Source organism: Butyribacter sp., from assembly GCF_056818865.1.
On the sequence record NZ_DBLYGC010000005.1, the window covers coordinates 57,672 to 115,342 of the forward strand.

Consider the following 57,671-nt stretch of genomic DNA (forward strand, 5'->3'; position numbering starts at 1 on the left):
GGGAAGTGACAAAAATGTACCATCAGGAATATCAAACAAGATAGGTATAAAGCAGGAAGTGTTAGATGAAGAAGAAGCATATGAGGTTCTTTATCAGGAAGCAAAAAAATCAAATTATAAACTTAGCTCAGATGAAAAGAAAAAAGTTGAAGAGTATGTTACACAGGCAGGAAAAGGTTTAACATGGATGCAGAAACTTCGTCTCAGCATGTCTAAGAAAAATCTTACAAAGAGATTTGAAAAGACAGTTCTTGCTGATAGATTTAAATCTGACAAGCAGAATGAATTAAATAAAGAAGTTGACAAAGATTCAGTTATTAAAAAGGTTTCTAAGAAAGATTACCGTGAGTATGATATTCAGTATTATGCTGTACCGCTCTCAAAGACAGACAGCAAAGGAAATACTAAAAAGGTTTCAGCTGCTAAGAAGAAATCATATGAAACTGAAATTAAAAATCTTGCAAAGAAAGCAGCATCAGCAAAAGATTTCACAAAGCTTATCGGAAGCAAGGACAAGACAGATATTACTTATAACAAAGCAGAATTTACTGAGAAAGATGGATGGTCATATCTTTCAGCAGCCAATTTAAAGAAAGTTAAGGCTATGAAGAACGGCACAATTTCACAGGTATTTCTTGATGAAGAAGCAGGATACTATGTATTTGTGAAGATGATTGATAACAACTCAACAGCAAGTTATCAGAAAGCATGTGATTCGGCAGTTACATCTGCACAGACAGAGAAATATGATAAATGGTATGAAGAGCTTAAAGGAACATACAAAATAAATGTTAATGCAAGTGTTTGGAATGATGTCACAATAGGAACAATGACAACAGAAATAGTAACAGCAGATGATTTACAGAAGATGAGCAAAAAGTCTTCTTCATCAAAGAAGTCATCATCAAGTAAATCTTCATCATCTTCTTCTGAAAAGTCATCGTCATCAAGTGAGTCATCATCAAGCAGCAGCTCAAGTAGTTCAAGCAACTCATCAAAATAACAGCAGGAACAGGAAGAAAAAGGAAATGGAGGCACCGCAATGGGAAGTGTAAGAAGGATTTATGTTGAAAAGAAACAGCCATATGCAGTACATGCAAAAGAACTCAAAGAAGAAGTAAAGCGCTATCTTGGTATAAAGAGTATTACAAATGTCAGAGTGCTTATTCGTTATGATGTTGAAAATCTTAGTGAAGCAACTTACAAACAGGCTCTTGGAACAGTATTTTCAGAACCGCCTGTTGACAACTGCTATGAAAATGAATTTGAAAAAGCTGACGGAAGTTTTGTTTTTTCGGTTGAGTATCTTCCGGGACAGTTTGATCAGAGAGCAGATTCGGCAGAGCAGTGTGTTAAACTTTTAAATGAAAAGGAAAATCCGGTTATACGTTCTGCGACAACGTATATTTTTGAAGGAGAGATTGCCAAACAGGACGAGGATAGGATTAAGGAATACTGTATTAACCCTGTAGATTCAAGAGAAGCTTTGGAAAATATTCCTGATACACTTGTACAGGAATTTGATGAGCCGGCAGATGTTGCTGTATTTGATGGCTTTAGAGATATGTCAGAAGATGAACTGAAAAAATTATATGAGTCTCTTAATCTTGCGATGACATTTAAGGATTTTCTTCATATTCAGAATTATTTTAAGAGCGAAGAAAACAGAGATCCTTCTGTGACAGAAATCCGTGTACTTGATACATATTGGTCTGACCATTGCCGCCATACGACATTCCAGACAGAGCTTAAAAATGTCAAATTTGAGGACGGATATTATAATGCACCTATTGAGGCATCATATGAAATGTATGAAGATGCGAGAAAGGAACTTTTTAAGGACAGACCTGACAAATATGTCTCACTCATGGATATTGCACTTATGGGTATGCGTAAACTTAAAGCTGACGGAAAACTTGATGATATGGAAGAGTCAGATGAGATTAATGCATGTTCAATAGTAGTTCCTGTTGAGATTGACGGAAAGACAGAAGAATGGCTTATATTCTTTAAGAATGAAACACATAATCATCCTACAGAGATTGAGCCTTTTGGTGGCGCAGCGACATGTCTTGGCGGTGCTATCCGAGATCCACTTTCAGGTCGTGGTTATGTATATCAGGCAATGCGTGTAACAGGTGCTGCTGACCCTACAGTATCGATGAAAGATACACTTTCAGGAAAACTTCCGCAGCGTAAGATTGTAACAGGTGCCGCAAAGGGATACAGTTCATACGGAAACCAGATAGGACTTGCTACAGGTCTTGTAAATGAGATATATCATCCGAATTATGTTGCAAAGAGAATGGAGATAGGTGCTGTTATGGGTGCTGCTCCAAGACGCAACGTAATCCGTGAAAATTCCGATCCGGGAGATATTATTATTCTTCTCGGAGGCCGTACAGGACGTGACGGTATCGGTGGTGCGACAGGTTCATCAAAAGCTCATACTACAAAATCAATCGATGTATGCGGCGCTGAGGTTCAGAAAGGTAATGCACCTACAGAGAGAAAAATACAGCGTCTTTTCAGAAGAGAAGAAGTTAGTTCAATCATAAAGAAATGTAACGATTTTGGTGCAGGTGGAGTTTCTGTAGCTATTGGAGAACTTGCAGACGGACTTAGGGTAAATCTTGACAAAGTTCCGAAAAAATATGCAGGTCTTGACGGAACAGAACTTGCAATTTCAGAGTCTCAGGAACGTATGGCTGTTGTTGTTGACAGCAAAGATGTAGACAAGATGCTTAAGTTTGCTGAGGAGGAGAACCTTGAAGCAGTAGCGGTAGCAGAGGTTACAAAAGAGCCTAGACTTGTTCTTTCATGGAGAGATAAAGTTATTGTTGACCTTTCAAGAGCATTTCTTGATACCAACGGTGCACATCAGGAAACAGATGTAGTTGTCACAATGCCTGATGAAAAAGCAAACTATTTTGAAGAAAAAAAAGATACTAAAGATATAAAGAAAGCATGGCTTGACACATTATCAGATTTAAATGTCTGCTCACAGAAGGGCCTTGTAGAGATGTTTGACAGTTCTATCGGTGCAGCAAGTGTATATATGCCATACGGTGGTAAATACCAGCTTACACCTACTCAGTCAATGGTTGCAAAACTTCCGATGTCTGAGGGTAAATGTGATACGGTCACTATGATGAGTTACGGACTTGACCCTTATCTTGCAAGCTGGAGTCCATATCATGGTTCTGTATATGCAGTTATCTCATCTGTAGCAAAAATCGTTGCAGCAGGTGGAGACTACAGTAAGATAAGATTTACATTCCAGGAGTACTTTAGAAGACTCGGAGAAGATCCAAAGCGCTGGGGCGAGCCTATGGCAGCACTCTTAGGTGCATATGATGCACAGATAAAGCTTGGTCTTCCTTCAATTGGCGGTAAAGACAGTATGTCAGGTTCATTTAACGATATAGACGTACCTCCTACACTTTGTTCATTTGCAGTTGATATTGCCAAGACAGGAGATATTGTTTCGCCTGAACTTAAGAAAGCTGGAAATGTTTTAGTAAAATTTGATATAGAAAAAGACAAATATTCACTTCCTGTATATGAGCAGCTTATGTCACTCTATTCAAAGATTACAGATATGATAAAATCAAAAATTATTGTTTCTGCATATGCAGTAGGTTTTGGTGGTATCTGTGAAGCTGTCAGCAAGATGGCATTTGGTAACGGATTTGGTGTAAAAGTTGAAGAAAGTCTTGACAGTGATGAATTATTTGCCAAAGATTACGGCTCTATCATAGCAGAAGTATCAGCGGATGATCTTGATAAGATTAGTGCAGAATATAAGAAGATTGCAGTTGTAACTGACGATGCTGAATTTGTATATGGAGATACAAAGATTTCCATGAAAGAAGCACTTGAGAACTGGACAGGCAGACTTGAGAGTGTATTTCCTACACGTTCAGATGTTGAGCAGACTAAACTCGAGGATAAGCTTTTTGATGCAAAGACTGTTTATACTGCAAAGAACAAAGTTGCAAGACCTAAGGTATTTATACCTGTATTCCCTGGTACAAACTGTGAATATGACACAACGAAAGCATTTGAACTTGCGGGTGCGGATGTAGAAACGGTCGTATTTAAGAACATGACGGAGAGCCAGATTGTAGAATCTGTAAATGCATTTGAGAAAGCAATCAGGGATTCTCAGATACTTATGTTCTCAGGCGGATTTAGCGCAGGTGATGAGCCTGACGGTTCAGCTAAGTTTATCGCATCAATCTTTAGAAATCCAAAGATTATGGATGCAGTACATGAACTTTTACAGAAGAGAGACGGACTTGCACTCGGTATCTGTAACGGATTCCAGGCGCTTATTAAACTTGGACTTGTACCGTTTGGTGAGATTAAACCTCAGACAGCAGATGCACCTACACTTACTACAAACAGTATAGGACGTCATATATCTAAGTCAGTATATACAAAGGTAGTAACAAACAAGTCACCATGGCTTATGAAAGCAGAACTTGGCGGAGTATACGCAATACCTGCATCACATGGCGAGGGACGTTTTGTAGCACCTAAGAATGTGATAGATGATTTGTTTGCAAACGGTCAGGTTGCAACAAGATATGTAGACCTTAACGGAGTACCTACAATGGATGAGGATTACAATCCAAATGGCTCATATGCAGCTATAGAAGGAATCACAAGTCCTGATGGAAGAGTGCTCGGTAAGATGGCTCATTCAGAGAGAATCGGTGACAGTGTTGCTATAAATATTGTTGGAAACCAGAATCAGCACATATTTGAATCAGGTGTTTCATATTTTAAATAAAAAAATTAAAAAAAGTGTTGACAAATACTAAAGTATAATGTAATATATATCTTGCTTGCGGCGAACGGCTCGCAGGCAAGAGAATGCACGAGTGGCTCAGTGGTGGAGTATCGCCTTGCCAAGGCGAGGGTCGCGGGTTCGAATCCCGTCTCGTGCTTGAGACGAAATTCAAAGACGAAGATTGTTTTTTGAAAGTCTTACAATTACATAGCTCTTTTAGAGAGTGCACGAGTGGCTCAGTGGTGGAGTATCGCCTTGCCAAGGCGAGGGTCGCGGGTTCGAATCCCGTCTCGTGCTTGAGACTAAATTCAAAGACGCAGGTTAGTTTTTGAGAGTCTTACAATTACATATAACTCTTTTAGAGAATGCACGAGTGGCTCAGTGGTGGAGTATCGCCTTGCCAAGGCGAGGGTCGCGGGTTCGAATCCCGTCTCGTGCTTTTGTTTTTTATAGGGCGAAACAATTAGGTTTTGCCCTTTTTTCAAAATCAGATTTTTTATGTTATATTGTTTATGCAGATTTTGTATTTGTACATGAAATGGAGGTTCAAATGGTTGTAACAGAATATTCACTTATAGGTGCTTTGTTAAGATTTTATCCTGACACTATTGAGGATTTTAAAGAAGTCGGAATGAATTGTGTGGGATGTCCTTCATCGGCAAAGGAGACAATAGGACAGGCATGCAATGTTCATTCGGTAGATGTAAATGAACTTATAAAAAAACTGGATAAACGAATAAACGGATAGTTTTTTGTAAATGCTTTTTATGAACCTGTATGGGAGGAAGATTATGGGAAAAAAGAAAAATAAGAAGAAAAAAGAGAGGGAGAACATCAATGTGAAAACAAAAGTTTATGTGATATTTACAATTTTGCTTATTGCATTGATAGGAGTATATTATTATACTTTTCATCCTGCGATAAATATTCATCTTGAGCCATTTTGGGGTGCGGTTATAGTAGTATTTATTGGTTTTGGCTGTATATTTGCACTAAATCAGATAAAGGATGCATGGTTTTCCAATGTATCAGAAGTGTTTAGGGAAAAAAAGCTGTCGTTTATAACAAAATTTTTCTTTGTGCTTGCACTTTTATCTGTTTTTGTTTTTGCGATTGGTTCGATTGCCGGGCTGAAAGTTTTCAGGGCGAAAACATATTCGCAGATGCTCAAAGTTAAGACGTATGATTTTGCAAAGGATATAGACGAAACTGAGCAGATAACAGATATAGCTCTTATGGATACGGCAAGTGCCAAAATATTTGGAAACAGAAAAATAGGTTCACTGTCGGATGTGGTCAGCCAGTATGAGGTTGAGGATGCATATACGCAGATTAGTGTGGATAAACAGCCATTTAAGGTATCGGCACTTAAATATGCAAGTTTCTTTAAATGGTGGAACAACAAAGATAAAGGAATACCGGGTTATGTCAAGATAAATCCCGTAAATTCCAATGCAGAATATGTAGAGCTTGACAAAGGGATGAAATATGTTCCGTCGGCATATTTTAATTATAATCTTGAAAGACATGTACAGCTTAAATATCCATCTAAGATAATAAACGGATATAATTTTGAGGTTGATGACAATGGAAAACCGTATTATGTATGCCAGACAGTCACAGCTAAGGTAGGTCTTTTCGGAGGTGTTGATGTAAACGGAGTTATAATATGTGACCCTGCAAGCGGTGACTGTGATTACTATAGGATTAACAATATTCCAAGCTGGGTTGACAATGTCTACAATGGTCATCTTCTTGAAAAGAAATACAATTGGTATGGATTGCTTTCAGATGGATTTATAAACAGTATAATAGGACAGAAAGGCTGTAAGCAGACAACTGATGATTTTGGATACAAGATAATTGGTGATGACGTATGGATATATACAGGTGTCACTTCGGTAAACGGTGACCAGTCAAATATCGGTTTTGTTATGATGAACCAGAGAACATCAGAAGCAAGGTATTACAAAGTATCAGGAGCAGAAGAACACTCTGCCATGGCTGCGGCAGAAGGTGAGGTACAGGAGAAAGGATATAAGGCTTCTTTCCCAAGTCTGATAAATGTTGCCGGGGTACCGACATATATCATGGTGTTAAAAGATGATGGAGGTCTTGTGAAGATGTATGCGATGGTAAATGTTTCGCAGTACAATATGGTAGCAACTGCGACTTCACAGTCGGAAGTATTCTCAAATTACAAAAAGATGCTTGCCAAAAGCGGAAAAGGAGAGAATATAGAACGTGACTTAAAGACAATAGATATAGAACTTAGAGATATAAGGTTTATAAACACTGATGATGGAACGATGGCTTACCTTGTTTCTGAGGACGGTAAAATCTTTAAGCAGGCATTTGCCGAGAATGAACATCTTGTAGGATTAAAGGCCGGGGATAAATTAAGAATTGAGTATGAATCTTCAGGGGATGATGCGGATGATATAGCATATATGACATCATATGAGTATATTGAAAAGTAAATGAATACAATTGATTATTGATTGAAGGTATGCATCTATGTATCGTATATTCTGAAAATATATTGAAATGCTGTTTAGCAGTTGTTTATGACAATGCAGGCATGAACGGTGACAGTTTATATTTATTTAATAATTGTTCATAATTAGACACATTGTATTTTGCTCATAATGCGATAATATATTTATTATATAATAAACATATCGTTTTGAAAGGGCTTGATATTATGAGAGAAAAAATTGCCAGATTTATGCAGGGTAGATATGGAGTAGATCAGTTTAGTAACTTTCTGGTAATGTTTGCAGTAGTGCTTATGGTTTTAGAGATGATTATAAGAATACCGATATTTCATTTTATCTGCAATATCGTTACATTGCTTGCCATAGTGTATGCATATGTGAGAATTTTGTCAAAAAATCATAGTAAACGGTATGCTGAAAATGAAAAGTTTATGAGATTCTATGGTCAATTTAAAAGCAGTATTGCCAGAAAAAAAGCCAATATGGTACAGAGAAGGACACATCGCATATATAAATGTCCTAATTGCAAACAAAGTATAAGGGTGCCAAAAGGAAAGGGCAGGATTGCGATTACATGTCCAAGGTGCAAAACTGAATTTATAAAAAGGAGCTGATATACTTGTTTGGCTATATCATTCCAAATTATGATGAATTGAAAATAAAAGATTTCAAGACATATCATGCTTACTATTGCGGTTTATGCAGAAGTTTAAGAGAACGGTCGGGAGTGAGCAGTCAGATATCGCTGACATACGATATGACATTTTTGGGACTTTTGTTGTCTTCACTATATGAAGATGGAAATGTATCGACAGCAGAGTGCAGATGTATTGCACATCCCGGAAATAAACATCTGTATGTCAAATCTGACTGCTTGAATTATGCAGCTGATATGAATATTGTAATGACATATTATAAATGTGTGGACGACTGGAACGACGAGAAAAAAATATTAAAAGTTTTTTATGGTCATTTGTTAAAGAAAAAGGAAAAAAGATTATTTCCTTATTATGAAGAAAAGATTAAAATAATAACAGAAAATCTCGCTAATCTTTATATGGCAGAAAAACAGGACTGCAAAGATCTTGATGAAGTGTCAGGGTATTTTGGCAGGATATGTGAGGCGATATTTGTTTATAAGAAAGATGAATGGTCTGATTTTCTTGCAAAGATAGGTTTTTATCTCGGAAAATTCATATATCTGCTTGACGCATACGAGGATTTGGAAGAAGATAAGAAAAAAAAGTGTTTCAATCCTTTGGTGGGAATACAGGCTCAGAAAAAAGAAAAGTTTGATGAGTTTGTACATCAGATTCTTTTAATGATGATGTCAAATGTCGGACGGGCATTTGAGAGACTCCCAATAGTTACAAATGCATCTATTCTGAAAAACATAATTTATTCAGGAGTATGGCAGAAATACAATAAGATTGTAAATAAAATAGACGAAGATAATCTTAAAAAGAATAATCCGGATTGGAGGAAAGTATGATAGATCCTTATAAGGTGTTGGGAGTTACGCGCTCAGCTTCCCAGGAGGAAATAAAAAAATCATATAGAAATTTGAGCAGAAAATATCATCCTGATGCAAACATCAATAATCCGGACAAGGAAGAGGCAGAGGAAAAGTTTAAAGAGATACAGCAGGCATATCATCAGATTATGGATGAACGTGAAAATGGCGGATATGGTTACGGTGAGGGTGGCTATTATGGCGGCGGAGCCGGTGGATTTGGAAGTGCTTCCGGATACGGAGGTTTTTCAGAATTTGCAGGAAATAATGATTCCGGTTCGGAAGAATACAACATGCATTTGAGAGCAGCATCAAATTATATTGCAAACAGATATTACAAAGAAGCGTTGAATGTTTTAAATCAAATGGAAGAACACAGTGCACGCTGGTATTATCTTTGTGCTATGGCAAATATCGGACTTGGAAACAACATTATTGCACTTGAACAGGCAAGACAGGCTGCTGAAATGGAGCCTTATAATGTAGAGTTTGCTACACTTGTAAGAAAGCTTGAGACAGGAAATATGTGGTATGAAGACATGCAGTATTCGTATGATACTCCCGGCGAATCGACAGGCGGATTATGCATGAAATTGTGTGTCACATATGCCGTATGTAACTGTTGTCTAAACAGTTCAGGAATGTGGATGTGGTGATGTCTGGTTTTTAGATAAGTATTATTTTAAGAGGTGAGGTAAATCATGAGGGAAATGACATTTAAGATGGAACGTCCAGGTCTTGTAAAAGAGGGAGACAAAGTTCATGTAAGTGAGAAAAAAACAGCATTAAATTACAGCTATATTATTGAGCCGGCAGTGGCAATGTCCGGCTGCTTTAAAGTAAATGAGAGAATTGAGGACAGAGACGGGATAGTAAAAGAGGTAAAACACACTGAGCGTGGATATTACGTTGTTGTAACATTTGAAAAATAAATGAATTTTTGATAAGCAATCCGTAGCATCAATTGGGGTCAAAATACCTTTTGACCCCGATATCGTTGCATACAGATATGCAAAATAGAGGCGATTAAAAAGGAGTAAAAAGTAAAAGATGATTAAATTTGACAATACTGCCGTAATGAATTTTGAAAACGCGATGCGTGGTGCGAGAAATCCATTAAACAGCTGGGCGAGAAGTGACAGCAGTTACGATGAAAACGGAAACTTTGTGTTTGGACCAAATGACCTTGATCTTGCAAAAAGACTTTGTCAGGCGGGAAATGACCACAGAAAATTTATAAGACAGATATTTATATCAGTTGATATAACAGCACCTATTTATTGGTGGAAAGAGTATGATACATACAAGGTAGGTACGGTTGCAAATTCAACAAGTACAATGCACAAGATACACAGCAAACCTTTTGAACTTTCGGATTTCAGTACAGACCATATGACGGATGAGGCACTTGAGGCAATGAAACTTATGGTAGCTTCACTTGAAAATATAAGACTTAAATATATGGATACAAAGGATAAGGCACTTTGGTACAGTCTTATACAGCTGCTTCCGGAGAGTTATCATCAGATGCGAACATGCACAATGTCGTATGAGAATGCAATTGCAATGTATAATGCGCGTCATAATCATAAACTTGCAGAATGGCATACATTCTGTGACTGGGTATGTGAACTTCCTTATTTTACGGACTTATTTCCGTTTATAAATGCAGAAGAATAAAATATTATTTATGGAGGAAAAGATAAATGTTAAAAACAGGTATTAAAGGACATCAGGAACTCGTAGTAACACAGGAACTTACAGCAAAAAATATGGGAAGCGGAGTTATGGATGTGTTTGCAACTCCGGCTATGCTTGCGCTTATGGAAAAAACAGCATTTACAAGTGTAGCAGAATATCTCAATGAGGGCTGCGGCTCAGTTGGAACTAAGGTAGATATAGGACATGTGGCATCTTCACCTGTCGGAATGAAGATTACATGTGACAGTGAACTTATAGAAATAGAGGGAAGAAAACTTGTATTTAAAGTGGAAGCTTATGATGAGAAAGGTCTTATCGGAAAAGGAACACATGAAAGATTTATTGTAGAAAATAAGAAGTTCCAGGAAAAGACAGACAACAAATTAGCAAAATAAAAATGAGAATTAAAATCCCGGCAATTCAGGCTTTGAGAAATCTGAACTGCCGGGATTTTTTTGCTTTTAAAAAACAGATTATTTTATATAAAATTATAAACTATCTCTTATTACTCTGTCTCCAAATATGCATTTTATCTGCTTCTGCAATAAGCTGATCCCTGAAATCAGGATGTGCAACTGAGATGAGAGCTTCAGCTTTCTGCCATGCAGATAAACCTTTGAGATTGACGATACCGTACTCAGTGACAAAATAGTTAACGTTTGCACGTGTATCGGTAACGATTGAACCGTTTGTGAGAGTTGGTTTGATTCTTGACTGTACAGTGCCGTCTTTTGTCTTGAAAGTAGAAGACATGCAGATAAAGCTCTTTCCTCCGTTTGAAAGGTAAGCGCCAAGTACGAAGTCAAGCTGTCCGCCTGCACCACTGATATGTTTTGTTCCTGCACTTTCTGCGTTTACCTGTCCGAATAAATCGATATCGACAGCATTGTTTATAGAGATGAAATTGTCTATTGAAGCGATAACTGACATATCGTTTGTGTAATTAACAGGAGCACTCATACATTCAGGATTTTCGTTCAGATAATCGTAAAGTTTCTTTGTTCCTGAACCAAAGGCGTATACCTGGCGTCCTTTGTCACGTGTTTTTCTAAGTCCTGTAATCTTGCCGGCTTTTGCAATATCGACAAAAGCGTCAACGTACATTTCAGTATGTACACCGAGGTCTTTTAAGTCAGACTGTGCGATAAGTGAGCCGACAGCATTTGGCATGCCACCGATACCAAGTTGTAAACATGCACCGTCAGGAATTTCGTCAACTATATATTTAGCAACAGCTTCGTCAACGGCAGTAGTAGGAGCAGGTGCACCAGTTTCAAGGATTGCAGGATTGTCTCCTTCAACTATCATGTCAACCTTGCTGATGTGAATGCCATTTTCAAATCCGCCAAGACAGCGAGGCATATTTTTGTTAACTTCAACAATAATAATGTCGGCAACTTCGCAACATGCAGCCATGTGGGAAGCATTTGGACCAAAATTGAAGAAACCGTGAGCGTCCATAGGAGAAGCTTGGAACATTGCTACACGAGGCGGAGTTTTGCTGTCTCTGTAGTATCTTGGAAGTTCAGAATACTTGATAGGAGCATAAAAACAAAATCCTTTTGCGACAGCTTTTCTTTCAATACCGCTGCTGTGCCATGAATTCCATGTAAAATGTGAAGCAGGGTCTTCGATTTTAAAGATTTCAGGCTCTTTCATAAGAATACCGCCGCGGATGTTTATATCTGTAAGTTCAGGCATACGTTTTGCAAGTGCTTTGTCGAGGGCATCAACAGTGCCGGTACACCATCCATAATCAATCCAGTCACCGGATTTGATGACTTTAACCGCTTCATCGGCAGAAGTAAGTTTCTGCTTGTAAATTTCATTAAAATCCATAATTATCCTCATTTCTGTGTCACAAGATAGTTGTAATATTCCAGATATGCGGTATCTTTCTGATACCGCAGAAAATAAGAATGACCTGCACTGTGACACAAGTGCATAGCTTTATTTCTAATAATAGAATAACACTATTGAAAAAAATAAGCAACAAATGAATTGTGTAATAGATTGCCGTCAATGTAAGAAATTGTAAAAAAACTTAAGATTATAAAATATAAATTAAAAATAAAATAGTAGTTTGAAAAAACTTGCTTAATTTGTTTTTTTGTTATATGATTATTTATGATAGAACCGATTGTGTGTGAATGTTACATATATTATTAGAACGACAAAAGATAAAGTCGGTATTATGTAAAACAAATTTGTAATTAGTTGGTCGGTTTCTAAATTAAAACTGATGAAAATTCAGTTATTATTGGACAAGGAGGAACTTATTTTTATGGCAAAGAAAGTAGTTTTAGCAGGCGCTTGTCGTACTGCAATCGGAAAAATGGGCGGAGGATTAAGCACTACTCCGGCACCAGTATTAGGTTCAATTGTTATTAAGGAAGCTCTTAAGAGAGCTAATGTACCTGCAGATCAGGTTGATCATGTATATATGGGATGTGTTATCCAGGCAGGTTTAGGACAGAACGTTGCACGTCAGGCTTCAATCAAAGCAGGACTTCCTGTTGAGACACCAGCCGTTACTATAAACGTAGTTTGTGGTTCTGGTCTTAACTGTGTAAATATGGCTGCTCAGATGATTCAGGCTGGAGATGCTGACATCGTTGTTGCAGGTGGTATGGAGAACATGTCTATGGCACCTTATGCTATGATGCAGGGTCGTTTCGGATACCGTATGAACAATGGAAAACTTGTTGATACAATGGTAAATGATGCTCTTTGGGATGCATTCAACCAGTATCATATGATGATTACAGCAGAGAACGTTGCTGACCAGTGGGGACTTACACGTGAAGAACTTGACGAGTTCGCAGCAAACAGCCAGCAGAAATGCGAGAAAGCTATCGCAGCAGGCGCATTTGATGATGAAATCGTTCCTGTTGAAGTCAAGACAAGAAAAGGTGTTACAGTATTTGATAAAGATGAGGGACCACGTCCTGGAACAACAGCTGAAAGCCTTTCAAAACTTAAATGCTGTTCAGGAAAAGAAGGCGGCGTAGTTACAGCAGGTAACGCATCAGGAATCAATGACGGTGCTGCTGCAATCGTTGTTATGAGCGAAGAGAAAGCTAAAGAACTCGGTGTTACACCAATGGCTACATTCGTTGCCGGAGCACTCGGCGGAGTAGATCCTTCAATCATGGGTGTTGGACCTGTAGCTTCTACAAAGAAAGTTCTTGCAAAGACTGGTCTTACAATTGATGACTTTGATGTATATGAAGCAAACGAAGCATTTGCTGCACAGTCAGTAGCAGTCGGAAAAGACCTTAACTTTGATCTTTCAAAACTTAATCCAAACGGTGGTGCTATTGCACTTGGACATCCTGTTGGAGCTTCAGGATGCCGTATCCTTGTTACACTTCTTCATGAGATGCAGAAGATGGATGCTAAGAGAGGTCTTGCTACACTTTGTATCGGTGGTGGAATGGGCTGCTCAACAGTTGTTGAGAGAGACTAATCCGTTTTCAGATACAGCAGTTGTTTGAGATATTTGAAAAAGCATTGAAAATAAATATTACCGGATATTCTTTTGTTTTAGAATATCCGGGTTAATATGTATCTTAAAAAGGAGTAAATATCATGGATTTTATTTTATATGAAGTTAAAGATGCCGTTGCAACTATTACAATCAATCGTCCAAAGGCATTAAATGCTTTAAACAGCCAGGTTCTTGATGAACTTGATGCTACACTTGATGCAATTGATCTTGATACAGTTAGAGCCGTTATCCTTACAGGAGCAGGCGACAAGTCTTTCGTTGCCGGTGCTGACATCGGAGAGATGAGCACACTTACAAAGGCTGAAGGCGAAGCATTTGGTAAAAAAGGAAATGATGTATTCCGTAAACTTGAGACATTACCTATCCCTGTTATCGCAGCAGTAAACGGTTTTGCTCTCGGTGGCGGATGTGAGATTTCAATGAGCTGTGATATACGTATCTGCTCAGAAAATGCAATGTTCGGACAGCCTGAGGTTGGTCTCGGAATCACACCTGGATTTGGTGGAACACAGAGACTTGCCAGAACAGTTGGTGTTGGTATGGCTAAACAGCTTATCTACACAGCAAGAAACATCAAGGCTGATGAGGCTTACAGAATCGGTCTTGTAAATGCAGTATATCCTGCTGAGGAACTTATCCCTGCAGCAGAGAAGCTTGCAGCTACAATTGCAAAGAATGCGCCTATCGCAGTCCGCAATTGTAAGAAAGCAATCAATGATGGTCTTCAGGTTGATATGGACAAGGCTATCGTTATCGAAGAAAAACTTTTTGGTGACTGCTTTGAGACAGAAGACCAGAAAGCAGGAATGGGCAATTTCCTTGCACCTAAGGATCAGAAGGTTAAGGTTGTTCCATTTAAGAACTGTTAAGTAAAGACAAAAATTATTGAATTAGAGAAATTATTCCTGAATAGAGAAGCTATTCATCGAATCGGTTGTGAATTCAGCCACAGATATCTGACATACAGATAAATATAAAATTATGGAGGTTATATCATGAAAGTAGGCGTTATTGGTGCTGGTACTATGGGACAGGGCATTGCTAAGGCATTTGCTCAGACAGAAGGTTTTGAAGTAGCTCTTTGCGATATCAAGCAGGAGTGGGCTGAAGGCGGAAAAGAGAAAATCGCTAAAGGCTATGACAGACTTGTTCAGAAAGGAAAGAAGACACAGGAAGAAGTTGATGCAATCCTTTCAAGAATCACACCGGGCTTAAAAGAAGACCTTTGTGCAGATTGTGACCTTATCGTAGAAGCTGCATTTGAAGATATGCAGGTTAAGAAGACTACATTCGCTGAGTTAGATAAGATTGCTAAACCAGAGTGCATTTTTGCATCAAACACATCAAGCCTTTCTATTACAGAGATTGGCAACGGACTTACACGTCCAATGATCGGTATGCATTTCTTCAATCCTGCTGACCGTATGAAACTTATCGAGGTTATTGCCGGTGTTAACACACCTGCTGAGACAGTTGAGGCAATCAAGAAGATTTCAGAGCAGATTGGAAAGACACCTGTACAGGTAAATGAAGCTGCCGGATTCGTAGTAAACCGTATCCTCATTCCAATGATTAATGAAGCAGCATTCATCAAGATGGAAGGTGTTTCTGACATCGCAGGTATTGATGCAGCTATGAAACTTGGTGCAAATCATCCAATGGGACCTTTAGAGTTAGGTGACTTCATTGGTCTTGATATCTGCCTTGCTATCATGGATGTTCTTTACAATGAGACAGGTGACAGCAAGTATCGTGCTTGCCCACTTCTTCGTAAGATGGTTCGTGGTGGAAATCTTGGTGTTAAGAGTGGAAAAGGTTTCTATGTATACAACGCTGATCGCACAAAGACAGCAGTTGATGCACAGTAATTAAAAATTATTACATGATTAAATACAGTTAGAGATTGTATGATAAAGTGATGATTTACAAATATGTATTTTCTAAACCTGTTGCCGTGTATGATAAATATGCGGCATGGGTTTAGTAAAATAAATTGTGTTCCGGATACGCAGCGGTACACTATAAAAATATGAAAGGTGGTAAAGAAAGGCATGGATTTTACATTAAGTAAAAAGCATGAGATGGCGAGACAGCTTTTCAAAGATTTCGCTGAAAATGAAGTTAAACCTGTTGCTCAGGAGACTGATGAGACAGAACATTTCCCAATGGAAACTGTTAAGAAAATGGCAAAGAGTGGTTTCATGGGTATTCCGATTCCAAAGGAGTACGGTGGACAGGGTTGTGATATTTTAACATATATTATGTGTGTAGAGGAACTTGCAAAAGTTTGTGGTACAACAAGTGTAGTTGTTTCAGCTCATACATCACTTTGTGCAGATCCTATTCTTACTTATGGTACAGAAGAACAGAAGCAGAAATATCTTCCAAAGCTTGCAAGCGGTGAGTGGATTGGTGCATTTGGTCTTACAGAGCCGGGTGCAGGTACAGATGCTCAGGGTGTTCAGACAAAAGCTGTACTTGATGGAGATGAGTGGGTACTTAACGGTTCTAAGTGCTTCATTACAAACGGTGAAGTTGCTGACGTTTATATTGTTATCGCTTATACAGACATTATTGAAGGAAAGAAAGGCAGAAAGATTAAGAAATTCTCTGCATTTATCGTAGAAAAAGGAACACCTGGATTTACATTCGGAACAAAAGAGAAGAAGATGGGTATCCGTGGTTCATCAACATATGAGCTTATTTTCCAGGATTGCCGTATTCCTAAAGATGCACTTTTAGGACCTCAGGGCAAAGGTTTCCCTATCGCTATGCACACTCTTGATGGTGGACGTATCGGTATTGCTGCTCAGGCACTTGGTCTTGCAGAAGGTGCACTCGACAGAACAATCGAGTACACAAAAGAAAGAAAGCAGTTTGGTCGTACAATTGCACAGCAGCAGAATACTCAGTTCCAGCTTGCTGATATGGCTACAAAGGTTGAAGCTGCAAAGAACTTAGTTTACAGAGCTGCACTTAAGAAACAGGAATTTGCTGATGGTGCAAAGGTATCTTACTCAGTAGAAGCTGCTATGGCTAAACTTTGTGCAGCAGAAGTTGCAATGGAAGTTACAACAAAAGCAGTTCAGTTACATGGTGGTTATGGTTACATCAGAGAGTACGATGTTGAGCGTATGATGCGTGATGCTAAGATTACTGAGATTTATGAAGGAACAAGTGAAGTTCAGAGAATGGTTATCTCAGGTGCATTACTTAAATAATATCGTAAATAAAAACATAAACCAAAAAATAAGACAAGGAGTGACAAAGCTGTGAAAATAGTAGTATGTGTAAAACAGGTTCCAGATACTAAAGGCGGAGTTAAATTTAATCCGGACGGTACTTTGGATAGAGGTGCTATGCTTGCAATCATGAACCCTGATGACAAAGCAGGTTTGGAAGCAGCACTTAGAATAAAAGATGAATATGGTGCAGAGGTTACTGTACTTACAATGGGACTTCCAAAAGCAGAGGAAGTGCTTCGTGAAGCAATCGCAATGGGTGCAGACAAGGGTATTCTTGTAACTGACAGAGTTTTAGGTGGTGCCGATACTTGGGCTACATCTACAACAATTGCCGGAGCACTTAGAAATATTGATTATGATCTTATTATCACAGGTCGTCAGGCTATCGACGGTGATACAGCACAGGTTGGACCTCAGATTTCTGAGCACCTTGATATCCCTGTAATTTCTTATGCTAAAGACATTAAGATTGATGGGGACAGTGTTGTAGTAGAGCGTCAGTATGATGACAGATATCATGTATTAAAAGCTAAGATGCCTTGCTTAGTTACAGCTCTTTCAGAATTAAATGAGCCTCGTTATATGACTCCTGGTGGAATCTTTGATGCTTATGATGCTGAGATTACAGTATGGGGCAGAAATGATCTTAAAGATGTTGATGATTCTAACATTGGTCTTGCAGGATCACCTACAAAGATTGCTAAAGCTTCTGACAAAGTTAGAAAGGGAGCTGGCGAGAAGGTTACTCCGGAAGATGCAGATCAGGCAGTTTCATACATCATGGACAAATTAAAAGAGAAACATGTAATCTAAAAATTATAAGGAAGTGGTGACTAAAATGGGTTTAGAAGAATATAAGGGTGTCTATGTCTTTGCACAGCAGGTAGACAACGAATTAAGCGGAATCGCTTTTGAATTGCTTGGAAAAGCAAAAGAACTTGCAAGTGACCTTGGTACAGATGTAACAGCCGTTCTTATCGGTTCTGATGTTAAAGGTCTTACAGATGAATTAGCAGAGTATGGTGCTGACAAGGTTATCGTTGTAGACGATCCTGAGTTAAAAGAGTACAGAACAGAGCCATATGCTCATGCATTATCTTCAGTTATCAACGAGTACAAGCCTGAAATCGTATTAGTTGGTGCAACAGCAATTGGTCGTGATTTAGGACCTCGTGTTTCAGCTCGTGTTCAGACAGGTCTTACAGCTGACTGTACAGTACTTGAGATTGGTGATTTCCCAATCAATGCAATTCCTGGACAGGAAGATAAGCAGAAACATAATCAGCTTCTTATGACTCGTCCTGCATTCGGTGGTAACACAATCGCTACAATCGCTTGCCCTGACAACCGTCCACAGATGGCTACAGTTCGTCCGGGTGTTATGCAGAAGATTGAGCCTAAAAAGGGAGCAAAAGCAGAAGTTATTGAGTACAATCCTGGATTTACTCCAAACAACAAGTATGTTGAAATTCTTGACATCGTTAAGGATCTTTCAGACACAGTTGACATCATGGATGCAAAGATTCTTGTATCTGGTGGACGTGGAGTTGGAAGTAAAGAGAACTTTGCAATGCTTCAGGATCTTGCTGATGTAATCGGTGGAACAGTAAGCTGCTCACGTGCAGTAGTAGATAACGGCTGGATGCCAAAAGAGTTACAGGTTGGACAGACAGGAAAGACAGTTCGTCCTAATGTATACTTCGCAATCGGTATTTCAGGAGCTATCCAGCATACAGCAGGTATGGAAGAGTCTGACATCATTGTTGCAATCAACAAAGATGAGACAGCACCTATCTTTGATGTAGCTGACTACGGTATCGTAGGCGACCTCAATAAGATTGTACCAAAGCTCACAGAGGCTTTAAAAGAAGTTGTTAAATAATTAAACAGACAATTTTTTATATAATAAAGGCGGTATATCCAGTTTCGGGTATGCTGCCTTTTTCATATGCTACGCATTCCACTCAAGCGCGAAAGAGTCGCAAGCGACTCTTTGTACATTTTAAGTGTTGGAAAGGCGTCGCAAATAATATATAATAAAATAAAATGTGATGATATATTATTTAATTATTAACAGGTGGTGAAAAACTTATGGGAAGATTTGTAAATCCGGATAACAGTGCTTTTCAGGTTGCTTTAAATTCTGAAATTTATATTGATAAGAGCGGAATGATTGAAGAAATAAATAAAGTGTTGGATACTATGCAGGGCTATATATGCCACAGCCGTCCAAGAAGATTTGGAAAATCCATCACTGCAAATATGCTTGCGGCTTATTACAGTAAAGGGTGTAAGTCGGAAAAAATGTTTTCGAAACTGGAAATATCAAAAAAGGATGACTTTAAAATGCACTTAAATAAATATAATGTTATTCATATTGATATTCAGTGGTTTTTATCGAATGTAAAAGATATATTTGAAATAGTGGAATATATTTCACAAAGTATCATAGAAGAACTTAGGCAGATATATCCGGAACATATTTCTACAGATGAAAATGCATTGTCAGAAGCTCTTTCAAAAATAAAAGAAGCCACAGGACAGAAGTTTATAATAATAATAGATGAGTGGGATGCGCTTATTCGAGACGAGGATGCAGATAGAGATATTCAGGAAAAATATATCAATTTTTTGAGAGGATTGTTTAAGGGAACTGAACCTACAAAATATATTGCACTTGCATATCTGACAGGAATACTTCCGATAAAAAAGCAAAAAACACAGTCAGCACTTAATAATTTTGATGAATATACAATGCTTAATGCAGGAAGATTTTCGCCTTTTGTGGGATTTACTGAAAAGGAAGTTGAAAAATTATGTAATCATTATGAAAGGGATTTCAATGAAATTAAGCATTGGTATGATGGTTATATTTTAGGAGAACAGCATATATACAATCCAAAAGCTGTTGTCAGTGCTATGCTTGATGGTACTTTGCAAAGCTATTGGTCACAGACAAGCACATTTGAGTCTATAAGACCATTTATCAATATGGATTTTGACGGTCTGAAAACAGAAATTATCAGAATGATTTCGGGAGATGAGGTAAAAGTAAAAACCACAACCTTTCAGAACGATATGATTACAATAAAAAATAAAGATGATGTTTTTATGCTGCTTATACATCTCGGTTATCTGGCATATGACCAACGAAAGCAGACGGCATTTATTCCAAATGAAGAAATTCGTGGAGAATTTGTAAATGCTGTTGAGGAAAATAAATGGAATGAACTGTATGATTTTGAAAATAAATCAAATGAACTTCTTGAGGCAACATTAGACCTTGAATGTGATATTGTGGCAGAAAAGATAGAGCAGATACATTCGGAATATACATCAGTTATTGAGTACAATAATGAAAATTCATTGAGCAGTGTGCTTGCGATTGCATATCTTAGTGCAATGCAGTATTATTTTAAACCGGTTCGTGAAATGCCGGCTGGGAGAGGATTTGCAGACTTTGTGTTTATACCGAAACCTCAATATTTAAACAGCTATCCGGCATTGGTGGTAGAGTTAAAATGGAATAAAAATGTATCGACGGCACTGGCACAGATAAAAGAAAGAAAATATCCGCAGTCGCTTATGGAATATACTGGAGACATTCTTTTGGTTGGAATAAATTATGATAAAAAGAATAAGGCACATGAGTGTGAAATAGAGCAATATGAGATTTGAGAAATTTTTTTGAGTACAGTGTAGGAAAAATTATAGCAGTTACAAATTTATAATAAATATGGAGTGATTATGTTTAGATTTGCAAAAAGAAAAAATAGTATAAGGAAAGTGTCTGAGGAATGTAGAAAATATTTTTTTAGTGATGTAGAGAATATAACTGAAGATATTGAGGAAGAAAATTTGGTTTATGAAGAAAATACAGATGTGGAGCAATTAAAAGAAACGGAACCTAAAAATGAAAAAAGAAGAACTATATATGTTGATGAATATTTTATTGAAGCAGCAAGATTTGTTATAGAGTCTGATAGAGCTTCATCAGGACAATTAATGAGGAGATATTCAATAGGTTATAATCGGTCAGGAAGAATTATTGACCAATTATGTAAAGAGGGAATAGTTGGAAAAGCAAAAGGGACAGGACCTAGAGAAGTTTTATTTACATTAACGCAATTTGAACACTATTTAAAAAATGTTAATGTACAATGTAAGCATTATTCATCCAATGTAGGAAATCATGCAGTACAAGAAGTGTTTTCAGGAAAATCTATTTATAATGCAGATGTTGCAGTTGTAATGTTCTATAGTAATAACGTCAAAAACTCAATAGAATTTGTTTATAATAAATTTCAAAAACTCTATTGAGATTTTTTATCTATTGTAGTATAATGTGCAAGGTTATTACGAAAAAATTGGTAATAAATATGTTACTATTGATATTATGAACAATATAATAGGAGGATTGCCATGCGTGGAATTGACACACAGACAAAAAAAATCAGGGAACAGGTATTTGAAGAAGTTGCTCGTGCAGCTTACAGCACAGGAGATGTAAGTCATGAGTTAGAAGAGATACCATACAAAATCACACCGTCAGATGTTCCACTTTACCGTGAGAGCATTTGGAGAGAAAGAGCTATTGCGTCAGAGAGAGTTCGTCTTGCTATGGGGCTTTCACTCAGACCATTAGACAGACCGGTACATATTACAGAGGGATTTGCAGAGAGTAATATTTCAGAAAAGTATTATGAGCCACCTCTTATGCAGGTTATCCCATCAGCATGTGATATGTGTGAGGACAATAAAATTGAAGTAAGTAACATGTGTCATGGTTGTGTAGCACATCCATGTATGGAAGTCTGTCCGAAAGAAGCTATTTCAATGGTTGACGGACATGCATTTATAGATCAGGATAAATGTATTAAGTGCGGTAAATGTATAGCGATATGTCCTTACCATGCTATTATAAAGAGAATCAGACCTTGTGCTGAGGCATGCGGAATCAATGCGATTGAGAGTGATGAGCACGGGCGCGCAAAGATAAATGATGAAAAGTGCGTATCATGTGGTCAGTGCATGGCAAGTTGCCCATTCGGAGCAATTGCTGATAAGTCTCAGATATTCCAGATGATTAGAGCAATACAGCATGGAGACGAAGTTATTGCAGAAATAGCACCTGCATTTGAAGGTCAGTTTGGTACTGATGTTACACCTGCTCAGGTTATCGCAGCATTGAAAGATTGCGGATTTAAGGATGTACATGAAGTAGCACTTGGTGCAGATATAGGTGCTGTGGCAGAGGCACATCATTATGTTAAGGAAGTAGTAAACGGAGATCTTCCGTTCCTTCTTACATCATGTTGTCCGGCATGGTCAATGCTTGCTAAGAAGTATTTCCCTGACATAATCGGCAGTGTATCTCAGGAGCTTACACCTATGGTAGCTACAGCTAGAAGTATAAAGAAAAAGCATCCTGATGCAAAAGTTGTATTTATCGGACCATGTGCAGCAAAGAAACTTGAAGCTTCTAGGAGAACAGTAAGAAGTGATGTTGATTTTGTAATTACATTTGAGGAATTAAATGCAATATTTAAGGCAAAGAATATTGATTTCAACAATTATGACAAAGGACGCTTAATGCATGAAGCAACAGGTGCAGGTCGTGGTTATGCGGTTGCCGGTGGTGTTATTAGTGCGATTGAACAGTGTATAGAAGAGTATTATCCTGGAACGGAAGTTCAGACAGAGCATTGTGAGGGTCTTGCAGATTGTAAGAAGATGCTTCTTCTTGCAAAAGCAGGAAAGAAAGATGGCTGTATGATTGAAGGAATGGGTTGTCCGGGAGGATGTGTTGCCGGTGTTGGTACAATTCTTCCAATCAATAAAGCAAAAGTTGCAGTTGCAAAAACTGTAAAAGAATCATCAACAAAGATTCCACCGCAGGATTTACTTGAGATTGAATTGCCTTAAAATGATTTAGAAGTTGTCGCTCATAAATTTTGTGCAGGAGAACAAGCTCGCTTGCGTTGCAGGTTTATGATATATTATATTGAAATAATTTATACAGCCTGATAATATATATATGTTGTCAGGCTGTATTTGTGTAATGGAAGATAGAATATATTTCTTTTGGTTAAGACATTAAATATTCTTTTTGGATATCTAAAGCAGCAGGTGACAAAAATGATATAGGATTGGAGAGTATTATGTTAGAGATTATCAAATCAATTATTTTTGGAATTGTTGAGGGAATTACAGAGTGGCTTCCTATAAGCAGTACAGGACATATGATTCTTCTCGATGAATTTATTAAAATGGATGTTTCTGATAAGTTTAGGGAAATGTATCTTGTCGTCATCCAGCTTGGTGCCATTATGGCAGTAGTTTTACTTTTCTGGTGGAAAATATGGCCTTTTTGTAAAGAAAATAATTATGAAAGACATTATGTAGAAAATAAGAAAGCGGACTTTTTAGATAATTTCCGGTTTATTAAACAGGATATTTTCATAATGTGGATCAAAATAGTGATTGCATGTATACCGGCAGTCATAGTTGAACTTGCATTTGGCAATAAACTTGAAGAGTGCTTCTACAATTATAAGACGGTAGCAATTATGCTTATCCTTGTTGGTATTGTATTTATAATAGTAGAAGATAAGAATAAGAAAAATAAACCGGCAGTTACTAAGATAAGTGATATTACATACTCAACAGCATTCTGGATTGGAATGTTTCAGCTGGTTGCCGCTGTATTCCCCGGTACATCAAGGTCAGGAGCTACGATTATAGGTGGTCTTATTCTTGGACTTTCAAGAACGATTGCGGCAGAATTTACATTTTATCTTGCGATTCCGGTAATGTTTGGAGCGAGTCTCATAAAAGTTATAAAATTTGGGTTGTCATTTTCGGCATTAGAGGCGGGAATATTGATATCAGGTATGTTAGTTGCTTTTGTCGTATCACTTTTTGTAATTAAGTTTCTTATGGGTTATATTAAGAAGCATGATTTCAAAGTCTTTGGCTGGTACAGAATAGTTCTGGGTGCATTGGTTTTGGTGTATTTTGCAATAGCATAATAAATAAAAAGTTTATAAATGCTTAATAAAAAAGACACAAAAAAGTATTGACTTATAACAAATTAACATGTAATATAGGTATTGATAGTAGGAAATACCTACTACCCTTTTTTCAATTCATACCTAGGCATCCTGTACCCGCAGGGTGCCCCCTTTTTTTTTCGGACAGATATAATAACCGCTATGGTTCATAAGTATTGCAAAATATGCCTTAAACGACTATGTTGACATTATCTTTGACAAGCATTATTATATCAGACAGGGGACTATAACTTTAAGGAGGTGTTTCGTGTGGATTTTCAGAGAATAGATAAGAACACTGTTCAATGTAGAATGACAGAAGAAGAGATGAATTCATACGGGTTTGCAATAGAAGATTTTTTTACAAATCAGGAAAGGTCAAGAGAATTTCTTGAGAGTATTGTAGAAAAAGCAGAGGAAGAGATTGGATATGAGATAGAAAGTGGTATGGTTTCCATGCAGCTTATGCGTATGCCGGATAACTCACTTACCATTACATTTACAGACAGGGGTGAGGATGCCATACATAATATGCTCAACCAGATTCAGAATCTTGCAGGTATGCTGGACGAGTCAAATATGCCGGGCATCATTGCAAATGGTCTGGCTCAGGATAAGTGTGAAGATAAGATTGAAGATTTGTCAGAGGCAGCTACAGATGAAACCAAGAGTGTTTCAATGGATGAATTCCAGAAAGACAATTCGGTTACGACAGAAAAGCAGAAGAAAGCTTACAGGGAACATATTAAAGAGCTTGAAAAAAAGAAAAAAGCAAAAGAGAAAAAAGAAGCCTGTGCCGCCAAAGTATTTTGTTTTGATTCATTACATAATGTTGAGGTGTTTGCAGAATCCGTATGCATAGATAAACATATATCAAGCAAATTATATAAAGATACGGCAAACGAAAAGTACTATCTGTTTATAAAAAAAGGAAAGCTTAAATTTGATGAGTATATGAAGTTATGCCGTCAGTTGACAGAGTATGCTAAACTTTGCTCACAACAGTTGTATATTGAGCAGTATTGCAAGGAGCATTTTGAATGTCTTATTTCAAAAGATGCCATAAAAATCTTGAAAGAATATTAATGCAGAGTGGGAGTTTGGGAAAATCAAAATGAAATATGATTACGACTATGATGGAAGTTTTGGAGGCAAAAAGGGGTTGTTTGTTCGGGTAGTTATTACTGTTGTAGAAATAATTGCAGTAGTTGCCGCAGCATTTCTCATTGTGCGCTTTGGCTTAGAGACAATGAATGTTTCGGGAAGCAACATGGAGCCTACTCTTAATGATGGGGAGAACATACTTATCAATAAAATGTCATATAAACTTCATTCCGTGAAAAGAAATGATGTTGTTGTAGTTAGACAAAACGGCAGTGAGCATAACTATTATGTTATTCAAAGAGTTATAGGCCTGCCGGGAGAAAAGATTAAAATATCAAATGGGGAAGTATATATTGACGGAAAAGTATTAGATGAAAAATATGATTTTTCTCTTATGAAAAACGGTGGACTTGCTATGGAGGAGATTACTCTTGACAATGACGAGTATTTTATGTTGTGTGACAACAGAAATGATTGTGAAGATAGCAGAAATGCAAGTGTGGGTAATGTTTTAAAATCAAGTATAGTAGGAAAAGCTTGGATTAGAACGGAGCCGTTTGCCTTTATAAATTCAATTGACGGATTTAAGAAGGACGACAGTTCTTCATCATCAGACAGTAAAAAATAAAACTTGTGGCGTTTTTAAGACGCCCGTATTAAAAATAAATGAGGGCGTAAATTTTATGTTTGCGCCCTTGATTTTATAATATGATGATGTCGATTCAACAGATGGCAATTTGTATGTAAATATACATTGTTATCTGCTTTGGTATTTTGTATCATAATATAATTAAAGACTATAGTTGGGGGAAAAGAGATGGATGATATATCTGTTAAAATTGTTATAGCCGTGTGTGTGCTTTTGATTTTAGTTATAGCGAAAATAGTATATGATGAAAAAAAATATATTGAAAAACTTACCAATAGGCTGAAAAAAACATGGGGAATGCCTACAAGACAGGAATATACGGAAAATATATGGAAGAATATAAAATATTATCATGATAATCAGGCATCTGAGAATGATATAGATGACATTACCTGGAATGACCTTGAAATGGACAGGGTATATGAGAAATTAAATCATACGAGAACTTCTGTCGGCGAGGAATATCTATATGCATTGCTTCATAAAACATGTATTGACAAAGAAGAATTATCTGAGAGGGAGAGAGTTATCGACTTGATGTCAAAAAATGAGGATGAAAGGTTAAAACTCCAGATTGCGCTTTCCCAGATGGGAAAACCGGGAAAAATATCAGTATATGAGTATATGAGCGGTATTAATGATATAAAATCTCCAAACAGATTAAAACATATTCTCTGTGGTCTTGCATTTTTGCTTAGTGGGGCACTATGCTTTGTATGGCCGTCTGTCATGGTACTTGTTTTTATAGTTGTGGTTATATATAACATATTTTCATATTATAAGGACAAAGTTATGCTGGAGCCTTATATACAGTTATTCGGGTTTATAGTACGCACTGTAGCCCAGAGTAAAGAAATTGCAAAGATGGAAATTCAGGGTATTGAAAAATATATGGATGAACTTGAACACAGTGCTGAAAGTTTCAAAAAATTTTGTCGTAACAGTTCGCTTATAGCCGGCGGAGGTCAGATGGCAGGGGATTTATTTGATACAATTATGGATTATGTAAGAATGTTAGTCCATATTGATATTATCAAGATGTGTACCATGGTTTCAGAGGCAAAGAAACTAAGTGATGAATTGTTTAAAATCTATGATACAATAGGTTTTCTTGACAGCATGATTTCTATTTGCTCATATAGGGAAAGTCTTGATGAATGGTGTGTCCCGACATTTGATGATAAAATTGGGATAAATGCCGAAAACATATACCATCCGCTTATAAATGAGCCGGTGAAAAACAATATAAATGCGGATAAGTCTGTGCTTCTTACAGGCTCAAATGCGTCCGGAAAATCGACATTTATAAAAAGTATTGCCATAAACTCAATATTTGCGCAGACTATTCATACTGTGTTGGCAGATTCGTATACTTCATGTTTTTATTATATTTATTCGTCAATGGCACTTAGGGATGACCTTCAAAATAATGAGAGTTATTATATAGTAGAGATAAAGTCATTACAGAGAATTTTAGAAAAAGCAGCCCAGAGTGATGTGCCTGTTTTATGCTTTATCGATGAAGTGTTAAGGGGAACAAATACGCTTGAGAGAATTGCATCATCGTCTGAAATATTGGCGTATCTTGCAAGAAAGGGCGCTATGTGTTTTGCGGCAACACATGATGTCGAGCTTACAAACATGTTGAAAAAATATTATACAAATTATCACTTTGAAGAAAGTGTTGATGAGGACAGGGTAATGTTTGATTACAGGCTTAGAAAAGGAGCCGCAAATACAAGGAATGCCATAAAACTGCTTAATATGATAGGTTACGACAAGGTTATAACATACATGGCTGAAAAGCAGGCTGAAAGATTTCTGGAGACAGGAATATGGGGTGAAACTGAATAAAAAGGAAACTATAGGAAACACTACATAATAAAATGAAAGGTGTGGTGTTTTATATGAGCAAAGTAGTTAAAAATGTCTGGCTGGCTTGCGGTTTTTTAGTTATTGTTGCATTGTCAGAAGTTGTGTGTTATAAGGCGGCAGTAAATAAGTTTGAAAAAATGGCGCAGAAGTCAGAAACAAATATTACCGACAAGATAAAAATATATACAGATGAAAAAATAGAGAAAGAGTGTGAAAAGGCTTTGGAAAATAATGGTTCAGACAGTGTAGCGGCAGGAGCAAACAGTAGTGATACACTATCTGTTCAGACGATATATCAGGTTGAAAAATATGATGCGGCAAAGGATATATCAAGCGCTGAATATAGAAATCTGCCCGAAAAACTTGTCGGATTGAACAGAAAACAGGTTGACGAGTATTGCCACAATTATATGAATAATATGTCAGCGGATGAGTTCCTTGCAGGACTTCAGAGTATGGGAGTTGTCAGCTTTTCAAGTGACAGGCTTGTAATAAAAAAAATATATGATGCAACAAAAATAAAATACAAATATTATCTCATAGCAATAGATGGTGAAGTTGTTGTATATTATGGAGATAAAAAAACTATTTTTGATTATACGGGAATTAAGATTTCAAAATTAAGCAAAAAAGAACAAAATGCGCTCAAAAAGGGAGTTGAAGTAAAAAATGAGGATGAATTATACGGCATATTAGAAAATTATTCATCATGAAAAGAAGAAAGTACAGATTACATTTTGAGAAACGGAGATAAGAATGAGAAGTGTTCCAATTTTGATTGTAGGCGGAGGTGCTGCGGGCATGATGGCGGCAGCTGCGGTTTCAGGTTGTGGAAAGAAAGCTTTGATAATCGAGAAGATGAACCAGCTAGGCAAGAAAATACTTGCTACCGGAAATGGCAGATGCAATTATACCAATCTTAGACAAAAGCCTGAATTTTATCATGTGGATGAAACGGATGGTGTTTGGGAGATATTAAAAAGGTTTGACGAAAAACAGGCAATAAGCTTTTTTAAAGATGCCGGAGTATATCCGAGAGAAAGGGACGGATATGTTTATCCTATGTCTTTGCAAGCTGTTTCTCTCAGGAATTGCCTGCAGAGAAAAATAGATAAAAAATGGGTACATCTTGAAGAGGAAGTCTTGGAAATAACTCAAAATATGAGTGAGCTGGGAAAATGTACGGGTTTCGTTGTTAAAACCGATAAAGACAGGTACCTTGCAAAAAAAGTTATCATCACGGCAGGCGGTATGGCTTCAAAATGCCATGGGAGTAACGGAGCCTGTTTTGATATTTTAAAAAGTCTTGGACATACGATAATAAAACCTGTTCCTGCGCTGACCTGGCTTAAGATTGAAGAGAAGTATACAAAACTCTGGGCGGGGGTTAGAGTAAACGGAAAAATAAAGGCGTATGATGAAAATAAAAATGAACTTGCAGAAGACAGTGGTGAGTTGCAGCTTGTGTCGACCGGAATATCAGGTATTCCTGTTTTTCAGATTAGCAGATATATTTCAAGGCAGTTGGAAAAAACAAAAAGAGCTTATATAGAAGCCGATTTTCTGACTGAATTTTCAAAGGATGAACTGCTTGGAGAAATACTAAGGCGCAGGCAGGACGAACAGGAACTTGAGGTGTCTTATATTCTTGAGGGAATTATGAATAATAAGCTTGTTGATGCCATATTGTCGAGGGCGGGAATAAATAAAAATAGTAAACTTAAGGATTTGACAACAGAGCAATGTGAACAAATTTGCAGTCTTATAAAGAAATTTGAAGCAGAAGTTAAGGATACTGCTGGATTTGACAACGCACAGGTGACTTGCGGAGGAGTAAGCAAAAGAGAGGTAAACTTTAAAAATATGAGTTCAAAAATCTGCAAGGGATTATATCTTGCAGGAGAGATAGTGGATGTTGACGGAATTTGCGGAGGTTATAATCTCCAGTGGGCATGGAGCAGCGGTTACATTGCGGGAATAAGCGCAGCAGGAGGAAAATAACAGTGATACATATAGGTCAGTTGAAAGTACTGGTAGAAAAAGTCGCAGTCAAAGCAGACAGGCAGGATTTAAAAAAAGGCATAATATCAGCGGGTGAAATGTCTGTAATTAAAAAATATATAGAGAAGAAATTAAAGATAAAAGCGGATGACATTAGAAATATAGAGATATTGAAAAAGTCGGTAGACGCAAGAAAAAAAGAACAATTATCGTTTGTGTATCAGCTCGATATTGAGTGTGACAACGAAAAGAAGATTGTAAGCCGTTATAAAAAAAATGATGTGTCTTTAAAAGAAAAAAAGACTATAATCAGGAAAATAAATGACAATATACCGCCTGAAAATAAAGGTCAGATCGTTATTGCGGGATTTGGCCCGGCTGGAATTTTTGCGGCTTACGAACTTGCCAAATCAGGGTATAAACCTATAGTCATTGAGAGAGGTCTTGATATTGAAAACAGAAAAAAAACTGTTGAGAAGTTTTGGAATACAGGAGAACTTGACACAGAATGCAATGTCTCATTTGGTGAGGGCGGCGCTGGAACTTTTTCTGATGGAAAGTTAAATACGATGGTAAAAGACAGATTTGGATATAACCGCAAAGTGCTTGAGACATTTGTAAGGTTTGGTGCTCCGAAGGAAATACTTTATCTTCAAAAGCCGCATATAGGAACGGACAAATTGGCTGATGTAGTAAAAAATATGAGATTAGAGATAGAGAGACTTGGCGGTGAGGTAAGATTTGGTGTAAGGCTTGACAGCATAAACACAGAAAAAGAAAACGAAACACAGAAAATCGTGTCGGTAAATGTCACAGACAGGGAGAGTTCACAAAAACAGGAGATAAAATGTGAAAAACTTATTCTTGCCATCGGACACAGCGCAAGAGATACTTTTATAAGCCTTCATGAAAGTGATGTCGAAATGCAGCAGAAATCATTTGCGATAGGAGAGAGAGTTGAACATCTGCAGGAAATGATAGGCAGAAATCAATATGGTGACATGTATAAAATACTTCCGACAGCGGATTATAAGCTTACTCATCAGACTAAAGATGGAAGAGGAGTATATTCATTTTGTATGTGTCCGGGCGGTTATGTTGTGAATGCATCTTCGCAAAAAGGCATGCTTGCGGTAAATGGCATGAGTAATTATCTTCGTGACAGCAAAAATGCCAACAGTGCAATGGTTGTGACAGTCGGTCCAGAGGACTATGAGAGTGATGACGTGCTTGCAGGAATGAGATTTCAGCAGAAGTGGGAGAAAAAAGCGTATGAGGCAGCAGGCGGAAAAATTCCGGTACAGTTATTTGGTGATTTTAAGAAAGACAGAGTGAGCAGTGAATTTGGTGAGGTCATACCTGAGACAAAAGGTGAGTATGCTTTCGCAAATGTGAGAAAGATAATTCCTGAGAGTGTTGCTTCTTCTATAGAAGAAGGCATAACGGCATTTGAAAAGAAGATAAAAGGATACAGCAGGGATGACACGCTGCTGCTTGGAATAGAAAGCAGGACATCCTCACCGGTAAAGATATTGAGAGATGAGTCCATGCAGTCAAATATCAGAGGAATATATCCGTGTGGTGAAGGTGCTGGGTATGCAGGCGGAATAACATCTGCTGCAATGGATGGAATAAAAATCGCAATGCAGATAAAAGGAGGAAATTATAAATGACAATGGATGAAAAGATAAAGAGAATAAATGAGTTGTATCATAAATCACAGGCAGAAGGGCTTAATGAGGAGGAACTTGCCGAACAGAAAAGACTGAGACAGGACTATATAGCGTCAGTCAGAGGAAATCTGACAAGCCAGCTTAAAGGGATAACAGTTGTAAATCCTGACGGAACTGTAGTTGATATGAAAAAGAGAAGAAAGAAGCTGCATTGATATATGGAAAAATCTGTTTTAAGAAAAGAAATGAAGCTGCTGCGAAAATCTATGGACAAAAATGATAGAACAGCAAAAGACAAAAAAATCTTTGAAAATCTCATCAAACTGGATAGCTTCAAGAGCAGCAGTTGGTTTTATGTATATGTATCTTATGGCACAGAAGCAGATACGAAAAATCTTATTGAATATTTGTTTGAGTTAAAGAAAGAAAGAGAAATACATGTTGCCGTTCCAAAAGTTTTAGGTGATGAGATGGAGTTTTTTGAAATTAACTTATTTTCAGAGTTAGAGAAAGGCTGTATGGGGATATTAGAACCTTCAACCGGCAACAAAGTAAAACCTGAAAATGCATTTATGGTGTTGCCGGGACTTGCATTTGACGAGGAACATAAAAGGCTTGGATATGGCGGTGGCTTTTATGATAAATATCTTAGTAAATACGGCGCTGAAAGATTTATGAAGGTGGCGGTATGCTATGATTTCCAGATGCAAAAGAAAGGTGTAATAGCCTCAGATAGCAACGATATCAAAGTTGATATGATAGTCACGGATAAAGCATATTATTAAAAAAGACATACCATAACGCATTAGTTTATATTTTTTTACAAATATAATTTCTTTTTTAGAACTAATCACAATTTGAACACAAACAATACACAAACAGAACATAGTTACAATGTATTATTGTACTTGTAATAAAGATACAGAGAAAATTAAAAATTACGGTTAGTGCTTAGGCACCACCGTTGGTGATTAGATTTCTGAAAGGAGAGATTTATATGCGTAAAAATAATTTTTTAAAGATAACAACATATGCAGCAGTATTTGGTTTGATTGGTGGAATGAGTTTTGAAGGAACAACTTACATTTCAAATAAGTATATAAATAAATCAGCTGTTGAAAGTTCAAAAACAACAAGCAAGAGTATAGAAAAGACATCGACATTGTCATCAACAAGCACAAATACAAGCAGTTCTGACGGAGTGTCCGGAGTGTCAGAGAGTGTACTTCCATCAATAGTAGCAATAGATGTAAAGACGACACAGACATCAACAGATGTGTTTGGAAGAACTTATGAGCAGGATGCAAGCGGAAGCGGTTCAGGAATTATAGTTGCACAGGACAGCAAAAATATTTATATTGCAACAAATAATCATGTTGTAGCAGATGCGTCAAGTGTTTCAGTAACTTTCAATGACAAGAGTGTTTATTCGGCAACGGTAAAGGGAACGGATTCAGACTCAGACCTTGCGGTCGTTGAGGTTCCGCTGTCGAAACTTTCAGCAGACACACTCAGCAACATAAAAGTTGCAACATTAGGTGACTCTGACAAAGTTAAAGTTGGCGCACAGGCAATTGCGATAGGAAATGCACTTGGTTACGGAACTTCCGTAACAGTCGGATATATCAGTGCAAAAGACAGAGAAGTATCAGGTGAGGACAATACAATGAAGCTTCTTCAGACAGATGCAGCTATCAACCCGGGAAACAGCGGCGGAGCACTTGTTGATTCATCAGGTGCCGTTATTGGAATTAATTCATCTAAATATGCAGATACATCTGTTGAAGGAATGGGATTTGCAATTCCTATAAACACAGCAATTCCTATTATTAACGATATAGTAAAGGCACAGACTGTATCAGAGGATGAACAGGCTTATCTTGGAATAAAAGGAACAAATGTGACATCCGAGTATGCACAGTATTACAATCTTCCGGAAGGTATCTATGTATCAAGTGTGACATCAGGTTCACCTGCCGACAAAGCCGGAATCAAAAAAGGTGATGTTATCGTAAAATATAAGGGCAAAGACGTTACGACAATGGACGGGCTTCAGGAGAAAATGGCACTTTGCAAAGCCGGTGACAAAGTTGAGATAACTGTAAAAAGAGCTGATAATGGCGAATATAAGAGTATTACATGCAATGTCACACTTGGAAAGAAATCAGATGCTCCTGAAAGCACAGAAAACAGTTCAGATAACGGTAACAGCAGCTCTGATTCAAACAGCGGACAGAACGGTTCTTCAGGACAGTACGATAATAACGGACAGTATGGCGGCAATAACAATGGCTCATTATTTAACTGATAAATAGGAAACTTTAATTGATAAGCAGGAGGCATATATACCCATAAAAGGTAAAAAATATTGAAAAACATATTTACAACTTTGTTGTTCTATGTTATATTGTAATAGTTGTGTCTAATCAAAACGGCACAGGTTATTCAAATTACCGACGCTCAGTATCAGGTCGCTCCGTCCGATTCTTAGTGTCAGGTGAAAATTACAAATACCCGTTATGGGACAGGAGGTTATTATGATTAGTAAAGAAAAGAAAGCTGAAATTATCAAGACTTATGGACGTACACCAGAGGATACAGGTTCTCCAGAGGTACAGGTAGCTCTTTTAACAGCACGTATTCTCGAACTTAATGAGCATTTAAAAGAGAACAAGAAAGATCATCATTCAAGACGTGGTCTTCTTAAAATGGTAGGTCAGAGAAGAAATCTTCTTGCTTACTTAAAGAAGAAAGATATTGAAGCTTATCGTGAACTTATTGCTAAATTAGGTTTAAGAAAATAATATCTTAACTTGTATTAGCATTGTGACAGAAGTCCTGTCAGTGAAGCCATTGGTTAAACAACGGCAGCTGACAGGACTTTTTTACAAAGGTGCGGAATACTTGCATATATTAAAATAAAATGGTATACTTATAAAGATATTGTGTGGGCAAAAGCCGAGACTGCTGAAAAGTATATCTTTTTTGTTTTACGAAACATAAAAGCATTATTTTTTATGTTATGTTAAGGTATATTTTTCAGTTGTTTCGGGACAGGAGCCTGCATAAATTTTGTTTTGCAGAGAAAGGAGATTTTCATGGCATACAAATCATTTTCCATGGAACTTGCCGGCAGAACTCTTACAGTAGAAGTTGGAAGAGTTGCTAAGCAGGCAAACGGTGCAGCATTGATGCACTATGGCGATACTACTGTACTTTGTACAGCTACAGCATCAGAAAAACCAAGAGAGGGAATAGACTTTTTCCCACTTTCAGTAGAGTTTGAAGAAAAAATGTATTCAGTAGGAAAAATTCCGGGAGGATTTAACAAACGTGAGGGTAAGGCATCAGAGAATGCGGTACTTACTGCACGTGTTATTGACAGACCTATGCGTCCGCTTTTTCCGAAGGATTACAGAAACGATTGTTCACTTAACAACCTCGTTCTTTCAGTAGATACAGAGTGCCGTCCTGAGCTTGTTGCTATGATAGGTTCAGCGATAGCTACATCAATTTCAGATATTCCATTTTATGGTCCATGTGCTACAACACAGTTAGGTATGGTTGACGGAGAGTTTATTGTAAATCCAAGCCAGGAAGTATGGGATAAGGGTGACCTTAGACTTACAGTTGCTTCAACAAGAGAAAAAGTTATCATGATAGAAGCCGGAGCAAATGAAATTCCCGAAGCAAAGATGATTGAAGCCATTTACAAGTGTCATGATGTAAATCAGACTATCATTGAATTTATTGATAAGATGGTTGAAGAAGTCGGAAAGCCAAAGCATGAATATACAAGCTGTGCTATTCCGGAAGAGATGTTTGAAGAGATTAAGAAGATTGTTCCTCCGGAAGAGATGGAAGTTGCAGTATTTTCTGATGACAAACAGACTCGTGAGGAAAATGTGCGTCAGGTGACAGAGAAACTTGAGGAGGCATTTGCTGAGAATGAAGAGTGGCTTGAAATTCTTCCAGAAGCTGTATACCAGTATCAGAAGAAGACAGTACGCAAGATGATATTAAAAGACCATAAGCGTCCTGACGGTCGTGAGATTACACAGATACGTCCTCTTGCCGCTGAGGTTGACCTTATACCTAGAGTTCACGGTTCAGCTATGTTCACTCGTGGACAGACACAGATTTGCAATATCACAACACTTGCACCTCTTTCTGAAAAGCAGAAGGTTGACGGACTTGACGCAAATGTTATAGAGAAGAGATATATGCATCATTACAATTTCCCTTCATATTCAGTTGGAGAGACAAAGCCTAGCAGAGGACCGGGACGTCGTGAAATCGGACATGGAGCATTGGCAGAGAAAGCTCTTATACCTGTTCTTCCAAGCGAAGAGGAATTCCCATACGCTATCAGAAGCGTATCAGAGACATTTGAGTCAAATGGTTCAACATCTATGGCTTCAACATGTGCGTCATGTATGTCACTTATGGCAGCAGGTGTACCTATCAAGAAGATGGTTGCAGGTATTTCATGTGGTCTTGTTACCGGCGACACAGATGACGATTTTGTACTTCTCACAGATATTCAGGGGCTTGAAGATTTCTTTGGAGACATGGATTTCAAGGTTACAGGTACAACAGAGGGAATTACTGCAATCCAGATGGATATAAAGATTCACGGACTTACAAGACCTATCGTAGAGGGTGCTATTGCGAGATGTCGTGAAGCAAGGCTTTTCATCATGGATACATGTATGAAACCTGCTATTTCTGAGCCTCGTAAAGAAGTAGGAAAATATGCACCAAAGATTATTCAGATGCAGATTGACCCTCAGAAGATTGGTGATGTTGTCGGACAGAGAGGAAAGACAATAAATGCACTTATCGAGCGTACAGATGTCAAGATAGACATTACTGATGACGGAAATGTTTCTATCTGTGGAGAAGATGCAGATAAGATGGCAGAAGCAAAGAGACTTATAGAGGTCATAACTACTGATTACTATGAAGGTCAGATTCTTGAAGGAGAAGTGATAAGCATTAAAGAATTTGGTGCGTTCATTGAATTTGCACCCGGTAAAGAAGGCATGGTTCATATTTCAAAGATTGCTAAAGAAAGAATTGAGCATGTAGAGGATGTTCTTACATTAGGAGACCATGTAAAGGTTGTTTGTCTTGGAAAAGACAAGATGGGCAGAATGAGCTTCAGCATCAAAGATGTAAAATAAATATAGTTTTTGAATAAAAGCAGAGATGGAGATTTTGAATTTTTATCAAGATCTCCATTTTTTAACAGTTCAGCCTTTCATTTTTTACTTTTTTTATATAAAATACTCGACAATATACTTAAATGGTTGTAAAATGTATTTAAATGGAGAAAAAAGAACAGATATTGGAGAAAATAAATAGATGAGGAGTATTGTTACATGAAGAAAATGGATAATAAAAAATTTAACAGGCTATATTATGGGGTGTTTATATGTACTTTGTTTTCTGCAATATTATGTTTTGTTATCGGAGATGGTGATTTATCATATGACAAATATGTAACAGCATTTTATGGGGACAGTTATGGAAAGATAATAAGTATTATAAACCAGAAAGTTATAATTGCGGGAGTGGATACAAGGGTTATCCCGGTTTTACCTCTAAATGTAAAAGCTACATTGATAACTGTTATAGTTTTCATTGCAGGTTGTGTTGCAGTTCAGCTGCACACAAAAAAAAGTATATTTCTTGCTTTGGCAGGATGCATGAGTATATCATTTATACAGTGGTGGCTTATTTATAAGGGGATATTATATATTCCTATTATTGAGATTATTGTATTTGCCGGTTTTACGTATGTATTGCTGTCTGTCATCAAGAAGATTATATACAATTATAATACCAGAAATCTCCCGATAGGTGCTGTCGTTAAATTTGCGAAGAATATAGTAAATATGGAGTCGGAAACTACATATGCAAATTATCTTATAAACAATAAGAAACAGATTGAAAGGTCACTGTCTGCAAAGCTTGTTCATCCGGCACTGACAAAAGATTCAAGCCTTTTAAAGAAGATTGCAGCGGAAAGTCATAGAAATAAGAAGTTTGTTGAAACGCAGGTGTTTGGAAATGACAAACAGACAAGAACAACAGTATTGCAGACAAGAACAAAATTGTTTAAGGATTTTGAGTATCTGGCATTTATTCCTATGCCCATTATAGACAAAAGTTCGGAGGAACTTGTATATACAGTTATCGGTATAGACAAAAAAATGAGTGTACAGAGAGCTTCACATGTTTCAACTATGTTGTTCTCTATGTATATTTATTTCAGGGCAAGACATGAGAGAGACGAGCATCAGCGTGTATATTTTTCAATGCTTTCTCTAATGATTTCTGTGATAGATGCAAAAGATCCTGTTACGGCAGGTCATTCACAGCGTGTAGCTGAACTTTCAAGAGACCTCGGAACATGGCTTGGGATTGACAAAAATCAGATGTTTGAACTTGAATTTGCATCACTTATGCATGATATTGGAAAGATAGGTGTCTCAGACTACGTATTGAACAAGCCGAGTATCTTTACAAAAAGTGATTTTGAACAGATGAAAAACCATACCGTACGTGGTGCTGAGATGCTTAAAGAAGTCGGGATGAGTGAGGCTATAGTAGAGGGTGTAAGACATCATCATGAGAGAATTGACGGGCGTGGCTATCCTGACGGAATAGAAGGTGACGAGATAAATCTTATTGCTAAGATAATAAAAATTGCAGATGTTTATGATGCACTTACAAGCAAAAGACAGTATAAAGATGCTTGGAAGATAGATAAGGCAATGAATATTATTTACAATGGCAGAGGTATAGAATTTGATTCCGATATAGCGGATGTATTTATTGAACATATGGCACCGGATACATGGATTCCGCCTATTAAGAGCACGAAAAAGTCAGGAATAGACAGTCTGGTAGATAAAGCGGTAAGTATATCTGTCGATTTTTATCAGAAATATAGTGCTGAGATGGATGATAATTATGTTCTTATGAGCAGAAATAAAGATAAAGTTGATTTTTGCTGTGAAGATTCATTTATGGGATATGACTGGGGCGAAACATTCAACAACAGGAAGTTCCTTGTTGAGAAACCGCTTATTGTTGCCTATGAAGATAAAACAGAAAGTCTTGTATTTGCACAGTCATCCGATGATGAACATGTAGAAAAGATATATTATTATTTCTTTAAAGGATTTATAAATCTTGGCGTATATGTTTTAAAAAGAGAAAATGTTGGTGTTGTTTTAGATATACTTCTCAGAGAGTATGGTTCACCTGTAAAAGTCAGCGATGAGTTTATGGCATATAAGTGTAATAAAATGAGAATAGTATTTTATCATACAAATGATGATAAGTGCCTGCTTATCTATGCACCTGAGTATATGTGTGTCAATTATGTATTTGACAGTGAAAAAACAAATATGGCAAGTTAAATAAAACAATAGGATAAAATTTGGAAAGAGTTTGTTTTATATATGGAAAAAAAGAAAGTTAATACAAAAAAAATTTCAGGAATAGGTCTTATGATTGCACTGGCATTTGTCCTTAGTTATATAGAATCAATGATGCCGATAAATATTGGAATACCTGGAATAAAGCCAGGGTTTTCAAATATAGTTGTTATCTTTTCGCTATATGTATACAGTCCTTTAACTGCATTTGGCATTGCTATTGTCAGAATTATTCTTGTAGGATTGACATTTGGAAATTTTGCAAGTCTTATGTACAGTTTTGCAGGTGGTATGCTTAGTTTTGTGATTATGTATGTTTTGCGCAGATTGGATTTGTTTTCGGTAAACGGGGTGAGTGTTGCAGGAGGAGTAAGCCACAACATAGGTCAGATAATAGTGGCAATGCTTGTTCTCAAAACAAAACTGCTTATATATTATCTTCCGGCTCTTATAATATCGGGTACGATAGCCGGAATAGTAGTAGGCATAGCAGGAGGACTGCTTATAAAAAGAATTGGAAGATACATGAATGAAATGTAAGACAGAGGGGAGATAAGCCATAATTTACTTATGGCTTGTTTTTTTGCAATTTTACATGTAAAGCACTTTTGCATACATAAATATACACATATGGCTATGAAACAAAAGTACACCTAATACAACTTTTTGACAAAACTTTTTCAAAACAAAGTGAACAAATTAGTATTTTATGAAAGTAATTATGGTGATAGACTTTAGATAAAGCAAAACAAGTTATTGAAAGGAGAAGCTATGAAGGATATTAAAAAATATGGAAAAAAGAGCATGACGGCGTTGTTATCATCAGCTATGGTTTTAACACTGCCCGGCGTAAATGAACTTAAAGTTCAGGCGGCATCTGTTATAAACAGGGATGACAACAGTATTGTATATTCGGTTGATTGTGGAGATATCGATGTAACTACGGTTCCCGAGGATGGCCCGCTTGGAACTCACAACAGCGTAACTGATCAGATATATGGTGCTGACAAAAAAACAGGTTATAAATGGGGTGTTGTTGACACTGTTAGCAGCTCTCTTGTAAACGGTTCATCAAGTGCAGGCGGAGTAACCACTGACTGGACATGGGCATATGAATTTGCAGGCGGTGACCAGACTTCAAAGACAGGCACAAACCGTTATACAAAAAATCAATATGAAAAAAATACAAACAACGGAGAGAGAAAGTTAGATTATAAGTTTGAGATAGAAAACGGAAGCTATTATGTCGAGGTTGGATTTGCAGACCCTTGGGGATGTTCAAAATCACCTTCCGTATATGCTAATCTTGGTGAGAAAGATGAGACAGCGATTGCCAAAGATTTTTCGGTAAGTTCAAATTCAGGAGTTGTGACCGGAATGGTAACTGTCACAAACGGTGAGCTTACGATTGATGCAAGAGGAACAGGAGATAACAATAAGGCTATAAATATGACTTACATCACTATTAAAGAAGCTGGTGAAAAGACACTTGCGCAGACAGATATTGACGCATTGAATATTCCTGAAATTGCAACAGGTGATATTGAACTTCCTACAAGGGGTAGTAAAGCAGAAAGTGATATTTCATGGTCAAGCAGTGATGAGAGTATCATTACAAAAGAAGGTAAGGTAACAAGACCAGAATCGGGTCAGGCTGATTCAAAGGTTACACTTACGGCAACAGTAAAAAACGGAGGAGTAACACTTACAAAGGAATTTGTTGTAACGGTTACGGCACAGAAGGATATGACTAATCTTGAATATTTTGACAACGATAAAGTTGTTGTAACAGATGAGTATTATCAGAATGCACTTGAACTCGATGTGCAGAATCTTTTAAAACTTGATGCAGACAGACTTTTGGCAGGGTTCAGAGAAACAGCCGGATATGCTGCAGGAATGAGCGACAAAGATATTGAGAGTTACATGAAAAATAAAAAGCGCTATGAGGGCGGCTGGGAAAATTCTCTTATCGGAGGCCATACATTAGGACATTATATGTCAGCAGTTGCGCAGGGTATAGTAAATCCGGGTGTGACAGCAGAGGAAAAAGAAAAACTTACAGAGAGATTAAATTACATAATTGATGCTCTTAACGACTGCCAGAAAAAGACAGAGGGTGTGAACGGTCTTGAGGGATACATTTTTGGAGCAACACTTCCAAATTCATCATTTAAGAAAAATGTAGCACTTCAGTTTGACAATGTTGAAAAGGGAAGAGCAAATATCGCAACTGAGGCATGGGTGCCATGGTACACAATGCACAAGATACTTGCAGGACTTGTAGATTCATATCAGATTGCCGGAAACAAGACGGCAATTGAAGTTGCAAATAAACTTGGAACATGGATTGCTGACAGGGCAAACAACTGGAGTTCATCAACACAGAGCACTGTTCTTGGCATAGAATACGGCGGAATGAATGATGCATTATACCAGTTATACAAAGTTACTGATGCTTCAAACAAAGAGGACTTTTATAAGGCTGCACATCAGTTTGACGAGACATCATTATTTGAGAGTGTTCTTGCAGGTTCAAAAAATGTTTTGAACGGAAAGCACGCAAACACAACAATTCCTAAGTTTTTAGGTGCACTCTGCCGTTATGAGACAGATAATACCCAGACAAAATATCTCCAGTATGCTGAAAGTTTCTGGCAGATGGTAAAAGATAAACATACATATATTACCGGCGGAAACAGTGAGGATGAGCATTTTGGCGCCGATGAGGTACTCGACGGTGAGAGAACGGTCTGCAATAATGAGACATGCAACACTTATAATATGCTCAAACTTAGCAGAAGACTTTTTGTGATAACAGGCGATAAGAAATATGCAGATTATTATGAAAATACATTTATAAATGCCATTATGTCATCACAGGATCACAAGACAGGTCTTACAATGTATTTCCAGCCTATGGCAAGCGGATACCAGAAAGTTTTCGGAACACTTGAAAACAGTTTCTGGTGCTGTACAGGTTCAGGAATGGAGAACTTTACAAAATTGCAGGACAGCATTTATTTCAAAGGAAAAAATGTAATTGCCGTAAACCAGTATCTCGCATCAAAAGCTACAGGTGACGGATATGTCGTAGAGCAGACAGGTGACCTTTCAAAAGATGACACAATGGTATTTGAGGTAAGTGGTGATAAAATTACATTTAACCTTAAACTCCGTATGCCGGATTGGGTAAAAGACGAAAATGCAACAGTAAAATTCGGCGAGGAGGAATACAAATACGAAATAAAAGACGGATATATTGTTATTCCTAATGAAAAGATTAAGTCAGGTGCCAAATTCAGCATCAAACTTCCAATGGAAGTAAATGCATATAATCTTCCTGACGGAGAAGACACATATGCATTTAAGTATGGACCTTATGTACTCAGTGCAAAACTCGGAACAGCAAACCAGACGACAACATCACATGGTGTTGCGGTTACAGTACCTGCTTCAAAGGCAGTTTCAAATGATACTATCGGTATTACAAATGCAGCTGCTGTAGATGAATTTATCTCTAATATAAATGAAAATCTTGTAAAACAGGATGGAGAGATGAATTTTAAATTAAAAGGTACAAATGTAGATTATACATTCACAACTCATTACAATCAGGATGAGGAAAATTACGGTATTTACTGGACATATTATGTAGATGCTGACGGAAGAAACAGTCAGGCTGTACTTGAAGAAAAACAGAAAAACAGAATAGCAGATGCAACTGTTGATAAGATTGAACAGATTGGTCGTGGTCAGTATGAGCTCCGATTTACACTTGCCGACGGTAACGAGACAAAGGACGGACTTATTGATAACGGTTCTGTTGCTGAGGATGCACCAAATTTAAGCAGATATGCACAGGCATCTAAATCTTTTGCATATAAGATGGAAGCTGATGAGAATGAGGATAATTATCTTTTGGTAACATATGCAAAAGAAGATGACGGAAAGCCTATGAAAATTTCAGTCGGTGACAGTGTGATAACTGATGAAGTGTTAAGCAGCAAAGATGCAGAAGTTAAAAACATTACACTTGCAGATGCTGACAAGGATAAATATTATCAGGTTATGTACAAGATTCCGGCGAGTGTTGTAAAGGAAAACATAGGTGAATTAAAAGTAATTGAAAACGAGACAGAGGTTACAAAGAAAGTAATAAATATTGAATTTTCAGGAAAAGACAAAGTTTCTGCAAGAATTTGCAAATCACTTGTCATGATGAAGGCGTTTAGAAATACAAACGAACTTACATCTATAGAATATGACGGAAAAACAATTACACCTGACAAAGACAATAAGATTGAGATAGACACTACATATGATAAGGTACCTGAGGTTAAGTTTAATATCTCAGATGCCGGCGGATATGTAATGGCAGGCAATGACGTAGTTGATGAGACAGAAAGCAAAAAGATTAAGACATCCAGAAAAGTAACAGAAATTAAAGTAAAAGTTTACGCACAGGATTTTGAGACGGTATCAGAATATACTCTTGTAGTAAATACAGATTATACAGGTCTTGACCTCTCAAAGAATATCGTAAAAGCATTTGGATTTAACGAAACAAACGACGGAGCTGTGGCAGTTGCAAAAGCAAGCGTTCCGACAAGTATATCGGGAGCTAAGTTTAAGTATGTAAACGGTCAGAGTACAAAAGCATTGTCACTTGACGGAACATATGGACTTAAACTTCTTGATGATGCTTCAAAACTTGGAGAGAGTTATACTATCAGTTTTGCCATGAAAGCATCTGAGGCAGGAAGTGCAGTTAATCCGACAATAACAGCAGGAACATTTTCGCCCGAATACTGGCTAAACCTTACACTTGACGGTAAGATATGGTCGCATGATGCAAACGGCTACATTGATACAACAGCATCAGGAGCATATACAGCAGGTAAATGGCAGACAGTTACTCTTGTTGTAGACGGAAGTAAACAGGGAAAAACTGAGGGAACAGTTTCAGGAAAATTGTATGTAGACGGAACAGTTGTTACCGAGGGAAGTGTAGCAAGTGACATAATGAAAAAATCCGGCGCAGCAGTTTATTTTGGTGTAAATGCATGGGATGCATACTTTAAGGGTGAACTTGATGATGTATTATTGTTTAATAAAGCACTCGGTGAGTCTGAGATTGCTGCAATAAACAGCAAGGTTATAACAGCAGATACATTTAACAAGCAGACAGCGGTTTCAAATAAGCCGGTGGCAAAGAGCATTACTGTAAAAGCTTCAGGTCTTAAGAAGAATGTACTCACTATTGTCAAGTCTAAGAAAGTTAAACTTAAAGTTACAGTATCTCCAGCAAAGGCAAACCAGAAAGTAACATATAAGTCAAGCAATAAAAAGATTGCTGCCATAACATCAAAAGGTGTTGTAACTGCAAAGAAGAAAGGTACTGCAAAGATAACGATTAAGACAACAAACGGTAAAAAGAAAATTATAAAAGTAAAAGTTATAGCAAAATCAACGAAAAAGAAATAACAGACAGAATTTGTCTGGTATAATGAATAATTGATTTTTGTTGTATTTGTTGAAAAAACAGTAAAAATATTGCAAAAAATTATTCCATGAATGTGTAATCATTCATGGAATAATTTTCGTTGTGCGTAAGTATTTCGATAGTCAGATGGGCTTTGCCCTGTGATTTTTTTAAATGCACTCGAAAAATTATGATTGTCAGAAAAACCGATTTCATAACCGATTTGTGAAATCGGTTTATTTGTGTCGTTTAATAATGCTTTGGCAATATCCATTTTTTCGTTTAAAATATAGGCTTTCAGGGAGACACCTGACGCTTTTTTAAAGAAAGTAGTTATATATTTTTCGTTGTAGCCAAAATACCCGGCAATTTCGCTGACCTTGAAATTTTCACGTATGCGCCAGGAGATATAATCTACAATATCCGTGTATAACTGAACCTGTTCACCTTTTAGTGAAACTCTTCCGTTTGAGAGATAAAGCTGGCTGTGCAGTTCTGCCAGTGCTGACGTTATGTTCAGCGAATTAAGCAGCTTATTTCCGTACTTTCTGTCGCTGTCCTGTAACTGTTTTAACAAAACTATGATTCTGTCAATGCGCGGAATTGTTTCGTGTACAGGAAGTATCATATTTGAAGATTTATGTATATTATTTAAAATATCGTTTTCACTCATAGCACAAAGAGGAGATATAATTTCATTTGGATAAGAAAAATGTGTCCAGTAAAATGTACACTTTGAGGGTTTATATCCATATTGCTTTGTTGTCGGAGGCATTATAAGATATTCACCTTTTTTTATTACATATTGCTGTTTTTCGTCTGCGATGTACAACTCGCCGTCAGTCATAACAATAAATTCATAATCAATAAGCGCTCTTGTTATGTGAGTCCAGTTTTCGTCAGGAGCAATAAATTTTCCTGTCCAATTAAATTGTAAAGGCTGTGTTATCTGGAAATTTAATACATTCATATTATTTTTAAAATTTTACCTTTCCGCAAATTGCAAAATTAAAATTGTCAGATTAAGTATACCGTATAGATTACAGTATATAATAATGCCTGACGGGATGCAACTTATGACCGGTTCTCGATTTATGAAAAAATATATTTTTACTTATATTTTTACTTATATGGGAGACAATATTTATCAGACAATGAAAATATATTGAAGGGATAAATGGTTTACAATGGAAAATATAAGAGAATACGGAACACTGCAGATTGATGATGAGAAAAGCGGAAAACATTTTTTTGTTATATCTATTATAGGTGAAATAGAGGGGCACAACAGTGCATCAGATAAGATAAAAACAACTAAGTATGAACATCTTCTGCCACTGCTTGTTGCAATTGAGGGTGACGAGGAAATAGACGGTGTATTATTTCTTGTAAATACTGTTGGCGGGGATGTCTCATGCGGTCTTGCACTTGCAGAAATGATAGCGTCTCTCACAAAGCCGACAGTCTCACTGATAATAGGTGACAGCCATTCGATAGGGGTGCCGCTTTCGGTTGCGGCAGACCACACAATAATAGCACCGTCGGCAACAGTAGTAATACATCCTGTGAGAATGAGCGGAACGGTGCTCGGTGCACCGCAGACATATGAGTATTTTCAGCTCATTCAGGAGAGAATTACCAATTTTATAGCAAAGCACAGTGACATTGAAAAAAAGGATATAGAAAAGATGATGGTCACGCCCGGAATATTAACAAGGGATCTCGGAACGATACTTGTGGGCAAAGAAGCGGTAAAAAGAGGTCTTTATGATGAGGTTGGAGGGATTTTTGAAGCCATTAAAAAGCTGAGAGAGATGTAGTCTTTCTCGGCTTTTTGCGTTATAGAAAAATGATTGTTGTGCTGGTTTTGACCTTTTTTACAATATTATTAAGAAATTTATGATAATATTGCATTATGTCAATGTGTCCTATATAATGTTTAAGGAAAATAAAGACAAATTAAGGCAGACTACATAATCTGTGAATAAATATGGGAGTGTATATGAAAGAGAAACGAAGTGACGACAGAAAAAACAGCTTTAACAAAAGAAGTAAGGCGAAACGCAGAAAGAGAACAATAAAAAGAGTATTGTTAAGTGTATGTATCATTATCAGCGTGGTAGCCGGTTTTTTTGTGGCAAAAGCGCAGTATACATTTAATCAGTCGCTTAATCATGTTACAAGAAATTATGATTCGGCACTGTCAAAGGTTGACCTTAGCGGAATTAAGGTTAATTCTGATAATGATATAGTAAACCTTTTGTTTATAGGAAATGACCATCGAAAAGAGTGGAACGGATTTGTTGAGGAAGGACTTCCTGATGTCATGATGATAGGAACGCTTGACAAAAAACATAAATCTTTGAAACTTACATCATTGCTTAGAGATATGAAAGTGTATTCGTCGTCGACAGGAAAATACAGAAAATTGAACGAGTGCTTTAATGACGGTGGAATAAAGGGGGTATATAAAGCCATTGCAGAAAACTTCAATATAAAACTTGATGGATATGTTATGGTAGGATTTGACGCATTTACGCAGGCAATAAATGCAATAGGAGGCGTAGAGGTTGAACTCACGCAGACGGAAGTAGATTATTTAAGCCAGACCAATTTCATAAGAAAGAAAAAGTACCGCAAAGGTTTGAAAGTCGGCAAGCAGAAATTAAACGGGTATCAGGCACTCGGATACTGTCGTATAAGAAAGGGAAGAGATGTTATCGGCAAGTCAGTAGTGACGGCAAACGGACTCACGGATGATTATGGACGTACATGGAGACAGAGAACGGTAATAAGTGCCGTATTTGCCAAAATGAAGAAACAGCCGCTTTCAAAATGGCTTGATGTCGGAAATAAGGTTTTAAGCAATATTGAGACAGATCTTGGCAATAACGAAATTATATCACTTATGAAAGATACGGTATTTCTTGGAACAGCGGACGTAAAACAGCTTCAGATACCTATGGAGGGCTATTTCACAACAAGTTCCGACGGAGCATATCTGATTTCGACAAACGCAAGTGAAACCGACTGGAGTACAAATGCAGATATCTTGAAAAAGTTTATATTTAAATATAACGGAAACGGTGAATTTAAATATGATGACAAAAAATAAATATGAATAGAGTTTATATCAATTTCTGCGTTAAAAAGCCAAAGCGAAAATAATTCATTTTGAAATATTTATTGCAATAAATGTGATTTTCGTGTAGAATGATTGTTTGTAACTGATAAAAAATTCATTAGTATGTAATTTTGCAGAATGGAGGAAAATATGTGGAAGAAGATTGTTTTATCACTTCTCATAATAATTAGTGGCGTTGCCGGTTTTTTTGTGGCAAAAGCACAGGTTACTTTCAATAATACATTAAATCATGTAAACCGTGACTATGATACAGCACTTAAGAATGTTGATTTGAGTGGAATTAAAGTTAATTCTGATGATGATATTGTAAATATTCTTGTAGTCGGAAACGATTACAGAAAAGAAAAGGGTTATGATGCCAGCGGACTTACTGACACTATGATAATAGCAACTATGGATATGAAACACGGTATGCTCAAACTTACTACGCTTATGCGTGATATGGTTGTCGATATACCTGGACATGACCCTAATAAATTAAATTCTCCAAATTCATTTGGCGGAATTGAACTTCTCTACAAAACGATAGCACAGAACTTTAACATTGAGCTTGACGGATATGTTGAAGTTGGATTTGAGGCATTTGAGAAGATTGTCAATTCGGTTGGCGGAGTTGAAGTTGAACTTACTGAATCAGAAGCAAATTATTTGAATACAACAAACTATATTTCTAAGAAGAAATACAGACATGTAAAAGTAGGAAAGCAGATTCTTAACGGAAATCAGGCACTTGGATACTGCCGTATAAGAAAAGGCGGAACATTTACCGTTACAGGACTTACGGACGATTACGGACGTACATGGAGACAGAGAGCAGTTATAACTGCGGTATTTGACAAAGTTAAGGCACTGCCTGCAACTAAATGGCTTGAGATTGCCAATAATGTACTTGACGGATATGTAACAACTGACTTAAGCAATGATAAAATTCTTGAGTATATCACAGATGTAGTGAAGATGGGAACTACAAAAGTTTATCAGCTTCAGATTCCTGTAAACGGATATTATAGAGCTTCAGCGAGCGGAGAGTACAGCTGCGGTTCTTCAATAGTCATGACAGATGGAGTAAACTCTACAAGAGACAGCAGTGCAAATGCCGAAGCATTAAATAAATTTATATTTGATTACAACGGTAAAAAAGCATTTAAATATGGCACATTTACAGCAGAGCAATAAATATGTTTTAATGATACATTAAGCAAGCACAATAAACATGTTTTGATGGCAGGCATCCGTCGTTTATGACGGACAGCCTGCTTTATCTTGTGTTAATTTAACTGAAAGTCATTGATACATTACACCAGTTTTTTTATAAGTAAAAGCATATAATCGAAAAATGATGATTTGGCTATGGCTTCGGAAGTATATATAGGGATTTCTTTTATCTTTTTATCATCGAGCAGATAAACTATTTTTCCTACTTTTTCATTATTTTTTAAAGGTGCGTTTACGGTCTTTTTCAGATAGACTTTTCTTGAAATTTTATCCGAACTTTCATTGTTAACAAGAATATATTTAAAATCTTCCAAAGTTTTAAGTTTTATTGCATTCTTTTTTCCACCATTTATTTTTAATGTCTCAGGTATTATTTTAGAAGTTTTTTCGGAATAGTTTTTGCAAAGAGAAAACCCGTAGTCTAAGAGTGAGGCTGCTTCGCTGAATCTTTTTTTGGGGTCGGGTGCCGCCATCACAACCGCGGTGAGACTGATACCGTTTCTTTTAGCTGTAGCACTCAGACAATATTTGGCTTTTGATGTCGAACCTGTTTTAAGACCTGTGATACCGTTGTATGTCCTAATAAGTTTATTTGTATTGGTAAGTCCGAATTCTTTTTCGCCATTTCTTGTCTTATGTGTTATCGTATCCATCCAAGCAGTAGAATATTTAGAGATTTGAGGATGTTTTGTGATGAGTTCCCTTGACATGAGGGCAACATCGTACGCACTTGAAAAATGACCTGACTTTATGGAGTCGTCAAGACCATTGCAATTTTTGAAATTACTGTGTTTCATGCCAAGCTTGTGTGCCTTTTTATTCATCATTTTTACAAAGTCGGTTTCACTTCCGGCAATGTATTCAGCCATGGAAACTGCTGCATCGTTTGCACTTGATATGGATATACATTTTATCATGGTATCAACAGTCTGGATTTCACCAGGTTCAAGAAAGACCTGTGAGCCACCCATAGATGCGGCATACTCACTTGTGCTGACCTCATCATCAAGTTTTATTTTACCTGATTCAAGGGCGTCAAAAATAAGATTTAAAGTCATTATTTTTGTGATACTCGCGGGAATCATTTCTTTGTCTTTGTTTTTGCTGTATAATATACGTCCGTTGTTGTTCTCAATAAGAACTGCTGACTTTGAGGAAATATTAAGTGAATTGTTATTGGCATTATCTTTAGATATAATATTTTCTTTTATGTAATATTCATTAGAATGAAGTATTTGTCTGTTATTACCGGATACGGAAACAGCCATTGAAACAAATAAAGAAAATGAAATAAAGATGGAAATACATTTTTTCTTAAACATATGCCGTTATCCTTTTATATCGAAATTATATGTATTACTAAATATTTATTCGTGATTTAACATAATATTACAACAAAAGCAACTTCAAACACTGCTTAAAAAATTCACGGAGAAAATAATTCGTTGTTTTTAGGTGTAGCAAAATCCGGTTATTTTGTGTATAATAGTTTTCAGTGTAATTATGAAGAGTATAAGTCTGTCACCTGTTTTGAGATGACAGAAGAATGGAGTATTATAATGACAAGTAAACAGAGAACAGAATTAAAAGCGCAGGCAATGAAGCTTGACAGCATATTTCAGATAGGAAAATCAAGCCTTACACCGCAGTCTATTGAAGCTATAAGAGCGGCACTTAAAGCGAGAGAGCTTATAAAAATAAATGTGCTTAAAAATTGTGATGATGATACAAACGAACTTGCAAATCTTATTGCTGAGAGAACAGGAGCAGAAGTTGTGCAGGTTATAGGTAAGAAAATCATACTGTACAAACAGAATATGCAGAAACTTGAAAAGCGCCGTCTTGCGGAAAAGAGAGCTGAAAAGAAAAAAGAAGCAGCAAAGAAAAGAGCAAGAGAGAATAAGCGTGGCACAAAATCAGAGTGGACAAGAGCAGACAGTTTAAGAAAGAAAAGCCAGGCAAAAAAGAATAAGTAACATTTTTTGAAGTACGGAGGCAGTTTGATATGAGCAAAATCGGTATTATGGGTGGAACATTCAATCCGATTCATCGTGCACATGTGGAGATGGGAAAGGCATGTCTTGACCAGCAGAACTTAGATAAAGTTTTATTTATGCCATCTAAAAATCCTCCACACAAGGAAAAAAAGGATATACTTTCTGATAAGGAAAGAGCCGATATGGTTAAACTTGCGTTGTCGGAGTATGATGAATTGGAATTTTCCAATTTTGAATTATTAAGGCAGGGGACAACGTATACTGCCGATACGCTCAGACTGCTTCAAAAAGATAATCCGGAAGATAAATATTTTTTCATAATGGGTGCGGATTCGCTTTTGTATCTTGATGAGTGGTATAAACCGGACGAGATTATGAAAAGGGCTGTCATACTGGCTATAGGACGTGACTGTTCGACCAAATCAGAGTTAAGCGAAAAAAAGAGAGAACTGATTCAGGAATTTCCATATGCGGATATAAGGTTTGTGGAGATGGAGCAGATGCCTATAAGTTCGAGTGAAATAAGGCAGAGCATCGCCAACGGAGAGAATGTGGAAAAATATCTTGACGGTGAAGTGTGGAACTATATTTGTGACAATCATTTGTATAAAATGAGGTAAATAGAAACATGAAAGATGAATATAATAAGATAAAAGAGAAACTCAGTAAAAAACTTTCAGTAAAAAGATTTGACCATACAATAGGTGTAAGCTATACTGCAGCGGCAATGGCAATGAGATACGGATTAAATGTTGACAGGGCGGCAATGGCAGGACTTTTACATGACTGTGCAAAGTATATGACAGATGATGAACTTATCGAAAAGTGTACAAAGTATGGAATAGAATGCTCAGAGACGGAACTTAGAAACGGGTATCTTCTGCACGCAAAACTCGGAGCGTATTTATCAAAAGAAAAATATGGAATTGAGGACGAAGAAATATGTTCGGCTGTAAGATACCATACGACAGGAAAACCGGCTATGTCAGTTCTTGAGGCGATAGTTTTTACTGCGGATTATATAGAGCCGGGAAGAAAAGTGCTTTCAAATTTTAAATTGATAAGAAGCATGGCTTTTGTAGATTTGGATGAGGCTGTTTATCTTATACTTAAAAATACATTGTCATATTTAAATGACGAAAAGGAAGCAGAGCAAAGCCAAAAAGAGATAGATAAACATTCAGTTGAAGCGTATAAATATTACAAAAAAATCCATGATGAAAAAGTTGGACATTAAAAGTTAAATTATAGGAGGAATAGAATGACAAAACAAAAGGAAATGGCAAAAATCGCTTACAATGCACTTGATGAGAAAAAAGGTGAGGATATAAAAATTATTGATATATCAGAGATTTCCATTATGGCAGATTATTTTGTGGTCGCAAGCGGTTCAAGCACGACACAGATACAGGCTCTTGTAAAAAATGTTGAAGAAAATCTCCACAAAGCAGGATGTGTTATGAAAAGAATGGAAGGTGACAGAAACAGCTCATGGGTACTGCTTGATTTTGGAGATGTTGTTGTACATGTCTTTAACAGAGAGGACAGATTGTTCTATGATTTAGAAAGAATATGGTCAGACGGTAAGATAGTAGAACCAGAGAATTTATAGTTACTGCTCATACTTGCAATATAAAAAATAGTCGAACATTCTCTTGAACATACGTTTGACAATGCGGAACAAATGTGCTAAAATTAGTTAAATAAATTAAATTCGGGAGGATGAATTATGGCAAAGGAAAGAATATCTGCAAAGCAGAAAGAAATACTTGACTTTATTAAATCTGAAATTTTAAATAAAGGATATCCGCCTGCTGTACGTGAAATATGTGAAGCAGTAAATCTTAAGTCTACATCATCAGTGCATTCACATTTAGAGACACTTGAGAAAAACGGATTTATCAGAAGAGACCCTACTAAGCCGAGAGCTATTGAAATTATAGATGATGATTTTAACCTTGTCAGGAGAGAGTTGGTAAATGTACCTATTATTGGTTCTGTTGCTGCGGGAGAGCCGATTTTTGCCGAGCAGAATGTAGAGGGTTACATGCCTGTTTTACCGGGAGATATGCCAAAAGGTGAAGCGTTTATTCTTCGTGTCAAGGGTGAAAGCATGATAAATGTCGGCATATATGACGGTGACAAGGTATTGGTACATAAACAGAATGTAGCGGAAAACGGAGAACTTGTTGTTGCACTTGTAGATGATGCAGCGACAGTAAAGACATTCTACAAGGAAGACGGTCATTTCAGACTTCAGCCGGAAAATGATACTATGGACCCTATCATAGTAAATGATGTTGAAGTACTGGGCAAGGTTGTCGGTTTATTCAGAACATATCATTGATGAAAAAAGATGTTACCATGCAGATACGGTAGCATCTTTTGCACAATAAACAGGAGTGGCAGGTTATATGAATCGTATCAGGGATGATATTAAAAAGAGAGAGTTTCATAATTTATATCTTTTGTATGGTGATGAGGAATATCTGAAAAGATATTACAGGGAAAATCTCAAATATTGTATATTAGAAGACAGTGACGATATGAATTTCTCGAAGTTCGAGAATAAGGGGATAGATTTAAATGAAGTGCAGTCTATAGCAGATACATTGCCGTTTTTCAGTGAGCACCGTCTTATTATCATTCAGGACAGCGGATTGTTTAAGTCATCAAATGATTTTACGGACTATCTTGAGCATATGCCCGACAGCACGATTATTGTTTTTGTGGAAAAAGAGATAGACAAGCGAAACAAATTATACAAGTATATAAACAAAAACGGTATTGCAGCAGAGATAAAAGTAAAGGATTCTGAGGAAGTTTTAAATTGGGCTGCGAAAAGGCTTAAAGAGTCGGGAAAAGTCTTTACAAGAAAGACGATGGAGTATTTTCTTCAGAGGGTTGACAACAACCTCTATAACCTGTCAAATGAAATCGAAAAGATAGCCGCATACACAGCGGGAAGAGAAGAGATTACGATAGCAGACATTGATGCCGTTTGTCCGGCATATCTGCAAAATCATATTTTTCAGATGGTAGATGCAGTGGGAGTGGGAGATACAGATAAGGCATTGAAATTATACAATGAACTTATTGAGTTAAAAGAAGCACCGTCGTATATCCTGTATATGTTAATCAGACATTTCAATATACTTTTGCAAATCGGGTCTATGGGAAATGCACCAAAGAACCAGGTTGCATCCAAGATAGGTATATCTCCGTATTTTGTAGGAAATTATCAGAGACAATCGTCACGTTTTTCCGGAAAACAGCTAAAACAGGCACTTGACAACAGTCTTGAAACAGAGCAGAAATTTAAGACAGGTGTCTTAGATGACCAGATAGGAGTAGAGTTATTGCTGATAGAGCTTATCAGAATGTGATAATTCTGTGATAAAGATATATACTTAGTTGTTATTTTTTGCATAGTGTGATAACATTGTACCAATGACTACATTGCATCCGGTACAACGAAAAATAAGTTAATCTTTATACCGGGCTGCAAGGTGAAATTTAGGAGGAAAAACGATGTGGTGTCCAAAGTGTAAAACTGAATATCGTGATGGTATAACAGTATGTGCAGATTGTGGAAGTGAACTTGTTGAAGGTACAGCAGATGATTTTGATGTTATTGAAATCTGTGATCTTAAAGACGAGGAAATGGCTGAAAACTTTATTGAATATCTTGAGTATTCAAAAATTGAAAATGCCAAAAAGGTTATAAAAGATGGTGTTGCGATTGTAACGGTGCCATCAAGATATGAAAAGCAGGTTGAGAAGCTTTTTAAAGGCTATCAGCTTGCATTAGAGGAAGAAAAAGAGAAAAAGGAAGAAGAGGCAAGAAAGCTGGAAAAAGAAGAAATTTCCGATGATTTAGAGAATGAAAGTGATATTTCTGACGAAACGGCTGAGATCTCAACGTCTGAGGAAAATGCAGAGATTGAGGAAGAAAAAAAGTCTCTTGACGATGAAAAAACGGATGCCTGGGATATAGAAAAAGATGAAAGTGAAGCTGATGAAAAACTCGTTGAAGAAGATGATTTGCATGACAATGTAATTACTGATGATGAGATAGAAGAGGATACGGCTGATATACTCTACACACCGTCAAAGGCGTATGTAAAGAAAGAGGACGAGTATAAAGACGTTAAGTTTTCCGGATATACATTTGTGGTCTTTGGTGTATTAGGTGCAGTTTATCTTGTACTTTGTAAATTGGATATTATTCCGATTGACTACAATATATTTATCTTTTGTGTACTTGCTGCCATGTTTGCCGGATTTATCATTATGGGACTTGTCTCAGTTATAAAATCAGGTAAGATTAAACTTCAGATACCTGAAGAAGAAATCATGACAGAGAAGATAAACGCATGGCTTGATGAAAACATAACTAAAGAGAGAGCAGAAAAGTGGATTGATGATACAGTGTCAGACGAAGAAAATGACCTTATTATCACAGCACATATACGTTCTATTCTCATAAAAAAATATCCGGATTTAGATGTTGCATTTATAGAGATGCTTACGGAAGAGTTTTTTAACTCACATTTTATTGAAGAAGATAATTAGGGTGAAATAAAAAAAGAGATGATTTGAAAAGCTGAGAGCTTCAAATCATCTCTTTTTAGGAAATAGTATTAAATAAAAATCAGTCTATGCCGATTATTCATAGTTTGTTTTTTGTTTTATAGTTTTGTACTTTTATATTTTTTATAATGCTGTAGTTTGACAGTTCCACAATTCTATGGTTCTACAATTTTACAATTCTATACCATTCTCTTTGAGGAGTTCTCTTGCGCTTTCGATTGAGTCCACACCGGTTTTGTTTTTAATAGGTGCAAATTCTTTACGTCTTTCTACCTCAAATGGGAGGCATGTATCAAGCATGTGTATCATGTCAAGGATAAGTGTTTCAAATTTGTATCCGTTTGGAGTTTCAGGCTTGATAAAATCACCGTTTTCATCCATATAAGGAATTTTCTTTTCAACAATGTGAAGTGGAAGTTCATTGTTGCATATATCCTCAAGTTCAGGCTCATGGAAAAGATAATTGAGAATAACTCCAAAGTTGTATGCAGGTTCGCCGTTTTCATCTTTTGTGTTTCTGAGCTCTTCTGTCTGCTCGTAGTATTCAACAATAGATGGTCGTCCATCTTCAAGACACATAACGCCGACTTTTTCATCAGGGTCAGCTTTTCTTACAACTTTTGCACCAACAGTACATTTCTGGTCTATTGTTGCACCTATAAAGCATGGGTCAGCGATTCTTTGAAGAACATTGTCCACTGCAAATACATTGAGCCATTCGATTTTTACTTTGTGAATAATATCTACAATGCCTGCATTTTGCATAGATGAGAACCATCCGCCGTTTCCGTTAGGTGATGTTGCAACTTTGCTTTTTGATTCCATGTATACTTTGCCTTCATAAGTTGCAGCAGGAGCCATGTCCTGTTTGAAAAAGTGAATATATTCAGGATTGTAGGTAAAGTAGTTTTGCTCTTTGAAAAATGTTGTTGTTGCTTCGTGGTTTTTATCGCTTGTCATGACAAAAAGATGAACCCATACACCAGCTTCGTCAACGACGTCAAGAAGATTTCTTATAATCCTCTGGAAGATGTATACAGGTTTTGTGATACCTATGTCATACATTCCTTTAGGATTATCTGAACCAAGACGTGTTCCCATGCCTCCAGCTAAAAGAACTGCACCGACTTTTCCGGCACGGATAGCTTCAAGACCAAGTGATTTGAAGTGTTCTTTTGAATTGTTGATTTCGTCTAAAGTCATAGCTTTTATAGGGGTAATAACACCTCTTTTATCATTGCCTGCTTTTTTAATGATTTTTTCGGTGACAGAAAAATCTGTTTCATCGATTTGCTGTAATAATGCTTTTTTTTCATTCTCAGGTAATTCATCATAATATTTAAGAACATGTAACTGTTCATAGTTTTCAAGTTTCTTTTTTGCGTTTTCAAAATTCATCAAATTTTCGTCCTTTCTCCATGAGTTTAATTTTATTGTAATGCTTTCTGCTGCACTGTGGGAGTGAGCAGTAACACTGCAACGATATTATACATAAAATCGTGGAACTATGCAATTGACTTATGTAAAGTGTCGGAATATAATTAGAAAGGAATATTTGTGTTCGCAATGTGTGGGTGAACAGCGACAAAAGGATTATTGGTGGATTGGGAAAAGATGGGAGGAAAATAGTTTATGTTCGGAAGAAAGAAGAAAAAACAGGGTACTGATATGACATATTATTATTTGGATGCGCTTAAAAATAAACAGATTCCGATATTAGTGCTTGATCAAAAATGGCATGAACTGTTTCCAGATCACAGAAAAACTGATGAGATAAGGAAACTGGAGCAAAAGCTGCTTGATTTGATAAAACAGCAGGGGCAGTCAACAAATGATTTAAAAGAGTATGAAAAAGCTAAAAAAGTTATTATGGACAATATAGTCAATAACATGACCGACGGATATGAACCTGAAGCGGAAATGAAGCTTAAAAAGCAGGAAGCCAATCAGAAAATGCTTGACGAATTGAACCAAAAAACTTTTGAGGCAGAGGATTTGCAGCACAGGCTTCCGGCAGAGATACAGATTGCAAATAAAGAATTGCTTATTGCCTGTATGGATGTTTGTTATAAAGAACTCACAGAGAATACTATCGTTATAGAAGAACTTGATGCATGGATAAATGCAGCGAGAGAAGAACTGAAAAACAGGATTCTGGCAAAACA

Annotated in this window: 48 protein-coding genes, 3 tRNA genes and 1 pseudogene (2 of these 52 cut by a window edge); 48 read left to right on the forward strand and 4 right to left on the reverse strand. The window is 36.9% G+C overall.

From position 1 onward, the window contains the following. From ACZLXV_RS03505 to ACZLXV_RS03565, 13 genes are all read left to right on the forward strand, one after another. A protein-coding gene (locus tag ACZLXV_RS03505; protein ID WP_482382500.1) for a hypothetical protein crosses the window boundary here: on the forward strand, window positions 1–1,003 show its 3' portion. It extends 344 nt beyond the left edge of the window; 1,003 of the gene's 1,347 nt are visible here — the last part of the coding sequence; the start codon falls outside the window, past its left edge; it ends in the stop codon at window positions 1,001–1,003. A 39-nt stretch (window positions 1,004–1,042) separates the two neighbouring features. Next, on the forward strand, window positions 1,043–4,798 hold the full coding sequence (locus ACZLXV_RS03510) for a phosphoribosylformylglycinamidine synthase (protein WP_482382501.1): 3,756 nt from the start codon (window positions 1,043–1,045) through the stop codon (window positions 4,796–4,798). 85 nt (window positions 4,799–4,883) lie between these two features. Next, window positions 4,884–4,955 (forward strand) — tRNA-Gly (locus ACZLXV_RS03515). A 68-nt stretch (window positions 4,956–5,023) separates the two neighbouring features. Beyond that, window positions 5,024–5,095 (forward strand) — tRNA-Gly (locus ACZLXV_RS03520). A 70-nt stretch (window positions 5,096–5,165) separates the two neighbouring features. After that, window positions 5,166–5,237 (forward strand) — tRNA-Gly (locus ACZLXV_RS03525). A 111-nt stretch (window positions 5,238–5,348) separates the two neighbouring features. Then, complete coding sequence (locus tag ACZLXV_RS03530) at window positions 5,349–5,546, forward strand: DUF1858 domain-containing protein (RefSeq protein WP_022015262.1); 198 nt, start codon at window positions 5,349–5,351, stop codon at window positions 5,544–5,546. Between the two features lie 43 nt (window positions 5,547–5,589). Next, a complete protein-coding gene (locus ACZLXV_RS03535) occupies window positions 5,590–7,278 on the forward strand; it encodes a hypothetical protein (RefSeq protein WP_482382502.1) in 1,689 nt (562 codons plus the stop codon). Window positions 7,279–7,502: 224 nt separating this feature from the next. Then, entirely contained in the window at window positions 7,503–7,910 is a 408-nt protein-coding gene (locus ACZLXV_RS03540) for a hypothetical protein (RefSeq protein WP_022225802.1), read from the forward strand. Between the two features lie 5 nt (window positions 7,911–7,915). Further along, complete coding sequence (locus tag ACZLXV_RS03545) at window positions 7,916–8,788, forward strand: DUF5685 family protein (RefSeq protein WP_482382503.1); 873 nt, start codon at window positions 7,916–7,918, stop codon at window positions 8,786–8,788. Continuing rightward, on the forward strand, window positions 8,785–9,465 hold the full coding sequence (locus ACZLXV_RS03550) for a DnaJ domain-containing protein (protein ID WP_482382504.1): 681 nt from the start codon (window positions 8,785–8,787) through the stop codon (window positions 9,463–9,465). The genes ACZLXV_RS03545 and ACZLXV_RS03550 overlap by 4 nt, the downstream gene beginning before the upstream one ends. 45 nt (window positions 9,466–9,510) lie before the next feature. Then, window positions 9,511–9,741: a hypothetical protein gene (locus ACZLXV_RS03555; RefSeq protein ID WP_022225805.1), complete on the forward strand. Its 231-nt coding sequence runs from the start codon at window positions 9,511–9,513 to the stop codon at window positions 9,739–9,741. Between the two features lie 118 nt (window positions 9,742–9,859). Continuing rightward, on the forward strand, window positions 9,860–10,489 hold the full coding sequence (locus ACZLXV_RS03560) for a hypothetical protein (RefSeq protein WP_482382505.1): 630 nt from the start codon (window positions 9,860–9,862) through the stop codon (window positions 10,487–10,489). A 26-nt stretch (window positions 10,490–10,515) separates the two neighbouring features. Further along, window positions 10,516–10,905: a thioesterase family protein gene (locus ACZLXV_RS03565; RefSeq protein WP_482382506.1), complete on the forward strand. Its 390-nt coding sequence runs from the start codon at window positions 10,516–10,518 to the stop codon at window positions 10,903–10,905. Window positions 10,906–11,005: 100 nt separating this feature from the next. Here ACZLXV_RS03565 and ACZLXV_RS03570 read toward each other — a convergent pair whose 3' ends face one another. Beyond that, window positions 11,006–12,349 carry a butyryl-CoA:acetate CoA-transferase gene (locus ACZLXV_RS03570; protein ID WP_022225808.1) on the reverse strand — a complete coding sequence of 448 codons (1,344 nt, stop codon included), beginning with the start codon at window positions 12,347–12,349 and terminating at the stop codon, window positions 11,006–11,008. 445 nt (window positions 12,350–12,794) lie between these two features. Here ACZLXV_RS03570 and ACZLXV_RS03575 point away from each other — a divergent pair, with 445 nt between their 5' ends. The 24 genes from ACZLXV_RS03575 (at window position 12,795) to ACZLXV_RS03690 (ending at window position 44,558) form a co-directional block, all read left to right on the forward strand. After that, a complete protein-coding gene (locus ACZLXV_RS03575; protein ID WP_022225809.1) occupies window positions 12,795–13,979 on the forward strand; it encodes an acetyl-CoA C-acetyltransferase in 1,185 nt (394 codons plus the stop codon). Between the two features lie 122 nt (window positions 13,980–14,101). Next, window positions 14,102–14,890 carry an enoyl-CoA hydratase-related protein gene (locus ACZLXV_RS03580; protein ID WP_022225810.1) on the forward strand — a complete coding sequence of 263 codons (789 nt, stop codon included), beginning with the start codon at window positions 14,102–14,104 and terminating at the stop codon, window positions 14,888–14,890. Window positions 14,891–15,016: 126 nt separating this feature from the next. After that, the gene (locus ACZLXV_RS03585) at window positions 15,017–15,889 is read left to right on the forward strand and encodes a 3-hydroxyacyl-CoA dehydrogenase family protein (RefSeq protein WP_022225811.1); all 873 of its coding nucleotides are present in this window, start codon (window positions 15,017–15,019) and stop codon (window positions 15,887–15,889) included. A gap of 183 nt (window positions 15,890–16,072) precedes the next feature. After that, window positions 16,073–17,242 (forward strand): acyl-CoA dehydrogenase, encoded by a 1,170-nt coding sequence (locus ACZLXV_RS03590; RefSeq protein WP_022225812.1) that lies wholly within the window; start codon window positions 16,073–16,075, stop codon window positions 17,240–17,242. 51 nt (window positions 17,243–17,293) lie between these two features. Beyond that, window positions 17,294–18,079 carry an electron transfer flavoprotein subunit beta/FixA family protein gene (locus tag ACZLXV_RS03595; RefSeq protein WP_022225813.1) on the forward strand — a complete coding sequence of 262 codons (786 nt, stop codon included), beginning with the start codon at window positions 17,294–17,296 and terminating at the stop codon, window positions 18,077–18,079. A gap of 25 nt (window positions 18,080–18,104) precedes the next feature. Next, window positions 18,105–19,148 carry an electron transfer flavoprotein subunit alpha/FixB family protein gene (locus ACZLXV_RS03600; protein WP_022225814.1) on the forward strand — a complete coding sequence of 348 codons (1,044 nt, stop codon included), beginning with the start codon at window positions 18,105–18,107 and terminating at the stop codon, window positions 19,146–19,148. Between the two features lie 209 nt (window positions 19,149–19,357). Continuing rightward, on the forward strand, window positions 19,358–20,944 hold the full coding sequence (locus ACZLXV_RS03605) for an AAA family ATPase (protein ID WP_482382507.1): 1,587 nt from the start codon (window positions 19,358–19,360) through the stop codon (window positions 20,942–20,944). 69 nt (window positions 20,945–21,013) lie between these two features. Continuing rightward, on the forward strand, window positions 21,014–21,586 hold the full coding sequence (locus tag ACZLXV_RS03610) for a DNA translocase FtsK (protein ID WP_482382508.1): 573 nt from the start codon (window positions 21,014–21,016) through the stop codon (window positions 21,584–21,586). Between the two features lie 102 nt (window positions 21,587–21,688). Further along, window positions 21,689–23,191 (forward strand): 4Fe-4S dicluster domain-containing protein, encoded by a 1,503-nt coding sequence (locus ACZLXV_RS03615; protein ID WP_022225818.1) that lies wholly within the window; start codon window positions 21,689–21,691, stop codon window positions 23,189–23,191. A 236-nt stretch (window positions 23,192–23,427) separates the two neighbouring features. Then, window positions 23,428–24,297 carry an undecaprenyl-diphosphate phosphatase gene (locus tag ACZLXV_RS03620; RefSeq protein WP_482382509.1) on the forward strand — a complete coding sequence of 290 codons (870 nt, stop codon included), beginning with the start codon at window positions 23,428–23,430 and terminating at the stop codon, window positions 24,295–24,297. 291 nt (window positions 24,298–24,588) lie between these two features. Beyond that, window positions 24,589–25,404, forward strand: coding sequence for an adaptor protein MecA (locus ACZLXV_RS03625; RefSeq protein WP_367336148.1), 816 nt, complete (start codon window positions 24,589–24,591; stop codon window positions 25,402–25,404). Between the two features lie 28 nt (window positions 25,405–25,432). Then, the gene (gene lepB / locus ACZLXV_RS03630) at window positions 25,433–26,050 is read left to right on the forward strand and encodes a signal peptidase I (protein ID WP_022225821.1); all 618 of its coding nucleotides are present in this window, start codon (window positions 25,433–25,435) and stop codon (window positions 26,048–26,050) included. A gap of 189 nt (window positions 26,051–26,239) precedes the next feature. Beyond that, complete coding sequence (locus ACZLXV_RS03635) at window positions 26,240–27,925, forward strand: MutS-related protein (protein ID WP_482382510.1); 1,686 nt, start codon at window positions 26,240–26,242, stop codon at window positions 27,923–27,925. A 53-nt stretch (window positions 27,926–27,978) separates the two neighbouring features. Beyond that, on the forward strand, window positions 27,979–28,659 hold the full coding sequence (locus ACZLXV_RS03640) for a BofC C-terminal domain-containing protein (RefSeq protein WP_367336514.1): 681 nt from the start codon (window positions 27,979–27,981) through the stop codon (window positions 28,657–28,659). 43 nt (window positions 28,660–28,702) lie between these two features. Then, window positions 28,703–29,947: an aminoacetone oxidase family FAD-binding enzyme gene (locus ACZLXV_RS03645; protein WP_482382511.1), complete on the forward strand. Its 1,245-nt coding sequence runs from the start codon at window positions 28,703–28,705 to the stop codon at window positions 29,945–29,947. Window positions 29,948–30,045: 98 nt separating this feature from the next. Beyond that, window positions 30,046–31,620: an NAD(P)/FAD-dependent oxidoreductase gene (locus ACZLXV_RS03650; protein WP_482382535.1), complete on the forward strand. Its 1,575-nt coding sequence runs from the start codon at window positions 30,046–30,048 to the stop codon at window positions 31,618–31,620. Further along, entirely contained in the window at window positions 31,617–31,835 is a 219-nt protein-coding gene (locus ACZLXV_RS03655; protein ID WP_022225826.1) for a DUF896 domain-containing protein, read from the forward strand. Before ACZLXV_RS03650 ends, ACZLXV_RS03655 begins: the two co-directional genes overlap by 4 nt. 3 nt (window positions 31,836–31,838) lie before the next feature. Further along, complete coding sequence (locus tag ACZLXV_RS03660) at window positions 31,839–32,405, forward strand: 5-formyltetrahydrofolate cyclo-ligase (RefSeq protein ID WP_482382512.1); 567 nt, start codon at window positions 31,839–31,841, stop codon at window positions 32,403–32,405. Window positions 32,406–32,617: 212 nt separating this feature from the next. Then, the gene (locus tag ACZLXV_RS03665) at window positions 32,618–33,928 is read left to right on the forward strand and encodes a S1C family serine protease (protein WP_482382513.1); all 1,311 of its coding nucleotides are present in this window, start codon (window positions 32,618–32,620) and stop codon (window positions 33,926–33,928) included. Window positions 33,929–34,157: 229 nt separating this feature from the next. Then, window positions 34,158–34,424 (forward strand): 30S ribosomal protein S15, encoded by a 267-nt coding sequence (gene rpsO, locus ACZLXV_RS03670; RefSeq protein WP_022225829.1) that lies wholly within the window; start codon window positions 34,158–34,160, stop codon window positions 34,422–34,424. 294 nt (window positions 34,425–34,718) lie between these two features. After that, window positions 34,719–36,806, forward strand: coding sequence for a polyribonucleotide nucleotidyltransferase (locus ACZLXV_RS03675; protein WP_482382514.1), 2,088 nt, complete (start codon window positions 34,719–34,721; stop codon window positions 36,804–36,806). Between the two features lie 198 nt (window positions 36,807–37,004). Further along, window positions 37,005–39,053, forward strand: coding sequence for an HD-GYP domain-containing protein (locus ACZLXV_RS03680; RefSeq protein ID WP_482382515.1), 2,049 nt, complete (start codon window positions 37,005–37,007; stop codon window positions 39,051–39,053). 42 nt (window positions 39,054–39,095) lie between these two features. Continuing rightward, the gene (locus ACZLXV_RS03685; protein WP_482382516.1) at window positions 39,096–39,611 is read left to right on the forward strand and encodes a Gx transporter family protein; all 516 of its coding nucleotides are present in this window, start codon (window positions 39,096–39,098) and stop codon (window positions 39,609–39,611) included. A 231-nt stretch (window positions 39,612–39,842) separates the two neighbouring features. Continuing rightward, window positions 39,843–44,558, forward strand: coding sequence for a beta-L-arabinofuranosidase domain-containing protein (locus ACZLXV_RS03690; protein WP_482382517.1), 4,716 nt, complete (start codon window positions 39,843–39,845; stop codon window positions 44,556–44,558). Window positions 44,559–44,656: 98 nt separating this feature from the next. On the opposite strand, the gene ACZLXV_RS03695 is transcribed toward ACZLXV_RS03690, so the two are convergent. After that, on the reverse strand, window positions 44,657–45,526 hold the full coding sequence (locus tag ACZLXV_RS03695; RefSeq protein ID WP_022225834.1) for an AraC family transcriptional regulator: 870 nt from the start codon (window positions 45,524–45,526) through the stop codon (window positions 44,657–44,659). 217 nt (window positions 45,527–45,743) lie between these two features. Here ACZLXV_RS03695 and ACZLXV_RS03700 point away from each other — a divergent pair, with 217 nt between their 5' ends. From ACZLXV_RS03700 to ACZLXV_RS03710, 3 genes are all read left to right on the forward strand, one after another. Next, a complete protein-coding gene (locus ACZLXV_RS03700) occupies window positions 45,744–46,376 on the forward strand; it encodes a ClpP family protease (protein WP_367334885.1) in 633 nt (210 codons plus the stop codon). Between the two features lie 182 nt (window positions 46,377–46,558). Next, window positions 46,559–47,671 carry an LCP family protein gene (locus ACZLXV_RS03705; RefSeq protein WP_022225836.1) on the forward strand — a complete coding sequence of 371 codons (1,113 nt, stop codon included), beginning with the start codon at window positions 46,559–46,561 and terminating at the stop codon, window positions 47,669–47,671. Window positions 47,672–47,830: 159 nt separating this feature from the next. Continuing rightward, on the forward strand, window positions 47,831–48,877 hold the full coding sequence (locus ACZLXV_RS03710; protein ID WP_022225837.1) for an LCP family protein: 1,047 nt from the start codon (window positions 47,831–47,833) through the stop codon (window positions 48,875–48,877). Window positions 48,878–48,996: 119 nt separating this feature from the next. Here the strand turns inward: ACZLXV_RS03710 and ACZLXV_RS03715 are convergent, their stop codons facing one another. After that, on the reverse strand, window positions 48,997–50,238 hold the full coding sequence (locus tag ACZLXV_RS03715; protein ID WP_482382518.1) for a D-alanyl-D-alanine carboxypeptidase family protein: 1,242 nt from the start codon (window positions 50,236–50,238) through the stop codon (window positions 48,997–48,999). Window positions 50,239–50,475: 237 nt separating this feature from the next. Here ACZLXV_RS03715 and yhbY point away from each other — a divergent pair. The 7 genes and pseudogenes from yhbY to ACZLXV_RS03750 form a co-directional block, all read left to right on the forward strand. Beyond that, a pseudogene (gene yhbY, locus ACZLXV_RS03720) lies at window positions 50,476–50,751 on the forward strand (ribosome assembly RNA-binding protein YhbY); the annotation flags it as partial. Between the two features lie 170 nt (window positions 50,752–50,921). Then, entirely contained in the window at window positions 50,922–51,533 is a 612-nt protein-coding gene (nadD, locus tag ACZLXV_RS03725) for a nicotinate-nucleotide adenylyltransferase (protein ID WP_022225840.1), read from the forward strand. A gap of 8 nt (window positions 51,534–51,541) precedes the next feature. Further along, window positions 51,542–52,150, forward strand: a complete 609-nt coding sequence (yqeK, locus tag ACZLXV_RS03730; protein WP_022225841.1) for a bis(5'-nucleosyl)-tetraphosphatase (symmetrical) YqeK — start codon at window positions 51,542–51,544, stop codon at window positions 52,148–52,150. Between the two features lie 24 nt (window positions 52,151–52,174). After that, window positions 52,175–52,525, forward strand: coding sequence for a ribosome silencing factor (rsfS, locus tag ACZLXV_RS03735; protein ID WP_022225842.1), 351 nt, complete (start codon window positions 52,175–52,177; stop codon window positions 52,523–52,525). A gap of 117 nt (window positions 52,526–52,642) precedes the next feature. After that, complete coding sequence (lexA, locus tag ACZLXV_RS03740) at window positions 52,643–53,260, forward strand: transcriptional repressor LexA (protein ID WP_022225843.1); 618 nt, start codon at window positions 52,643–52,645, stop codon at window positions 53,258–53,260. Window positions 53,261–53,327: 67 nt separating this feature from the next. Continuing rightward, the gene (holA, locus tag ACZLXV_RS03745) at window positions 53,328–54,299 is read left to right on the forward strand and encodes a DNA polymerase III subunit delta (protein ID WP_367334889.1); all 972 of its coding nucleotides are present in this window, start codon (window positions 53,328–53,330) and stop codon (window positions 54,297–54,299) included. A gap of 145 nt (window positions 54,300–54,444) precedes the next feature. Then, on the forward strand, window positions 54,445–55,488 hold the full coding sequence (locus ACZLXV_RS03750) for a hypothetical protein (protein ID WP_482382519.1): 1,044 nt from the start codon (window positions 54,445–54,447) through the stop codon (window positions 55,486–55,488). A gap of 189 nt (window positions 55,489–55,677) precedes the next feature. Here ACZLXV_RS03750 and ACZLXV_RS03755 read toward each other — a convergent pair whose 3' ends face one another. Then, a complete protein-coding gene (locus tag ACZLXV_RS03755; RefSeq protein ID WP_482382520.1) occupies window positions 55,678–56,904 on the reverse strand; it encodes a UTP--glucose-1-phosphate uridylyltransferase in 1,227 nt (408 codons plus the stop codon). 234 nt (window positions 56,905–57,138) lie between these two features. Here ACZLXV_RS03755 and ACZLXV_RS03760 point away from each other — a divergent pair, with 234 nt between their 5' ends. Further along, a protein-coding gene (locus ACZLXV_RS03760) for a hypothetical protein (RefSeq protein WP_482382521.1) crosses the window boundary here: on the forward strand, window positions 57,139–57,671 show its 5' portion. It continues 130 nt past the right edge of the window; only the first 533 of its 663 coding nucleotides appear in the window; the start codon lies at window positions 57,139–57,141; the stop codon falls past the right edge of the window.

Bases quoted from the DNA above. Each gene is read 5' to 3' on its own strand.
- ACZLXV_RS03530 (WP_022015262.1), top strand. From the start codon at position 5,349: ATGGTTGTAACAGAATATTCACTTATAGGTGCTTTGTTAAGATTTTAT.
- ACZLXV_RS03635 (WP_482382510.1), top strand. From the start codon at position 26,240: ATGGATGATATATCTGTTAAAATTGTTATAGCCGTGTGTGTGCTTTTG.
- yqeK (WP_022225841.1), top strand. From the start codon at position 51,542: ATGAAAGATGAATATAATAAGATAAAAGAGAAACTCAGTAAAAAACTT.
- nadD (WP_022225840.1), top strand. From the start codon at position 50,922: ATGAGCAAAATCGGTATTATGGGTGGAACATTCAATCCGATTCATCGT.
- ACZLXV_RS03705 (WP_022225836.1), top strand. From the start codon at position 46,559: ATGAAAGAGAAACGAAGTGACGACAGAAAAAACAGCTTTAACAAAAGA.
- ACZLXV_RS03675 (WP_482382514.1), top strand. From the start codon at position 34,719: ATGGCATACAAATCATTTTCCATGGAACTTGCCGGCAGAACTCTTACA.
- ACZLXV_RS03755 (WP_482382520.1), bottom strand. From the start codon at position 56,904: ATGAATTTTGAAAACGCAAAAAAGAAACTTGAAAACTATGAACAGTTA.
- ACZLXV_RS03565 (WP_482382506.1), top strand. From the start codon at position 10,516: ATGTTAAAAACAGGTATTAAAGGACATCAGGAACTCGTAGTAACACAG.
- ACZLXV_RS03550 (WP_482382504.1), top strand. From the start codon at position 8,785: ATGATAGATCCTTATAAGGTGTTGGGAGTTACGCGCTCAGCTTCCCAG.
- ACZLXV_RS03610 (WP_482382508.1), top strand. From the start codon at position 21,014: ATGTTTAGATTTGCAAAAAGAAAAAATAGTATAAGGAAAGTGTCTGAG.
- ACZLXV_RS03700 (WP_367334885.1), top strand. From the start codon at position 45,744: ATGGAAAATATAAGAGAATACGGAACACTGCAGATTGATGATGAGAAA.
- ACZLXV_RS03640 (WP_367336514.1), top strand. From the start codon at position 27,979: ATGAGCAAAGTAGTTAAAAATGTCTGGCTGGCTTGCGGTTTTTTAGTT.
- ACZLXV_RS03695 (WP_022225834.1), bottom strand. From the start codon at position 45,526: ATGAATGTATTAAATTTCCAGATAACACAGCCTTTACAATTTAATTGG.
- ACZLXV_RS03600 (WP_022225814.1), top strand. From the start codon at position 18,105: ATGGGTTTAGAAGAATATAAGGGTGTCTATGTCTTTGCACAGCAGGTA.
- ACZLXV_RS03680 (WP_482382515.1), top strand. From the start codon at position 37,005: ATGAAGAAAATGGATAATAAAAAATTTAACAGGCTATATTATGGGGTG.
- lepB (WP_022225821.1), top strand. From the start codon at position 25,433: ATGAAATATGATTACGACTATGATGGAAGTTTTGGAGGCAAAAAGGGG.
- rsfS (WP_022225842.1), top strand. From the start codon at position 52,175: ATGACAAAACAAAAGGAAATGGCAAAAATCGCTTACAATGCACTTGAT.
- ACZLXV_RS03620 (WP_482382509.1), top strand. From the start codon at position 23,428: ATGTTAGAGATTATCAAATCAATTATTTTTGGAATTGTTGAGGGAATT.
- ACZLXV_RS03580 (WP_022225810.1), top strand. From the start codon at position 14,102: ATGGATTTTATTTTATATGAAGTTAAAGATGCCGTTGCAACTATTACA.
- rpsO (WP_022225829.1), top strand. From the start codon at position 34,158: ATGATTAGTAAAGAAAAGAAAGCTGAAATTATCAAGACTTATGGACGT.
- ACZLXV_RS03710 (WP_022225837.1), top strand. From the start codon at position 47,831: ATGTGGAAGAAGATTGTTTTATCACTTCTCATAATAATTAGTGGCGTT.
- ACZLXV_RS03605 (WP_482382507.1), top strand. From the start codon at position 19,358: ATGGGAAGATTTGTAAATCCGGATAACAGTGCTTTTCAGGTTGCTTTA.
- ACZLXV_RS03575 (WP_022225809.1), top strand. From the start codon at position 12,795: ATGGCAAAGAAAGTAGTTTTAGCAGGCGCTTGTCGTACTGCAATCGGA.
- ACZLXV_RS03715 (WP_482382518.1), bottom strand. From the start codon at position 50,238: ATGTTTAAGAAAAAATGTATTTCCATCTTTATTTCATTTTCTTTATTT.
- ACZLXV_RS03540 (WP_022225802.1), top strand. From the start codon at position 7,503: ATGAGAGAAAAAATTGCCAGATTTATGCAGGGTAGATATGGAGTAGAT.
- ACZLXV_RS03750 (WP_482382519.1), top strand. From the start codon at position 54,445: ATGTGGTGTCCAAAGTGTAAAACTGAATATCGTGATGGTATAACAGTA.
- ACZLXV_RS03555 (WP_022225805.1), top strand. From the start codon at position 9,511: ATGAGGGAAATGACATTTAAGATGGAACGTCCAGGTCTTGTAAAAGAG.
- ACZLXV_RS03660 (WP_482382512.1), top strand. From the start codon at position 31,839: ATGGAAAAATCTGTTTTAAGAAAAGAAATGAAGCTGCTGCGAAAATCT.
- ACZLXV_RS03665 (WP_482382513.1), top strand. From the start codon at position 32,618: ATGCGTAAAAATAATTTTTTAAAGATAACAACATATGCAGCAGTATTT.
- ACZLXV_RS03690 (WP_482382517.1), top strand. From the start codon at position 39,843: ATGAAGGATATTAAAAAATATGGAAAAAAGAGCATGACGGCGTTGTTA.
- holA (WP_367334889.1), top strand. From the start codon at position 53,328: ATGAATCGTATCAGGGATGATATTAAAAAGAGAGAGTTTCATAATTTA.
- ACZLXV_RS03685 (WP_482382516.1), top strand. From the start codon at position 39,096: ATGGAAAAAAAGAAAGTTAATACAAAAAAAATTTCAGGAATAGGTCTT.
- ACZLXV_RS03510 (WP_482382501.1), top strand. From the start codon at position 1,043: ATGGGAAGTGTAAGAAGGATTTATGTTGAAAAGAAACAGCCATATGCA.
- ACZLXV_RS03645 (WP_482382511.1), top strand. From the start codon at position 28,703: ATGAGAAGTGTTCCAATTTTGATTGTAGGCGGAGGTGCTGCGGGCATG.
- ACZLXV_RS03535 (WP_482382502.1), top strand. From the start codon at position 5,590: ATGGGAAAAAAGAAAAATAAGAAGAAAAAAGAGAGGGAGAACATCAAT.
- ACZLXV_RS03585 (WP_022225811.1), top strand. From the start codon at position 15,017: ATGAAAGTAGGCGTTATTGGTGCTGGTACTATGGGACAGGGCATTGCT.
- ACZLXV_RS03655 (WP_022225826.1), top strand. From the start codon at position 31,617: ATGACAATGGATGAAAAGATAAAGAGAATAAATGAGTTGTATCATAAA.
- ACZLXV_RS03560 (WP_482382505.1), top strand. From the start codon at position 9,860: ATGATTAAATTTGACAATACTGCCGTAATGAATTTTGAAAACGCGATG.
- ACZLXV_RS03570 (WP_022225808.1), bottom strand. From the start codon at position 12,349: ATGGATTTTAATGAAATTTACAAGCAGAAACTTACTTCTGCCGATGAA.
- ACZLXV_RS03615 (WP_022225818.1), top strand. From the start codon at position 21,689: ATGCGTGGAATTGACACACAGACAAAAAAAATCAGGGAACAGGTATTT.
- ACZLXV_RS03650 (WP_482382535.1), top strand. From the start codon at position 30,046: ATGTCTGTAATTAAAAAATATATAGAGAAGAAATTAAAGATAAAAGCG.
- lexA (WP_022225843.1), top strand. From the start codon at position 52,643: ATGGCAAAGGAAAGAATATCTGCAAAGCAGAAAGAAATACTTGACTTT.
- ACZLXV_RS03590 (WP_022225812.1), top strand. From the start codon at position 16,073: ATGGATTTTACATTAAGTAAAAAGCATGAGATGGCGAGACAGCTTTTC.